The following is a 54,162-nucleotide window of genomic DNA, read 5'->3' on the forward strand; positions in this document are numbered from 1 at the left end:
CGACGGTATCCGTATTCCTAGTCGTATTCACAGTCCTACTCCTATCTTCAAAGATAAGCGATAGACCGTGTCCTGTCATTCAAGGGGCCAGCTCAGCCGAAGTTCTCATCTGTGCATTCCACTCATGACAGGGTGATCCTTGCGGTACCCACGATGACATCGGGCACCCAGGCTTCCGAGAGATTCAGCATCCGGTTGTCGCTGTAGGGATAGATCACCCGAATCAAGCCGTTGGTATTGACCTGAACCGTCAGATTGCTCTCCAGCCACGTTTTTCGTGCGGCTGTGGTGACCGTGCCCGGCGGGCCGATCAGCGAGCTTGCGAGGGAGTCGTGCACAGCGCCCTTCACGGCGGTTACCGTGGCCTGCGTGACAGGGCCGTTGAACGCCATCAGTGCGCGCGCGCCATCTTCGGCCGCGCGCGAGACTGCCTGTTGGGTGTAGAGCACGGAGCCGAAGGTGGCGATACCGTAAATGAAGGCGAGCAACAGCGAGAAGATCAAGGCGAATTCGATCGCCGCGACACCGCGTTGCCTTTGCCTTGATGGGGACCGATCCGAAGGGTTCATGAGGTTCCTACCATCTTTCCGTCGACAAGAAGCATGCTGGCGCGCCCCTGCAACTGAGCGGGAAGCAGGACGCCAAGCCCAGGCAGGGCGGGTGCCAGGGGATGGGCCGCGTAGTCGTAGTCGACGGTCACCACGATCTGGCAGCGCTGCGTCAACACCGAGCCGCACGTCAGCGTCGGTGTCGACTCGGCCGCGCAATCGATGCCGAGCCGACAGGTCTTCGCCACCACGGTGGTGTGGGCCAGCCACGACATGCGCTCCCTAGCGACGGCCTCGGCCGCGGTTTGCCGGCATGCCAGCTGCGTGCCGCAGTACCGAAGACTCGCGCGCGCACCTTCTTCGGCAGCGTGTTGCATGGCAAGCCGGATAGAGAACACGATGCCGTAGCTGATGATGGCGTAAAGGACGGCGAAGAAGATGGGGAACACGATGGCGTACTCCACCGCGTAGGCACCTCCTTGCAGCTGTCTGGTGCGGAGACGGCGGACGATGCGGTCCGGGCTCATGCTCTGTTCCACATCAACGGACTGCGCAAACTATTGGGAGCCCGAGTTCAGTCCCGAGCTCTTGACGGCTGCCCCAAACCGCTCTGGAATCGCATAGTCAAAGCTCTTGATATACCGCTGATAGCTCCGACCGGCCACGTCCCCTGGAATTGGTCGCGCCACCGGCGACGCCGCTGCGCCGCTGCTCTGGAGCGCCAGCAGGCCCCGTGTCGCATCGCCCACTTTCAGCGCAGGCTTCCATTCTTCCTCGGCCGGTTCCCGTGGCTCGGCCGATTCCACGGCGGCTGTTGGGGGCGCTGTCGGCACCTGCACCGCCGCCACGGGCGACGAGGGTGTCCATGCCACCGACTGCGCCTGTGCACCCAGGGCCGTCAGCGCGAGTGCCGCGGCACCGGAAAGATGGATCATCACGCGGGTGGCGCAGCCTGCTTGCAAGGTTGGCGGTGCGAAAGAGGTCATGGCTTGTCTCCAGCGGGCAGAAGGGTGGGCAGGGTGTTGGGGCTGTCTGTGGCCAAGGGGTCGGGCCGCACCATCACATGCACGCGCCGTGGCCACGCCGCCGTTTTCAGGGACAGCGCGGCGTCGGGTGCTGCAGCGGGCACAACGCCCACCGCCATGCGGCTCGCCGCATCGGCGATGACGCTGCGCGTGGCCGCCGGCATGTTGCTCGCGTTCATCAACGCCAGAGCCTGTTCCGTCTGGCCGCTGGCCTGCAGGTACAGCGCCACATTCACCTGGATGCGCTGGTTGTCCGGCTGCAGCTGCAGCGCCTGCATCAACGGAATGCGTGCCGCGGGCAGTTGGCCGGCGCGCATCTGCGCATAGCCCATGTCGCTCAGGAGCAGCGCGTCGATGGGGTTGCGGCGCTGGGCCTGTTCCAGCATGCGGATGGCCAGCGGAAAGTCGGACTGGCTGCCGGCGAGCAGGCCCAGCCCGTGGTAGCCCGCGCCTTCCAGCGGCGTGCCTATCAGCTTGTCGTACATCCTGCGGCTGGCCTCGGGCTGGTCGGTCTGCCGCAACGCGTCGGCGCGCAGCCGGTTCGACTCTGGCGATACACCCCAGCGCTGCTCCAGTGCGTCGATGTGGGCCAGCGATGCGAACCACAGCCCATCGCGTTGCATCTGGTCGACCAGGCGGATGTAGGTCGATGCGGTGTTGGCCATGGCCGCGCTCGACGTGGCCGACGACGCAGTCGCTTCCGCGGCGGCGCGCAGCTGCTGGGCTTCCGCCGCCTGGTAGAAGGGCTTGGGCTTGGTTGCGCTGCAGGCGCCAAGTGCCAACAGCACCGCGAGTGCCAGGCCTGACTGCAGCCTGCGCGACGCACGGGCACGGCCCCCAAGACATGTGATCGGGCTCATTTGGCGATGGCTCCCAGAGAACGGATCACGGCCAGGAAGCCGGGTCCTGCGGTGACGATGATGAGCGCGGGCAGCAGCGTGGTCACCATCACGCCGGTCATCTTGACGGTGATCCTGCCAATGCGGCCCTTGAGTTCGGAGCGCCGGCTTTCGCGCAGCCGTTCGCTGAACTGATGCAGCGGTTCCTGCACGGCGCCGCCGTGGCGGTCGACCTGCACCAGCAGGGCGACCAGGCCCGCGAGGTTCTCGTTGTCGTGCAAGGACGCCAGGCGCTGCAGCGAATGTTCGCGCGTGCGGCCCTGGCCGTACTGGCGGTTGGCAATCGCCAGCTCCTTGGCGAGGATGCGCAGCACGTGGCCGAAGTCGTCGGCCATGATCTGCAGGCTCTGGTCAAGGCTCAGGCCCACGCCCTGCAGCAGGCGCAGCAGGTCGACGAAAAGCGGCAGCTCGCCGGCGACCTGCTCGCGCCGACCCGCAGCGATGCGGCCCAACACCCACTTGGGCGCCATGAAGCCGACGATGCAGGCAAAGGCCATCACCAGGGCCGCGTTCAATTTGACGGTGCCGGTCTGAACGGCCACATAGCCCAGCGCGGGCAGTGCCAAAGCCAGAAAGCTGCGAATGACCAGAAAGCCCAGTTGCGCGCGCACCGACTCGAACCCGCACTGGTCGATGAGCCGCCGGTCTTCGTCGGCCACCAGCGCGCGGCCGATGCCGCTCTGCAGCCAATGCGCCGGCAGCTCCTGCATGGGCTGCGTTCCCATCAGCGGTGCATCGTCGGCGCTGGTGCGCAATGGCGCCTTGTTGGCGGGTTGCCAGCCTTCGCTTTTCTGCGCAGCCAGGCCGCGCTGGATGGCACGGCCGAGGGTCTGGCCGCTGCGGGCGCGTTGCACTTCACGCAGCACGAGCAGGCCTGCGGCAATCAGCAGGCCGAGCGCGAACAGCGAGAGACTCAGGACGGTGAGCTGGTCGGCGGTCATGCGAGCCTCGCCAGTCGGTACAGAAAGAACACGCCCAGCAACTGCAGGCCGGCTGCGCTGAAGATCAGCGTCTGGCCCGTGCTGTCGGTGAGCATGCGGTTGAAGTGGCCGGGGTTGAGCATCACGATGGCGCCGCCCACGACGATGGGCAGCAGGCCCAGAATCCACGCGGACAGCCGGGTTTCGGCCGACATGGCCACCAGTTCGGCCTCGGCCTGCTCCCGGTCGCGCATGAAGCCCGCAACGCGTTCGAGCAGCACGTCGGCGCGGCCGCCGTAGCGCACGCCCAGCCCCAGGATGGAGGCGAGCAGGTACATCTCTTCGATGTCCACGTTGCGCGCCATCTGATTGAGCGCCTGGTCCAGGTCGACGCCTGCCCGCACGAGGCTGCTGGCGCCTTCCATGTACTCACGCAGCGGTGACTTGGTGGTCGCAACCGACAACTGGAACGCTGCGTGCGTCGAGTTGCCGATGGTGATCAGACGGACCATCGAATCGATGAAGCCTGGCAGTTGGCGCACCAGCGTGCGCTTCATCTTTTGCGTGCGCATCCAGATCACCAGGGCACCCAGCAGCGCGAGCACGACAAAGGCCGTGCCCGCCGCCAGCCCACCGCCGAGCGCGAGCGCCAGTGCGCATAGCACCAGGTCGCCGACCACGGCCATGGCCAACACCGGTAAAGTGACCACGCCCTGCAGCTTTTGCGGCAGCTTGAGCTTGCCCACAAGGCCCTTGCGCGCGGCAGCGGCCGAAGCCTGCGCCGTCGTCGCGTTGGCCCAGGGGTCGCCACTCAAGGTGCCCATTGCGAGCAGTCCGCTTGCGGCGCGGCCACGCCCCGCATCGATTGTGGCGGCCTCGCCCGCCACGCGTTCCTTCATCTGCGCGTCGAGGTGGCGTACGGCCGCCATCCGCGACTGGCGTGCCACGGCCCATTGCCACAGCCACAGGCCGGCAGCGGCCAGCAGCAAGGCCAGCACGGTGACGACGACGAGCGCTCTAAGCACGTGCATCACCTCCCTCGCGCTGCAGCGTCTGTCGGAAGCGTGTGACCTTGGCCGAATGCGGCGCGATGCCCAGCGAGACCCAGCGGTCGCGTTCCTGGCCGTCAGGGCTGACCACCGGGTCGTAGCGGTAGAGCTCCTGCATGGCCACCACGTTGTCGTTGACGCCGGTGATCTCCGAGATCGACAGGATGCGTCGCTGGCCGCCGGAGAGGCGGCCGATCTGCACGATGAAGTCCACCGCGTTCGCGATCTGGCGCCGCAGGCTCGACTCGCTGCCCTGGTAGCCGGCAAAGCCCGCCAGCATCTCCAGGCGGTACAGGCATTCGCGTGGCGAGCTGGCGTGGATGGTGCCCATCGAGCCGTCGTGGCCGGTGTTCATCGCCTGCATCATCTCGATGACTTCGGCACCGCGCACTTCGCCCACGATGATCCGGTCGGGCCGCATGCGCAGGCTGTTGCGCAGCAGGTCGCGGATCGACACGATGCCCGCACCGTCGAAGCCGCCGGGCCGGCTTTCCAGGCGCACCACGTGCGCGTGGCCGAGCGACAGTTCGGCCGTGTCCTCGATGGTCACCACCCGTTCGGTCTCTGGAATGAAGGTGGCCAGCGCGTTCAGCAGCGAGGTCTTGCCCGAGCTGGTGCCGCCGCTCACGATGATGTTGCAGCGCGACTTGACGGCAATTTCCAGCAGCTGCGCCATCGTGGCGTCGAAGGTGCCCAGTTGCACCAGGTCGGCGGGCTTGAGCGGGTCCTTGCGGAACTTGCGGATCGACACCGACATGCCGTCGATCGCCAGCGGCTCGATGATGGCGTTGATGCGCCCGCCGTCGGGCAGCCGCGCATCCACCATCGGGTTCGATTCGTCGAGCCGGCGGCCCAGCGGTGCGAGGATGCGGCGCACGATGCGCAGCACATGCTCCTCGTCGTTGAAGCGCAGCGATTCGCGTTGCAGCACGCCGTGGCGCGACACGTAGATCTGCTTGTGGCCGTTGATGAGGATGTCCTCGACGTCCGGGTCGTTGAGCAGGTCTTCCAGCGGGCCGAAGCCGGCCAGCTCCTTGGTCAGGGCGTCGGCGATGAGCAGCATTTCGCGGTCGTTGACCGGCACGCGCTGCAGTCGCACGAAGCTGTCGAGTTCCAGCTCGACGAACTGCTGGATGGAGGCGCGCGACCAGCGCCCGAACTCCGCCCCCAGTTCCTCGATGCGGCTGAGCAGGTGTTCGTGCGTCCAGCTCTTGATGTCCTGGAACTGCTGCGAATTCCGAAAGGTGTCGTTGTCGTCTGCAAATGCGATATCGGAGGACATGCTCAGCCTTGTCTCGCGCCGGTCGCGCGTTTCCATTTGCCGGTCAGCCGCGCAATGCGCGCGCGCCAGGGCGATTCGGATGGGGCAGGCCAGTTGCTGCCGTCGGCGTAGTCGCGCAGCAGGCTCCTTGCCATGCCGAGCACCGCCTGCACATAGGGGTCGCTGCGTGAGGTGCTCGCCAGCATCTCGCCGCGGCTGGCGGCGGCGAGCAGCGGCGCACTGCGCATCGGCAGCACATGCGCAAGCGGCAGGCCCAGCCGGGTGGCGATGTCACTGGCCGGCAGCCCCACGTGCTTGTCCATCTTGTTGACCACCAGCGCCAGGCGAGCTGGGTCGACGCCGTGGCCCCGCAGGTCGCGCAGCAGGTTGGCGGTGGAGACGATGCCGCCGATGCTCAGGTCGCACACGACCCAGGTCTTGTCGGCTTCGAGCACGGTCTGCGCCACGAACTCGGTGAGCGAGAAGCCGCCCAGGTCGGCGATCTGGAAGTCGAAGAAGTCGGCGAGCCGCTTGACGAGCGCCATGGAGTCGGCATGCGAGATCTCGCGCACCTGCGCCAGGCTGGCTGGCAGCGGCAGCACCACCGCGCCGCTGTTGTGGTGTGCGAGCGCCGTCTGCACCAGGGTCTGGTCGAGGCGTCGCAGATTGCGCGCGCCATCGACGAAGTTGAAATCGCTGGCCGTGTCCAGGTACAGCAGGCCATCGCGCGCAGGCAGGCCCAGGTCGAGCAGCGCGATGCCGCGTGCAGGGGACACCGGCATGCCGGCCGCCGGTGTGGATGCTGCGGCCTCGGCGGGCTTGAGCATTTCCTGCAGCAGCACGGCCAGGTGCGTGGCCAGTGTGGTCACGCCCATGCCAGCCCGCGCACCCAGGAGTGCGATGGTGCGGCCGTGGCGCGTTGCCTGCTCCTGGGTACCGCGCTCCAGCATCGCCGCCAGGGTGGCGACAACGTCTTCCGGCGCCGCCGTGATGTCCACGAAATCGTTGACGCCCGCGCGCAGCGCCGTCAGCACGGCCGTGGGCTGCGACGCCGGGCCGGTGCCGAGAATCGGCAGCGCGGGCCAGTCCCGTTTGACCTGGCGATGCACTTCGGCCGCCGCCGCCGACTGGTCGCCGGAGAAGTCGAGAAAGAGCGCCTGCGGACCGATGGCTGCGATGCGTTCGTTGAGGACGTCGGCGTTGAGCATGCTCGGCACCACGGTGCCGCTGCGCTGCAGCGCACTCAGCAGCCACGTCACGTTGGACCCGCTGTTCGAAGCGAAGAGATAGGTGTCTGCGCCATAACCCAGGGCGCGGTTGCGCGGCATGTTCATGGCAGGAGGAGAAGCGGCAATGCCGGGCCCCCTATTTCGAGAAGCCGGGCAGCACGCTGCCGCCGCCGATGCCGCCCACCATCATCGTGCGCCACACCGGGCCGTCGCGCTGCTCGGCGGCGCCGGGCAACTGCGAAGCCACGTCCGTGCCGCGCGCCAGGGGCTTGACCAGGCGCGGCGTCACGACGATGACGAGTTCCTTCTCGTTCATCGTGTACGACTGCTGCTTGAAGAAGTTGCCGATGATGGGCAGGTCGCCCAGGAGCGGCACCTTGGCTGCATTGGACACCGTCGAGCGGCTGACGAGTCCGCCGATGACGAAGCTTTCACCGTCGCCGAGCTCCACGGTCGTGTCGGCGCGGCGCGTCGTGATGGCGGGCACAGCCAGGCCATCGACGTTGACCGCGTTGTTGTAGTCGAGGTCGCTCGCCTCAGGCGCGACCTTCAGCGCGATGCGGTCGTTCGAAAGCACCGTCGGGCTGACCGTCAGGCCGATGCCGAAGGGTTTGTATTGGACGGTGGTGCTACCCAGGCTTTGGGATACCGGCACGGGCAGCTCGCCGCCCGCGAGGAAGCTGGCGCTCTGGCCGGTCATGGCGACCAAGGTCGGTTCTGCGAGGACACGAGCCAAACCATTGCTCTCAAGAAGATTGAGTCCCGCGATCAGTCCTCGGCCCTTGTTGGCATTTCCAAACCCAAGCGTCAGCGCAAATGCATCGGCGATCGAACTCGCAGATGGCGTGCTGCTGCTGAAGCTGAAGTTGTGGCTGTTAGGGCCGTAGCCAGACAAATTAAAGCCGACTTCCTTGAGCACACTGCGGCTGAATTCGACGATCTTCACCTCCACCTGCACCGTGTGGCTGCGCACATGGACCATCGACCTGTCGATGACAGGCGCGTCCTTGGGCTGCGACGCCACGATGACGTCCGCCACCGTGCGCTGCGCGGCCACGCTGTCGAACGTGCCCTCCACGACGGCCGCGCGTCGCGCCACCTCGATCACATAGGTGGTCGCCGCGCTGCTGCCCTTTTCCCAGATCATCAGCGTGGTGCTGCCGGGGGCCTTCCCCGTCACGATCAGGCGCGCTGCGGCGGCAGATGCCTTGTCCTTGCGGGTCAGCGCGATGCTGGCGACCGCTTCGTCGGCGATCGCCAGGCGGTCCACGCCCTTGTCGATGATCAGTTCCCGCTGCGCGCCGGCATCGACCGCGAGCTTCTGGCTGGGACCGGCCGCGTTCACGGCAGCCAGCGGCAATGCGCAGACCGACGACAGGAGCGCCAGGCGCGACGCGCAGGCAAAGCGTTTGCCGCCGGCCGAAGCGGGCAGGACCAGGGACGTGGATGGCTGGTTCATCAGTAGCTCAGCGTTTCTCGTTTGTCGCCACGGATCACTTCCACTTCGTTGCCGCTGCGCGGCCTGGGCGTCGTGTTGGCTGAAGTGCGAACGGGGAGGGGGGTGCGGGCCGGGGCTGACACGTTGGTTGCGCGTGATCTGCGCTCACCCAGAGCCGCAAAGTCGGTCACTGCCAGACCCGCCTGGGCCTTGTCGATACCGCTGAGCACCGGCAGCGCTTGCCCCGCCTTGACCGGTCGCGCCGTGAGCGCGGCGGGCAATTCGGCAAAGAGAGAAGGGTCCGGTACCGAGGTGTCTGCCGGGTTGCGCAATGCCAGCACCAGGCGGCCGCTGTTTTCCACCAACGTGAGGCTGTTGACTTCCTCGATCGGCACCGCCAGGACCGCCGTTCGCGGCACGTCCGCGCGTTGCTGGGCATTGTTACTGGCGTCCTTGCTCGGCATGCCATCGACCGACGCGTTGCCGAACGCCAGCACCCGTTTGCGTGCCAGCAGCAGACGAACCTGGCTGTTGTCGATTTCCTTGTTGTCTGTCTTCAGCACGAAGAACACGTCGACGAAGTCGCCAGGGCGGATGCGGTTGCCCACACCCATGATTTCGTCGGCCTTGATCGCCACGGCGCGTTCGCCGTCCTGCACGCGCAGGGCCAGGCCCGAGACAAGCTGGGATTCAAGCACCGGGCTGTTGGCCGCCATGTCGAAGACCGGAATGCGCCCGGTGGCGGTGCCGATGTCGTGCAACGCATCCGGCGGGTTCACCGGAAGCTGTTCGATGCGCAGTGCGTCCGCGGGAATGGGCGTGCCGGCCGCGACGGGTTTTGCGATGAAGACCACGGGGAAGGTGGTCGTTGGAGTGGCCGGCGCAGCCGCTGCCGTGGGGGCTGGCGGCGCGACGGCGGGTTTTCTGCCCAGCATCCAGGCATAGACCCCGAGGAGGATGGCAAGCAGCACCAGGATGGCCGCAATGATTTTGCTCAAATTGACCATATATCTCTCTGTGCACTGAGGCTATTGGGTGTCGACCTTGTTACGAACCAGGGGTTTGCTTGAAAAGAAGAAGCCAGGCAATGGCTGACAAGGCTAAATAACCAGCGTACGGAATCTGCTTGGACTTGACGAACTTCGAAGGGTCGTTGATTGCCGGTCCGTGAACCAGTTTCATTAAAACGAAGGGCAGCGGCTGTCTTTTGGATACCAAAAAGAGCGCGGCATGCAATCCGGCCAATACACTGGCCATGAGCCAGATCCATGTAAAAGGCGTCAGGCCCACCCAAAGGGCAAGTACGCCTGCGAATTTGACATCTCCTGCACCCATGACCTTGAAGGCATAAAAGACAAGGAAGAAAAGAAATGCAGCCAGACTTGCAATGAGCGCATGGGTCCACAAGAGCTCAAACGGCTGTCGACCTGTCGACAGCGCGATTGATGCAAAGGCGAGTCCTGAGAGGACAAGCCAGTTGGGCACTCGGCGCGCTTTGAAATCGAAGTACACGGTGGCGCACAGCCAAATCAGCCAAACGCCGACCATGTCTCGCCCCGAAATTAGGTCGGGGCAACCAGTTTTTCGCTAATCGTTGTAAAGAGATCATTCAGGTTTGTACCGATGGTTCCGACAACGACCGCAATTGCGATCGAAATCAACCCGGCAATCAACCCATACTCAATAGCAGTAGCACCCTCTTCATCGCGAAGAAAATTGACAATGGCGTTTTTCATAATTGACCTCGTGACATGGAGTTGAGAATTACTTTTAATTGCCGTTTCTAATGCGGCGAAGTCATCGTATTCATCGTAATTTCTTGTATCAATACACTGAAAGTACACACAATTTAGCAAGGGTCATCTGGCGATTCGTTGTTCCGGTTTGCGCAAGAACGATGCCGAGCGTGCGTCGCCTTGTTCTGGCGCGATCTGATCGCCATGTCTTAAGACATGGCTTAAAAAAGTCTTTCAAATCAATGACTTGAAACATCCCGTAAGCAATGCCGCCGGATCAGCATCCGCGTGTTACGTGATTGTTACGGCTCTGTTTCAGAGTTGTGTCTCGTAACACTCGGCGACCATGGTGAAAACCCTGGGAACCGCAAATACTTCTAAATGTGTGAAAAAAGTCACGTTGTGTAACGTGACCGGACGCTGACCTCAGCTGGTCAGGTCTTCCTGAAAAATTTTCCAGTCACGGCCGACGCGCAGCCAGTACTGGCGGCGGCTTCGGCCGGTTTTCTCGCCCTCGCGAACTTCGCCGAAGGTCACGACCATGGTGTCGTCGTTGTCCTTCCAATTGAGGAAAGACACGTCCTTGAGCACGAGGGGGCGCACCGGCGCTGGCGGTACGTTGGTCGTGCCGGGCCGGGTGGACACAAGCGTCATGCCCCTGGGCAGCGCGGGCTGCACATCGGCGGCGTAGAACCGCTGCAACTGCGCCGGGTCGCTCGACGTGCGGGCTTCGCGCCAGGCGTTGAGCACGTCGCCAAAATTGCCGAGGTCGTTTTTCGCCTGCTGGGGCGTGATCCATTTCAGGCTGGAGGCGATGACCACCGGCGTGGTGCCGACCTCGACCCGGCGCAACAACTCGCGCAGGTCGGTGTTCGACATGACCACGCAGCCATCGGTCGCCTGCGGCGCGCGCGCGTACTGCTGCGCGGGCGTGCCGTGCAGCCAGATGCCGCTGCCTGTGCGGCCCTTGCGCACGTCGTAGGGGTTCGGGTAGTTGATGGGCAGGGCGCCCGCGCCATAGAAGTCGCGCAGCGACTTCGGGTCGAGGTTGCTGGTGACGTGGTACACGCCCAGCGGCGTACGGGCATCGCCCTCGGCCAGCTTGCCGATGCCGGCTCTGCCGACGGAGATGTAGTAGTCGGCGACCACCTGCATGCCTTTGTCGGCGGTGTTCTGCAGCAAGTAGAGCCGCGAGCGAGATGCGTCGACGGCCACCGCGTAGCGTGTGCGTGCCGACAGCGCAAGGAACTGCGACGGCACCGTGCCCGCAGGCGGTCGTTCGCGCAGCGACTGCAGGCGGCGCTGCGATTCTTCCTGCAGTTCGGCCAGTGCCGGCCCCGCGCCCATGCGGGTGGCCGACGCGCCGTTCGCCAGATTGCGCGCCGGCGCCACGCGCGCCGCGAGCAGGTCGGCGTACACGAGTTGCGCCAGCTGGAAGTTCGGGTAGTCCTTGACCAGCTTTTCGGCGCTCGCCAGCGCAGCGCTGCTCTTGCCGCGGCCGAAGAGTTCATACACGCCGATGAGCCGCGTCTCGGCCTTGTCGGCACTCTGGATCGGGCCGTGGGTGGCTGTGGCGGCCCGCCGCGCGGCTGCCTTGCGCGCAGATTCCCGGGGCTGTGCCGATGTCGGCGCCGAAGATGCCGAGGCGCTTGACGACGCAGACACCGCTGGCACCCCCAATGCGGCCGCCAGCACCGCGACGCTCAGCAGGCTGCGAGCCACGCGCCGGTTCACCTGGCGGTTCACCCGCCGACAGCTTCCTTGACGATCCGCCAGCGGCCCTGGTGGCGCGTGAGCTCGAGCGTCTTTCGGCTGTTGATGTTGAGGCTGTCGGCGCGGTAAGACTGGCGGAACTTGGCGATGGCGGTGTCGCCGTTGAAGGTGATCGCCAGGTTCGAGACCGCCACGCTGATGTTCGACTTGCCCACGATGCGCGCGCGGCGTTCTTCTTCCCAGGCCTTGCGGCTCTGTCCGCCAGCGGGCGTGAAGTCCGGGCCGTAGGCGGCCAGGTAGTCGTCCATTTCCTGCGCAGCCCAGGCGCCGGCCCAGGCGCGCACGGCAGATTCGACCTCGCCCGTGGGTGCGCCGGCCTTGTCCGCCACGGGGGCGGGTGCTGCGGCGGACGGCACCGGTGCTGGCGTCAGCGGCGCTGCCGCGGGCCGAGGCGCTGCAAGCGGTGCAGCAGCGACGGCGGCCGGTGCGGCTGCCTTCGCCGCCGGCGCAGCGGGCGTAACCGCAGGTGCAACAGGCGCAGGCGCAGGCGCGGGGGCGGCCGCCACCACCGTCCGATCCTTCGCCCCACGCGCCACGTTCGTCGCCGTGCCGGCAGTCGTCGGGCTGACCAGCGTGCGGATCACCGCCAGCTTGGGCGCCACGGCCGTGTTGCCCTGATCGAGTTGCAGCGCCTTGCTGTACGCCTGGCTGGCCAGGCGCGCGTAGACGTCGCCCAGGTTCTCGTGCGCGGTCGAATAGCTCGGGTTGGTGCGGATCGCGCTTTCGAGCGTGCTGCGGGCCTTGTCGTACTGGCCCTGGCTTGCGTAGATGACCGCCAGGTTGTTGTAGGGCTCGGGCAGCTCGGGCGCATCCTGCGTCAGGCGGGTGAAGGTAGCGATGGCGTCGGCGCTCTTGCCCGCATCGATCTGGGCCACGCCCTTCAAGAAGCGCATCTGCGGATCGCGTGGGTTGTTCGCCAGGAACTTGTCGGCGCGCACCAGGGCCTCGTCCAGCTTGCCGGCCTGCGTGAGGCGATCGACATCATCGTAGTCACTGGCTGTGGCCGGCGCCATGCAGGCGAGGGTCAGCGCCATGGCGCAGAGCGGCTTGACCAGGGGGGCGCGAAGAGAATTCATGGTGTTCGAACGCGGGGCGGAGGCGGCGTGGCAACGACGTTGGCAACAGGGGCGGACGGCCGACCCATGAAGCGACAAAGAGGACGCGAATTATCGCTGCCGTCGCGGCGCATCGGCCTGCGGCGCGGCCCATTGAGCCGCCGTTTTTTGGCAACAGTACTTTCGTATGAATGCTCGAAAGTCCAGGCGTTCCAAGGCCTCAGGGTGTGGATGCAATCGGCCGCGGTATCGCGCCCAGGTCGCGCCAGGCCTCGGGATGGCAGGTGAAAAGCAGCAGCTGGTGGCGCTGTGCGGCGTCGTAAAGCACGCGCTTCATCTCGCCCAGGCGCTGGGCGTCGCTGTGGACCAGCGCATCGTCGAGGATCAACAGCGTCGGTCGGCCGGCCTCCTTGAGCAGGTCGGCATAGGCGAGCCGGCTGATGAGTGCCATCTGCTCGCGCGCGCCGAAGCTGAGCATGTCGAAGGTCGCGCGACCGCCGCCCGTGCCACCCCCGCCGCCCGTGCCACCCCCGCCGCCCGTGGCGCCGGTGGCGTTGCCGCGGGTGAGCAGGGCCGGCGTCAGGTCGTCGCCCAGCGCGAGCGTCGCGCCGGGAAACAGCACCTGCAGGTAGTGGGCAATGTGTTTTTGCAGCGGTGCCTGCAGACGCTGCGTGGCCTCGCGGCGCTTGGCCTCGATGAGGTCGTGGATCCATGCCAATGCCTGCGCGCGCAACTGCAGCTCGTCATGTCGGCGCTGCGCTGCGTGGGCGCGTGCGGCCAGCTCGGCCCGTTCTTCCTCCAGGCCCTGTGCGCCCGTCGCTTCCAGCGTGCCGCGCAGATGGGTGATGCGTTGCCGACGGTCGGCGGCTGCGCGCTGGGCTTGCTCGGCACTGCGCGCCAGGCGCTGCACGTCCTGTGCGAGCAGGGCCGGATGGGCCTTGGCCACCTCGTGCTCCAGCGCGTTCACCTGTGCCTGCTGTGCAGCCTGCTCGGCGCGCGTGGCGGCCAGCCGGCTGCCGACGTCGGCGCGCATGGTGGCACGCGCGGGGTCATCGTGCAGGGCACGAAGCGCATCGCGCTCGCGCCGCTCGGCTTCGGCCTGGGCCTGCGCGGTGTGCACGGCGGCGGTGGCCTCGCTGGCTTGGTCGCTGAGTGCGTCGAGCGCGGCACGCGCCGACTGCTGCGCATGCCGGGCGTCCGCGACCGAGGCCACGTCCCCTTCCGGTGGCGCAGGCAGGCGCGCAAGCTGGGCGGCGGCTTCCCTGCCGCGCTGGTGTTGCGCTTCGAGGCTGGCCGTCAGGGCCTCCATGCCTTGCGGCGCAAAGACCTTCAGGGCGCGCTCGGCCTGCTTCTGGTCGGCCAGCGCTTGCGTGTGGCGTGCGAGCCGCGCCTCGGCCGCATCCGCGTCGGCTACACCGAGTCGCTGCAGCAAGGCCGCATGCTGCACGCGCAGTTCGGCCGCCTGCTGCGCCTGTGCGGCAAGGTCGCTGCCGCCGGGGCTGATGACGAGCCGGCCAACGCCGGGCACCTGCAGCTCGGTGGGCAACGCGATCAGGCGCTCGCCTTCGCCCTCCAGCGCTTCGTCGCCGAGCCGCAGTCCGGGCGCAGTCAGCGTGTAACGCACGCGGGTGGCGGCGGCTTCCTGGCGAATCTGCAGCTCGCGCAGCGCGAGTCGCTGTTCGCGCAGCTGGCGCACCGAAGCCTCGGCAATCTCGTTCTCGAGGCCGACGCTGCGCAGCGCCGCCAGCTGGGTGTGCTGCGCCTGTGCCTCTTCAACCGCGCGGGCCAACGCCGAAGCCTGCGCTTGCGCATCGCTGCAACGGCGCAGCAGGCCGGCGCGCAGGTCTTCCTGCTCCGCGCGCTCGACCGCCTGCAACGCCGCGCCATGGCGCTCGGCCGCGGCCGCCGCGTGGGCCGTGCGGTGCGCCAGTGCGGCCTGCAGCGCCGCCACCTTCTGGTCGGCCGCGGCCACGGCGGTTTCGCGGCGAGCCAGGGCCTGGTCATGCTGGTCGAAGCCGGCCCACTGCTGCTGCAGCAACTGCACGCGCTCGTCGTGCTGGCGCAGCGTCTCGCGCGCGGCAGCGAGCTTGGCGTCCAGGCCCTGCGCCACGGCCAGCGCCTGTTCGGCCGCGTGCAGCTGGCTGCGGAAAAGCTCCCACGGCCGGGTGCGCTGGTCGGCCGCATCTTCCTCGGTCAGTGCCGCGAGTTGGTCGACCTGGTGGCGGTAGGTCTCGATGCGTTCGTCGAGCATGCACAGCTCGGCGGCCAGGCGGTCGCGTTCGGCCACCGCTTCGCCGTAGGCACCGCGCGGCTTGCCGGGCTGGGTCAGCAACGCGTCGCGGTCGGCCTTGATGCGCGTGGCCACTTCGTCGCCCTGGCTGCTGGCGATGTCGCCGACCGACTGGCCGAGCGCCGTCTGCAGGTGCGGTGTGGCGTGCCCGACCGCAGCCTTGATGTCCTGTCCCGCACCCTGCTCGATCCACAGCAGGCCCGGGATGCCCCAGTGTTCCGCCTTGCTTGCGCCCCGGCTGGAGAACTCGTAGCCCAGGAGGCGCGCCAGGTGCTGTTCGGCGTCTTCGCCGTCGAGCTGGCGCGCGCCGATGGTCAGTTCGCAGCGCTTGCGTTGCAGAAAGGTCTTGCGCAGCCGGTGATGTTCGGCGCCGATGTCGAAGTCGATCTCCACCGTGGGCGACGCGACCGAATCGCCATAGGGCACCAGGTCGTCGACGCTCGAGGAGCGATGCCGCTCGAAGAAGGCCGCACGGATGGCGCGCACGACGGTGCTCTTGCCCGCCTCGTTCGGCCCGGTGAAGAGGTTGAGTCCCGGCTCCAGCTCGGCCAGCTCGAACGGCTTGCGAAACTGCCGGACCTGCTCGATGCGGATGCGTGTCAGCTTCATGCGGTGGCTCCCACCGACACAGGTGCCGCACCGGCCGCGCGCCGGTCGGCCAGCAGCGCGGCGAGCAGGGCGAGCGCCTGCGTGGCCAACTGCGGCTCGGGGCCGGCCTGGCGGTCGCGCAGCGTGGCGATCACGTCGCCGAGATAACCGTCGGCGTTCAGCGCCTGGATGTCGGCATCGGTCGGCAGCAGGCGCAACGCGCCGAAGTCGACGGCCAGGCTGCGCGCGCGTGCCTCGGCCTGGCTCGCTGCGGCCTGGATGCGCGCCAGGCTCTGCAGATCGGTCTGGCCGTCGAGCGCGATCTGCACCACGTCGGCTTCATCCAGCGTGGCCAGCCGGGCGATCAGCGCGTCGGCATCGCTGGCGACCGCCAGCGTGTGCACGGCCTGCGACCAGCGGTAGCGGCCGACCGCGAGCGACGTGACCTCGGGCAGCGCGCCCGGCCCGTCGATCTGCACGCGCAGCGCGAAGCCGGGGTCGTTGGCGCGAAAACGGTCGGTCTCCGGCGTGCCGCTGTACCAAGTGCGCGCGTCGATCTGCTTGCAGCCGTGCCAGTCGCCGAGCGCCAGGTAGTCGAGGCGCGCGCGTTCGGCACGCTCCGGCGCGATGGGGTTGGCCGAGTCGATGTCGGCAGCGAGGATGCCCTGGACGGCGCCATGGGCCATGCCGATGCGCAGCAGCCCGGCGGGCGTTTCTGCGCGGTCGAACCGTTCGGTGAGATCGTTGTAGGTGTGGCGCTGGGTGAGCGGGGCAGTCAGCACGGCAAAGCCCGCCGCCTCGAATTCGAGCGTCTGCGGTTGCAGCGACAGGTGCACGTGCGAGGGCACGGCGTTCAGGCGCTGTGCCCGCGTCCAGACGCTCTCCGCCAGCGCCGCGTCGTGGTTGCCGGGAATCAGGATCCACGGACCGGCAAAACCCGCCATGGCGTTGAACAGGCGCCGGATCGTCCGGTCGGCCACGGTCTGCGCATCGAACACATCACCTGCGACCAGCACGGCGTCCACGCGCTGCTCGGCCGCCAGCCGGGCGAGCGTGGAAACGGCGTCGATGCGGGCCTCGGCGATGGGCACGGCATCGTCCGGGGCGAACTGGCTGTACTGGCGACCGATCTGCCAGTCAGCGGTATGGAGAAACAGGGGCATCCGGCGATCGTAGCCGGCTGGCCGGGCGGCGGTTCAGGCCACTGGAAATGTCAACTCAGCGCATGCTCCTCCTGCGCGATCCACTGCTTGAGCGTGTCGACGTGCTCCGCCTCTTCGCGCACGAACTCTCGGGCGACTTCGCGGATCTCGGGGTCCTTGGTGGTCCCCGCGACTGCGTAGTAGAACTCGTAGCCCCGGCGTTCGCCCTGCAGCGCGGCCTTCAAGGCGCCCAGACGCGACAGCGCAGGGTCACCCGCCCACAGCGTGGTCTTCTCGGGCGTCGCGTTGTCCGGCCAGGCCGAGCCGGCAGGCAGCCGCACGGTGATGTCCTTGCGCGAGCATTTGGCCTTGGCTTCTTCCAGATGCAGGCGCGAGTAGCGGCCGAGATCGGCAAACAGCGCCGCCACGTCGGCGTTGCCGCAGTCAGCCATCGCCGCACTCAGGTGCTCGTAGTGCAGGGCCGCGTCTTCCTCGACCTGGACCGCATAGCCGAGGAAATCATCCAGCGTCTTGACCTGCACGCCGCCGCGGTAGACCGCTGCGGCGATCGACAGCGCCGGCCCCTTGACCGGCAGCGTGAGGTCGCCTTCGAAGGTCACGAAGATGTCTTCGTCGCGCACGAAGCATTGGCAGGCGAGCCGATGGCGCGGCGGCATGTCGTTGACCTCGGCGTCCATGATCTCGGCCTTGGTGATCTTGCCCATCTGCTTGAGCAGTTCCTTTTCCTTCTCGGTCAGCGCAATGCCGCAGCGCACGCTGTTGGCCAGATGCTCGACGTCGACCAGGCAGGAGCCGCACTCGCCGTCCTGGCAGTCGAAGGGGATCGGGATGTGGTGCGATTTTGCCAGCGCGAGCAGGTTGCCGCGATCGCCGGCGACGGCGTAGACGGTGATGTCGCGCGGCATCACCGGCGAAGAAAAAGTAACGTTGGCCATGGTCTGTGTTTCCTGTGGGGCGGGATGGGACGTAGGCCACAGTGCAAAGAGCATGCCGCGCCGCAAGCGCCGCCATTGGCCTGCAAAGCGGCTATTTCAGCGGCATTCGACGGGACGCGTTGTCGTCTTTGTCGACTCTGTCTCATGCAGACCATAGAGCGCCGCGAGTACCTCTGCCGTCAGCACCTGGGCCGGCGGTCCATCCGCCGTGATGCGTCCATGGTCGAGCAGCGCCACGCGGTCAGCGACGGCGCGCGCTTGGTCCGGGTGGTGCGTTGTGAACAGGACTGCATAGCCCTTGTCGGCCAGCGCGCGAAGTTGGTCCAGCAGCCGCAACTGGTGGCCGTAGTCCAGGTTGTTGGCCGGCTCGTCGAAGACGAGAACGGCAGCGTCCTGCACCAGCGCGCGCGCGATCAGAACGCGCTGGCGTTCGCCGCCGGAGAGCGCGGTGTAGGGCCGGTTGGCCAGCGCGCCGAGGTCGAGCTGCTGCAGCGCCACGTCGACGCGCGCGCGCTCCCGTGGTTGCGACCCTTGCAGAAACCGGCGATGCGGCAGCCCCCCCAAGGCCACGACGTCGCGCACGGCGTAGGGAAAAGGCGGCGTGTGCAGTTGCGGCACATAGGCGATGCGCCGCGCCACCTCGCGCCGAGGCCAGGCGGCCAGCGGTCGGCCATCCAGCAGCACGTCGCCGCGCTCGGCAACGAGCAGCCCGAGCAGCAGCCGCAGCAGCGTGCTCTTGCCGGCGCCGTTGGCACCCAGCAGCGCCAGCAGTTCGCCAGGATGCAGCGCCAGCGAGGTGCCGCTCAGCACCTCGGCGTGGCGCCGCCAGCCCTGGCGGCGGGTGAAGTGCAGCGCGCGGGCCTCCAGGATCGACGCGGGGCCCGTGCTCATGCGGCCCAGCCGCGCCGCACACGCGCCAGCACCAGCAGGAACAAGGGAATGCCCAGGAGCTGCGTGAGGATGCCGATCGGGATCTCGGCGGCGAAGGCGTTGCGCGCCAGCATGTCGGCGCCGACCAGGAAGGCCGCACCGAGGAAGGCCGAGGTCGGAAGCAGCAGGGCGTTGCGCGGGCCGGTCAGCAGGCGCGCCGCGTGCGGCACGATCAGCCCGACCCAACCGATCATGCCGGCCAGCGACACGGTCAACGCCGACAGCAGGGTGGCCAGTGCGATCACCCCGAGGCGCAGCGGGCCTACCGGCACCCCCAGCGTGCGCGCCTCGTCGTCGCCCATCGCCAGCGCGTCGAGCCAGGGTCCGAGCATGCACAGCGCGGCGACGGCCAGGCCCATCGGCAGCGCCAGCCAGGCCAGTTGCGCGGACCCCGCCTGGCCCAGGTTGCCCATCAGCCAGACAACGATGGCGGGCAGCTGGTTGTAGGGGTCGGCCAGCACTTTCACCAACGACAGCAGCGAGGTGAACAGTGCGCCGCTGACGATGCCGCCGAGCACCAGCATCACCAACGCGCCGCCGCCGAAGATCTGGGCGATCGCGACGCCCAGCGCCACCGCCAGCACGCCGCCGGCAAAGGCCAACGCCTGCACCGTGATCCATGGCAGGTCGAGCAGCATGGCGCCGGCGGCCCCGGCCGACGCCCCGGCCATCACGCCCAGCAGGTCGGGCGAGACCAACGGGTTGCGGAACACCGCCTGGAAGGCCGCGCCCGAACTGGCCAGCGCCGCGCCGGTGAGCAATGCGGCCAGCACGCGGGGCAGCCGGATCTCGACGAGCAGCCGCTGCAGCAACGCGACCTGCGCTGGGTCCAGCACCACGAGGCCGAGCAGGTGGGCCGGATAGGCGAGCACCTGCTGCAGCGTCAAGGGATAGCGGCCGAACGTCAGCGCCGCTGCGGCCATGGTCAGCGCCAACAGCGCGGCGGCTGCCGGCCACAGCAGGCCGGAGCGCAGCGCCGATGGCCATGCGCGGCGCAGCCATCGGCCTGCGTCGGCCCAGCCGGGCCACGGCTCGCCCGGCTCCATGGGATAGGGCACCCCTTCCTCATGCGTCCAGCCGGTGGTCATGGCGCACTGCCAGGCATGGCGTGGCCGACGCCGACATCGGGGTGCTTGTGTTGCGGCGTCCCGGCGGCCATCGCCGATGTGCCGTCCGGCACCGCCATCAGGGTCTGCACATCGGTGGGCGTGAGTTCGACGCCGTAGAACAGGCGGTAGAACGCCGGGACTTCCTGCGCGGCGTCGAAGGGCGCACGTCTTGGATAGAACGCCCCGGCCAGCCACTGGATGCCGAGTGCACGTGTCGCCGATGGCGGCCGGTCCAGCCAGTTGAAGGGCAGCCGCGGGACCCACAGCACCCGGTGCTCGCGTACGGCTCGCACACCGGCCCAGCGCGGGTCGGCGCCGACGTGTGCGGCAAAGCCGGGGTCCTGCGCGACGATCACCTGCGGGTCGTAGGCCAGCACCTGTTCCAGGTTGAGGCGCTCCATGCCGGCGATGCCGTTCTGCGGGCAGCGGTGCACGTTGATGCCGCCGGCCAGTGCGATCGCCTCGGCATGGAACGAGCTGTCGCACTCGGTGGCCAGCCCGTCGGGCTGCTCGGCGTAGTACACGCGCACCCGGTGCTCGGCCGGAACCTCGGCGACGGCTTGCTGGACCCGTGCGAGCGCCGCCTGGATGTAGCCACCCAGCTGCGCGGCGCGCGCTTCCTCGCCGATGGCGCGGCCGACCAGCGCATAGGCGCCCGGCCAGTCGGCCAGCGTGTCGAGCTTCACGAACAGCAGCGGGGCCCCTGTGCGCTCGGCCAGCGCGGCGGTCTCGCCGTGGTCGCTGAAGCGCGACTTCCAGCCGAGCACCAGATCCGGCTTGAGCGCCATCAGCGTTTCCGGGTTGACCAACTGGCCGTGACCGGAGACGCCCCCCAGCACCGGCAGCATCGTCAGCCCTGCCGGTCCATAGCGCGCGGCCTCCGCGGGTAGTGCGAAGTTCAGGCCGAGGTTGCGCTGCGGCGCGAGCGTCGACAGCAGCACCATGAAGGGCGGCGACGACCCGTAGATGCGCTGCACGCTGGCCGGCAGCGTCACGGTGCGGCCGGCCTGGTCGACCAGTTCGGCCGCACCGGCGCCGGCGGCGTCCAGCAGCAGGCACAGCGCCAGGGGCGCCGTGCGCGCGAGACGTGCGAGACGCCCGAGAAGGGCGAGAAGGGCGAGGTAGGGCCGGTGGTGCATGCGGCTCACCACAGCTTGTGCAGCTCGACCGACGCGAGCTGCCGCACGAAGCGCGGCCCGGTGAATTCGTCGTGCAGGCTGACGAGCGCGAAGGGGCCGGTGTCGCCAGCCAGTGGGGCCTGCGCGCAGTCGAAGGCCAAGTGTACACCGGTGCCGATCACGGTGTGGAAGAGTTCGGACCACGAGAACAAGGCGCGGTAGCCGTCCTGGCTCTCGGCGACGATGGCCACCCGCTTGAAGTCGGTGCGCTGGGCAAAGGCCGGCTGGCTCTGTTCGATGAGCCTGCGCAGCGCCACCGCGCGCATCGGCCTCGGTCCGCCATGCGCGCCATCGACGGTGCAGCGCACGACGAAGTTCGGTACGTCGATGGCGCCCAGGCGCTCCAACTGCCCGGCGTCGAGGCGGGCGGGCTGCCGCACCCATCCACCGATCGACACGCGCGGCGATGGCAGGCCCGGTGCAGGAGGCGATGCCTGCGCGATCGTGGACGTGGACATGAGTTGCATGACGAAGACCCTTTCAGGACGGTTGGCATGGCGCGCTGTCGTTGTGTTTTCAAGGACATAACGATCAGCGAAGGAAAAGCCGTATCGGCTTGGCTGCATGCTGTTCGGCAAGGGGCGTGCCATGCGCGGGGAGGGCCGTCGCAGTGCCGCGATTCCTCAGCGGGAAGCCGGCGTTCTCCAATGAAAGCCCCGACTTTCACCACGTCGAGTGCACTTCCTGGGAGTCTGTCGGCGCGTGTTCTCTCGTTGTATCGAACGCTACACAACGGACAAAGGATGTGAACTACAGGACACCGATCACGGCGCGTCCAGCACGGCCTTCAGGTTCAGTGTCATGTTCGTCCGGGTGGCGTCCGCGTAGGGGCAGATGCCTTGCGCCCGCTGCATTAGGCTGTCGGCGGTGGCCTGGTCGAGCGGGCCGGCCATGAAGGCCGTCAGGCTCAGGGCCATGCGGTAGGCGCCCTCGAAGTTCACGTACATCGACAGCACGGCTTCGATGTAGCAGCCGCGCAGCGGCAGCTTGTCGGCCCTGGCGATGTGGCGCACCGAATGTTCGAAGCAGGCGCCGAAGGCTGCGGCGAAGAGTTGCTCCGGGTTCGGCCCGCTGCCGTCGCCGCCCATCTCCTTGGGCACGGCGAGCTTGAGCTTCCAGGTGCCGTCCTCGGTCTGCACCTGGCCGTTGCGCCCGCCCTGCGTCAGCATCGTGGTTGTGTAGACGAGGTCCATGTCAGTGGCGCCCGGCCGCCCGAAGGCACTGACGCGCCCCCTCGGGGGGCAGCGATACGCGAAGCGATGAGCGTGGGGGCTTCATGTCAGTGGCGCCCGGCCGCCCGAAGGCACTGACGCGCCCCCTCGGGGGGGCAGCGATACGCGAAGCGATGAGCGTGGGGGCTTCATGTCTAGACGTTCTTTCCCTTGAGCAGCTTGGCCTGGTCGGACTTGCTGTAGTGGTCGAAGTGCCCCTGGGCGGCGGCCAGGCGGCGGTTGGACAGGCGGATGGCTTCGATCTTGCCGGCCGGGGCGATGCGCGAGACGGCCTTCTCGAGCGTCGTGCTGCCGCATTGCGGACAGACCGGCGTGCGCCCGCCGCGCACCAGGAATTCAAAGGCGTGGCCGCAGCCGGGGCAGTGGTAGTCGTAAAGAGGCACGGAGGCTCCTGTCATGGTTCTCGGCTTGGGTGCCAGGCGGCGTGCCCGCCGATCACATCGCACACGTCGGTGAACCCGAAGTCGGCGAACATCTGCGCCAGGTCCTGGCTGGCGTGGCCGTGGTAGCAGTAGATGAGGATCGGGCGGCGGCGGTCGGTGCGCAGCAGCAGCTCGTCCTGGTTGGCCGCCGTCAACAGCACGGCGCCCGGCCAGCCATCGCGGGCATGGCTGTCGGCATCGCGTGCGTCGAGCAGCAGCGCGTTCGGGCGCGGCCCTTGCCAGGCGCCGAGCTCGGACAGCGTGAGGCGGCGATACGTGCGTTGGCCCTTCATCGCGGTGTCTCCATCGAGAGGGCGAACTCGGCCATCAAGGCGATGACGGCCATGTCGCGTGCGGTGCGGCCGTCGGGTGCGCAGCGGTCCCCGTTGGCGCCATGGTCGAGCAGCAGCGCCAGCATCGCGTGGTGGCCGCAGGCGGCGGCCAGCATCGCGCAGGTGATGTCGTCGTCGTTGGCGTGATCGATCGGCAGCCCGGCGGCCAGCAGCCTGCGCCCGATCGCGACGCTGCCGTACAGGCTGGCGAACCACAGCGCATTGTTGCCCTGGTCGTTCAGTGCGTCGGCCGCTGCGCCGCAGGACAGCAGCGCATCGACGATGCCTTCCTCGCCCTGCGCCGCGGCCCGCATGATCGGCGTGTTGCCGCCGGCGTCGCGCGCGTGGATGCCGGCGAAGCCCTGCAGCCTCAGCCAGGCGGAGAGTCTCTTGGGTACCGGCGCGGCACGGCGGGCCGAACGGGCCGCAGCGCGATGCAGCAAGGCGTTCATGGCGGGATGGCGATGCGACACCGGGGGGCTCGTCACACGGGTCGGCCTTCGTTCGGGTTGCGCACGGGGCCCATCAGTTCGAGGCCTTCGGCATAGGTGATAGTGTCGAAAGTGATGTCGTACTTCAGCGCCGCATCGGCCACGGCGTCGAGCTTGCCCGCGGTGTCCTTTTTCTTGAGGTCGTTCTTCTCGAGGTACAGCAGGGTCAGCAACTCGTTGTAGACCGTCGACTCGTCGATCGGCAGCACGTAGAACATCGCGCCCTTGTAGGGCACCTGGTACTTCTTCGACAGGTCGATGTTGTTGCAGAAAAGGAAGTACTTGCCACCGGCGCTCAAGGTGTCACCCAGCACCTCGGCCACGTCCTTCAGGTGCTCGAAGCTCAGCAGATAGCCGGCGAAGAAGGGCAGGTGCTTGTCGCCCACGGTCGCCACGGCCATGACCTGGTCGCAGGTGAGCTCGGGTGGGCGCGCTTCGTCGGCCAGCTTGACGCCGAAGCGCAGCGCGAGCTCGCCGCGAAAGCCGACGCGGCCGAACTTGTTGGTGGGGGCCTTGAGCACCGGGTTGAGGAGGCGGCCCTCCTATTCGAGGCGGGCGAGCGCGGTGTCGTCGATCTCTTTGCGGGCGAGCGTGGCGGTCATGGTGGTTCCTGGTGGGTGATGAATCGAAATGGAGAAGGGCGGGTTCAGGTCGCCGTGTTGCGCATCCAGTCCGCCGTCTTGAAGAAGGCGGCCATCAGTTCCTGCTGCAGCGGTGGTGGCGCGCCGACCTCTTCGAGCGCGGCACTCATGCAGGCGAGCCAGGCGTTGCGCTCGGCCACGCCGATGGCGAAGCCGGCATGCCGCATCCGAAGACGGGGATGGCCGCGCTCGGCCGAGTACGCCTTGGGGCCACCCAGCCATTCGCACAGGTAAAGGACCAGCACGGCCTTGGTCGATGCCAGGTCGGGCTCATGCATGGCACGGATGCCGAGCGCGTCCGCGCGGGTATCCATCTGGCGATAGAAGGCGTCGACGAGACGGGTCACGCCGTCGCGGCCCCCAAGCATGTCGAAATGCGGCGGGCGCAGCAGCGGCAGCGCGTCGGTGGCGGCGAAGGTCATGCCTCTCGTTTCGCAATGAACGTACCAGCCCGCAACCGCCTGCGGCACGCTGCAAACGCGACACAAACCACCCCGTCGCACGGAGGCGACAGGCATTTTTGCGACGTGTCACGCCGCATTTGTCGGGAAGCCAACAAAGCCCGGACGGCGCTCCAGCGCGTGCAGGAAAGCAGGCTTTCCTCTGTGCAGACAAGGACTTGGTGCCTCGTTCGCCACACCTGCGCGGCATGGCATGGAAGCTGCAGAGAAGGGCTGCGCGGACACAAGTCCGGCCGATGCGTGACCCCACAGAAGAAGACCAACAGGCACGACAGGCTGACATGGGCGCGGCTACGCAACCCAAGTTTTTCAACCCTTCCTGAATGGAGTACTGCTATGGCCAAACTTCGGCAAATCGCCTTCTACGGCAAAGGCGGCATCGGCAAATCGACCACCTCGCAGAACACCCTGGCCGCGCTCAGCGACCTGGGCCAGAAGATCCTGATCGTCGGCTGCGACCCCAAGGCCGACTCGACCCGCCTCATCCTGCACGCGAAGGCACAGGACACCATCCTGTCGCTGGCCGCGGAAGCCGGTTCGGTGGAGGATCTGGAGCTCGAGGACGTGATGAAGATCGGCTACAAGGACATCCGCTGCGTCGAGTCCGGTGGCCCGGAGCCAGGAGTCGGTTGCGCCGGCCGCGGCGTGATCACCTCGATCAACTTCCTTGAAGAGAACGGTGCCTACGACGGTGTCGACTACGTTTCCTACGACGTGCTCGGCGACGTGGTGTGCGGCGGCTTCGCGATGCCCATTCGCGAGAACAAGGCGCAGGAGATCTACATCGTCATGTCTGGCGAAATGATGGCCATGTACGCGGCCAACAACATCTCCAAAGGCATCCTGAAGTACGCCAACTCGGGCGGCGTGCGTCTGGGTGGCCTGGTGTGCAACGAGCGCCAGACCGACAAGGAACTGGAACTCGCCGACGCCCTGGCCGGCATGTTGGGGACCAAGCTGATCCACTTCGTGCCGCGCGACAACATCGTGCAGCACGCCGAGCTGCGCCGCATGACCGTGATCGAGTACGCGCCGGATTCCAAGCAAGCCGCCGAGTACCGCACGCTGGCCAGCAAGATCCACAACAACGCTGGCAACGGCACGATCCCCACCCCGATCACCATGGATCAGCTTGAAGACATGCTGATGCAGTTCGGGATCATGGAAACGATCGACGAGTCGGAAGTCGGCAAGGCTGCTGCTGCGGCTGCCGCCCTGGCTGCTGCCTGAGAAGGCCCCCAGACCGGCCCGGTCCACCGCAGCAGCGGCGTGCCCGGGCCGGCGCCTGGACCCAAGAAACATTTATCCCTGGAGTCTCCCCATGACCGCCACCGTTGAAGAGCGCAAGGCCACGAACAAGGCCCTGATCGATGAAGTGCTGAAGGCCTATCCCGAAAAGATGGCCAAGCGGCGCGCCAAGCACCTGGGCACGTTCGAAGAAGGCAAGCCCGACTGCGGCGTGAAATCCAACATCAAGTCGCTGCCCGGCGTCATGACCATCCGCGGCTGTGCCTATGCCGGCTCCAAGGGCGTGGTCTGGGGCCCGATCAAGGACATGATCCACATCAGCCACGGGCCGGTCGGCTGCGGCCAGTATTCGTGGGCTGCGCGCCGTAACTACTACATCGGCACCACGGGCATCGACACCTTCGTGACGATGCAGTTCACGTCCGATTTCCAGGAGAAGGACATTGTCTTCGGCGGCGACAAGAAGCTGGACAAGATCATCGACGAGATCCAGGTGCTGTTCCCGCTCAACAAGGGCATCTCGATCCAGAGCGAATGCCCGATCGGTCTGATCGGCGACGACATCGAAGCCGTGTCGAAGAAGAAGGCCAAGGAATACGAAGGCCACACCATCGTGCCGGTGCGCTGCGAAGGCTTTCGCGGCGTCAGCCAGTCGCTGGGCCACCACCTGGCCAACGATGCGATCCGCGACTGGGTGTTCGACAAGGTCGACCCGAACAAGCGGCCCGACTTCGTCTCCACGCCCTACGACGTGGCCATCATCGGCGACTACAACATCGGCGGCGATGCCTGGTCAAGCCGCATCCTGCTCGAAGAGATCGGCCTGCGCGTGATCGCGCAGTGGTCGGGCGACGGCTCCATCGCCGAACTCGAGAACACGCCCAAGGCCAAGCTCAACGTGCTGCACTGCTATCGCTCGATGAACTACATCAGCCGGCACATGGAAGAGAAGTACGGCATTCCGTGGGTCGAGTACAACTTCTTCGGCCCGAGCATGATCGAGAAGAGCCTGCGCGAGATCGCCAGCCACTTCGACGACACCATCAAGGCCAACGCCGAGAAGGTCATCGCCAAGTACCGCCCGCTGATGGACGCCGTGCTGGCGCGCTTCAAGCCGCGCCTGCAGGGCAAGAAGGTGATGCTGTTCGTCGGCGGCCTGCGCCCGCGCCACGTGATCGGCGCCTATGAAGACCTGGGCATGGACGTGGTCGGCACCGGCTACGAGTTCGGCCACAACGACGACTACCAGCGCACCACCCACTACGTGAAGGACGGCACGCTGATCTACGACGACGTGACCGGCTACGAGTTCGAGAAGTTCGTCGAGCAGGTGCAGCCCGACCTGGTGGGCTCGGGCATCAAGGAAAAGTACGTGTTCCAGAAGATGGGCGTGCCCTTCCGCCAGATGCACAGCTGGGACTATTCGGGCCCGTACCACGGCTACGACGGCTTCGCGATCTTCGCGCGGGACATGGACATGGCCATCAGTTCACCGATCTGGAGCCTGACCACCGCCCCGTGGAAGAAGGCCGCCTGAGCCCCGCGCATTCCCCCTCACCCTGACCCTCTCCTGCCTGCGGGAGAGGGGAATCCATATCTTCAGGAGCCCCCCATGCCTCAATCAGCCGACAAGATCCTCGACCACGAACTGCTGTTCCGTGAACCCGAGTACCAGGAAATCTTCCGATCGAAGAAAGAAGAGTTCGAGTTCAACCATCCGGACGAGACGATCAAGCAGATCGTCGAATGGACCAAGACCGAGGACTACAAGCAGAAGAACTTCGCGCGCGACGCGCTCACGGTCAATCCGGCCAAGGCCTGCCAGCCGCTGGGCGCCGTGTATGTCGCCAACGGCTTCGCCAAGACCTTGAGCTTCGTGCACGGCTCGCAGGGCTGCGTGGCGTACTACCGCTCGCATTTCTCGCGCCACTTCAAGGAGCCCACGTCCTGCGTGTCCTCGTCCATGACGGAAGACGCCGCCGTCTTCGGTGGGCTGAACAACATGGTGGACGGCCTGGCCAACGCCTACAGCCTGTACAAGCCCGACATGATCGCGGTCTCCACCACCTGCATGGCCGAAGTGATTGGCGACGACCTGAACGCCTTCATCAAGACGTCCAAGGAGAAAGGCAGCGTTCCCGAAGAGTTCGACGTGCCGTTCGCCCACACGCCGGCCTTCGTCGGCAGCCACATCACCGGCTACGACAACGCCTTGCTGGGTGTGCTGCGCCACTTCTGGGACGGCAAGGCGCAGACCACCGAGCCCCTGGTGCGCGTGCCTGACGAGAGCATCAACTTCATCGGTGGCTTCGACGGCTTCGTCGTCGGCAACATGAAGGAAATCCGCCGGATCTTCGATCTGTTCGGCGTCAAGGTGAACGTGCTCTGCGACCCCTCTGAAAACTGGAACACGCCGACCGACGGCACCTTCCGCATGTATGCGGGCGGCACCACGAAGGAAGAGGTCGTGGCCGGCCTGCACGCCAAGGCCACCATCGTGTTCCAGGAGTACTGCTGCGAGAAGACGAGCAAGTTCATCGCCGACCATGGCCAGGAGGTCGTGGTGCTGAACGCCCCGATCGGCGTGGCCGGCACCGACGAGTTCCTGATGGCGATCTCGCGCCTCACCGGCAAGCCGATTCCGGAACAGCTCGAACGCGAGCGCGGCCAGCTGGTCGACGCCATGGCCGACAGCCAGGCCCATCTGCACGGCAAGCGCTTCGCGCTGTACGGCGACCCGGACCAGATGCTGGGGACCACGCAGTTCCTGCTGGAACTCGGTGCCGAACCTGCGCACGTGCTGGCCACCAACGGCGCCGAGCCCTGGGCGAAGAAGGTTCAGGCGATGTTCGATGGCTCGCCCTACGGCGCTGGCTGCAAGGTCTACCCGAAGCGCGACCTGTGGCACCTGCGTTCGCTGTTGTTCACCGAGCCGGTCGACTTCCTGATCGGGAATACCTACGGCAAGTACCTGGAACGCGACACCAAGACCCCGCTGGTGCGCATGACCTTCCCGATCTTCGACCGCCACCACTACCACCGCTACCCCACCTGGGGCTATGAGGGCGGCCTGCGCACGCTGGTGATGCTGCTGGACGAATTCTTCGAAGCGCTCGATGCCAACACCATCGTCCCCGGCAAGACGGACTACAGCTACGACATCATCCGGTGAGTTGGCCCACCCCCGATGCCGGCTCACTTCGTGTAGCCGGCTTCCCCCTCAAGGGGGCACCCGCAGCGGCCCGGCAAAGCCGGTTCCGCACGGGTTCACGAACGGGCTTCGCTTGCGCTTGCCAGGGGTTGGGGTGAGGGTAGTGCGGCGCAGGAGAGGCTATGCGGTGCCACGATACAAGGAGTGATGCGATGTCAGAACCCGTTTTGATCAAGACCACGCAGGACGGCCGCAAGGTCGAGGTGATCGATGGCTGGGTGTGCCTGGCCGGCGCGCGCGAGGCCGACAGCCTGATCCCGATGGACGAGCACCCCAACCGGCAGGCGATCGCCAGGGCGGTGCCGGGCGCCACCCACGTGGCCGGGCGCATTCCGCTGCGGCACGACGAGGCGGCGATCGCGCAAGGCGCGCTCAGCGCTGCGCAACGCATCTTCGATGCCAGCCCGGCTGGTATCACGCAACGCATACGCCACGCGACCTGGGCCAAGGCCCATGCCGAAGGCGTCGAATAGAAGAAAAGGTCTGGGCGCCATGATCCACGTGGTGGAACTTCCGCAGCAGGGCGATCCGCGCGCCTGGTTCGCCTACGACGACGATGATTTCGCCCGCAAGGTGGCGGCGACCGATGCGCTGCAGGCGTGGGAGATCCACGACGCGCTGACGGCGCGCGACCTGCTCGAGTCGGCGTGCGACGGGCCGGAAGGAGCGTTCGCGAACGCCGGCCCCGGGGCCCCGGTCGACGTCGCCACGCGCGAACGATTTCCCGCGATCTGTGCCCTGGGCGATGCCCATGGCTGGGACACGCCGCTCTACCGGGCCGACCACCTGCTGGGTCGCGGCGTGCTGCGGGCCGAGCCGGTCGCCGAGCGCGATGCGTTGAGCGCGGCGCTGGCCGCACGCGGCGGCTTGAGCTGCGTCTACTGGAACGACCGCGATGCGATCGGTGCCTTCGAGGGCGCCGACCCGCGTCTGGCGGGCAAGGAGCGCTGGTGGGCGCGTCGGGCGCTGTACGAGCAGCTGGTCGAGCTCGAGGTGCTGGCGGACGACAACTAGCCCGTGTCATGAAGCTGCGCATCGACCGCACCCATGCCCAGGCACTGGCCAGCGAGTTCCCTGAGCTCTCGGGCCTGGTCGACCAGTTGCGCTTCGGCGCCCATGCCGAAGTCGGCCTGCGCCAGCTGGCCTCCGGTGCGCTGGACCGGCTGGGCCAGCTCTGGGACGAGGGCGGCGCGGCACAGCAGCGGCAGGCGGCCCAGCTGCGTTCGTTGCGTGCGGTGCTCGACGACCCGGCGGCCGAACGCTTAAAGGCCGACGATCTGGAGCACGTGTTGCCGGCCTTCGTGCGCTACATCGCGGCCCATGCGCGGCGTGGCTGGCTTTTTTCCGCCGCCACCGACGGCCGCCCGCTGGCCTGGTGTCCCACGCGCATCGACTACACGCCCGCGTCCAACGACGAGACGGGCAGGGTCTTCGTCGAGATGAAGGCCAACGCCAAGGCAGGCGTCGTCACGCAGACGATGCGGCTGCTCGGCGCCGACATCGAAGGCCGCACCATCGCCGAAATGCTGCTGGCACGCGGTCTGGTGCGAGAGACGGCGGCGCTGATGGACGGCTACGAGGCGACGGCCGAGCGCTATTTCGACTGGCGCAGCCAGACCGGCGCGCAGTTCGAAGGCCGCGGCACCGCCTACCACGCGGAGGACCCGAGCGCCGCGCACCGCGACACCGACTGGTCGCGCAAGGACATCGTGATCCTCTCGGCGCAAGGCGGCGCGGCCCGACTGGTCAACGACGAGGGCGTGCTGCAGCAGCGCAACCCGACGCTGGAAGTGCCCGGCGAGATCCTGGCCAGCTACCTGTCGAAAGCCGCGAAGAGCAACCGCTACGATGCCGAGGCCGAGGTGCAGGCCGTGCACGAAGCGCTGCAGGGCGAGCGGCCGGCGCTGTTCCGGCAACTGCCGGTGCATCCGCTGATCTTCATGTTCCATCTGGAGCTGCACCACCACGTCTGGGTGCATGCGGACGACCTGCACCCCTATGTGTACCGGCCGGACCTCAAGCACAAGCTCGTGCTGCCGCCGGAGCAGACCGACCTGATCGACATCCTGACGGCCGAGATGGACCTGCTGATGGACGACATCGTCGCGGGCAAGGCCGGCGGCACCACCGTGCTGTGCGCTGGGCCGCCGGGCGTGGGCAAGACACTGACGGCCGAGGTCTATGCCGAGATCATCCGCCGTCCGCTGTACCGCGTTCACTCGGGTCAGCTGGGTTTGAATGTCACCGCCATGGAACATGCATTGAAGGACGTGCTGCTGCGCGCGCAGCGATGGGGTGCTGTGATGCTCATCGACGAGGCCGACGTCTACATCAAGCGCCGCGACGACGACCTGACGATGAACGCCGTGGTCGGGGTGTTCCTGCGCGTGCTCGAGTACTTCAACGGTCTGCTGTTCCTCACCACCAACCGCATCGACGACATCGATGAAGCCATCATTTCGCGCTGCATTGCGCTCATCCGTTACCACCCGCCCGACGCAGCAGCACGCCGGCGCATCTGGGAGGTGATGGGCGAGCAGTTCGCGCTGCGCCTGGACGACGCGATGCTCGACATGCTGGCGGCCCTGTTCCCCGCCGCGAGCGGGCGCGACATCAAGGGCCTGGCCAAGCTGGTCGCCAAATACTGTCACCACAAGCAGACGCGGCCCACGCACGAGGTGTTCCTGCGCTGCGCCATGTTCCGCGGGCTCGATGCGGTTGCAACAGCCTGAACGCGGGAGAACATCGATGCTGGCCCGGATGCAATGCGACATGTTGCGCAACAGCGCGCTGGCGCTTCGTGAGATCCTGGCAGACCTGCAGGACGCGTCGGAATTGTTCGCCAGCCGCAACACGCTGATCCGGGTCGAAGCCCATCTGCTGCTGATGGCGCAGACATTGGCCCACCTGGCCCCGGCCCTCCACGAACGGCTGCTGCTGGCGGATTGGCGCGGCTGGCAGTCGCTGCAGGAGATGCTTGAGAACGACATTCAACCCAGGCACGATGCGGTCTGGTACGCGCTGCGCGCCCTGGTGCCGACCACGCTGGAGATGATCGATGTGTTGCGCCGGCGCGAGCCCATCTGGTTCGAGTTGGGATATTGATGGACAAGCCGACGGCGCAGCACCTCATTCGGCTGGCGTTGGGCGCGGCGCAGAGCCGCGCGGCCGGGCTGGATGCGGCGGACCAGGCGCTGATGGTGAGCGCCGTTCAGATGGACGTGATCGAGCGGTTGACACCGGTGCAGCGCGGCCGGGTGCTGGAGCGCGCGCTGATGGCGCCTTATCCCCGGGGTTTCTTCCTGGCGCTGCGTGCGTGTGGTGGGCTCAGGCGCCTGTTGCCCGAAGTCGACGCGCTGTTCGGCGTGCCGCTGATCGGGGAGGGGCCGGAGCCGATCGACATTGGCGAGCATCAACTGGGCGCGCTGGACCAGGCCGCTCGCCGCGCGGCACCGCTGGCGGTGCGCTGGGCCGCATTGCTGCAGAAAATCGGGATGGGCCGGACGCCGCCCTTGTTCTGGCCGAGCCATGTGGGCCACGAGGCGCGGGGCCTGGCGTTGCTGGCGCCGTTGAGCGCGCGCATCGCGCTGGCGCCGACATCGCTCGACCTGGCCGCGCTGGCGATCGCCGAGGCCGAGCGCGTGCACCGGGCCAGCAAGCTGCGGGCCGGCCCGATCGCGGCATTGCTCGCGCGCACTGAGGCGGAAACCCGGCCCGATCGGTTTGCGCAGTTGCTGGAGGTCTGCATCTGCGACCACGCCGCGCACCCGGGTCACGGCGAGGCCGACTACACCAAGGCGCCACGCATGCGGCAGGCCCTGGCGGCCTACCTGGCGGTGGCGCCGCAGGGGAGGGACGCAGAGGCGCTGCTGCAGGCGCGTGCCCAAGCGATCGACGTTGCACTGCGCGCCGGCACGACCGAGGATTGATGCGGCCCCTGCGGACCGACGCCGTGTCGCAAGACCTTTGTCGCGATTGCTTCAAACCTGCCACAGCCGACCTTCCGCGGCGCGCAAATCCACTCCAAACGACAGTTCGCGGTGGTCTTTTGGCGGTTTTGGCGCTGGCACCAAAACTGCAATGAGGAACGCACCACGTTGCTAGGAGTGCGCGATGTCAGTCTCTCTCAAGGCCAAGATCGCCGAAGTGTTCGAAGAGCCCGGTTGCGACAAGAACCAGGGCAAGAGCGAGAAGGAGCGCAAGAAGGGCTGCACCAAGCAGCTCTCGCCCGGCGCCGCCGCCGGCGGGTGCGCCTTCGACGGTGCCAAGATTGCGCTGCAGCCGATCGTTGACGTCGCGCACCTCGTGCACGGCCCGATCGCCTGCGAGGGCAACTCGTGGGACAACCGGCATTCGGCGTCGTCGGGTTCGCAGATCTACCGCACGGGCTTCACCACCGACATCACCGAACTCGACGTGATCTACGGCGGCGAGAAGCGCCTCTTCAAGAGCGTGCGCGAAATCATCGAGAAGTACGACCCGCCGGCTGTCTTCGTCTACCAGACCTGCGTCACGGCGCTGATCGGCGATGACATCGAGGCGGTGTGCCAGCGCGCTTCCGAGAAGTTCGGAAAACCAGTCATTCCGGTCAACTCGCCGGGCTTCGCAGGCCCCAAGAACCTGGGCAACAAGCTGGGGGCGGAGTCGGTGCTCGATTACGTGATCGGCACACGGGAGCCCGAGTACACGACGCCCTGCGACATCAACATCATCGGCGAGTACAACCTGTCGGGCGAGCTCTGGCAGGTCAAGCCGCTGCTCGATGCGCTGGGCATCCGCATCCTCTCGTGCATATCGGGCGACGGCCGCTACAACGAGATCGCCAGCGCGCACCGCGCCAAAGTCAACATGATGGTCTGCTCCAAGTCGATGATCAACATCGCGACGAAGATGCAGCAGCGCTACGGCATCCCGTACTTCGAAGGGTCGTTCTACGGCATCGGCGACATGAGCGACACGCTGCGGCAGATGGCGACATTGCTGGTGCAGCAGGGCGCGCCGGTGGACCTGCTCGAACGCACCGAGCGGCTGATCGAGGTGGAGGAGGCGCGCGCCTGGAAGCGCATCGCCGAGTACAAGAAGCGCCTCACCGGCAAGCGCGTGTTGCTGATCACGGGTGGCGTGAAGTCGTGGTCGGTGGTCGCGGCGCTGCAGGAGGCCGGGCTGGAGATCGTCGGCACCAGCATCAAGAAGAGCACGAAGGAAGACAAGGAAAAGATCAAGGAGATCATGGGCGACGATGCGCACATGATCGACGACATGACGCCGCGCGAGATGTACGCGATGCTGCGCGACGCCAAGGCCGACATCATGCTGTCGGGTGGCCGCTCGCAGTTCGTGGCGCTCAAGGCGCGCATGCCCTGGCTGGACATCAACCAGGAGCGCCACCATCCGTACGGCGGCTACGAAGGCATGGTCGAGCTGGTGCACGAGATCGACCGCGCCCTCTTCAACCCGGTGTGGCAGCAGGTGCGCATCGCCGCACCGTGGGAACTTGCTGACGACGCCGTCGCGGCCTGAGGAAGCACCCGTCATGGCACACGTCGTCGAATCCAGGAAGGCCTGCACGGTCAATCCGCTGAAGATGAGCCAGCCGCTGGGCGCGACCTTCGCGTTCATGGGCCTGGACGCCTGCATGCCGGTGATGCACGGCTCGCAGGGCTGCACGTCCTTCGCGCTGGTGCTGCTGGTGCGGCACTTCAAGGAGGCGATCCCGCTGCAGACCACCGCCATGAACGAGGTGACGACCATCATGGGCGGCTACGAGAACATCGAGGCCGCGCTCCTCAACATCCGCAAGCGCGCAGCGCCGAAGGTCATCGCGATCTGCTCGACCGGCCTGACCGAGACCAAGGGCGATGACGTCGAGGGCTACCTCGTGACGGCTCGCCAACGCAAGCCCGAACTGGCCGACACCGAGATCGTCTACGTCTCGACGCCCGACTATGTCGGCGCCTTCGAGGACGGCTACAAGCATGCGGTCACGGGCATTGTTCGGGCACTGGTCAAGCCGTTGCCCGTCGATGCTAAGCAGGTGACGCTGCTGCCGGGTAGCCACCTGTCGCCCGGCGACATCGACGAGCTGCGGGAAATCATCGAAGCTTTCGGCCTGACACCCGTCGTGCTGCCCGACATCTCGGGCTCGCTCGACGGCCACATCGCGCCCGACTGGCGTGGCACCACGCTCGGCGGCACGACGCTCGAAGAGATCCGCGCAGCGGGCGCATCGGCCTTCACGCTCGGCGTGGGCGAACAGACGCGCGAAGCCGCCGAGGCGCTCAAGACGATCGCCGACACGCCCTTCGAAGTGTTCGAGCGGCTGACTGGGCTGGAGGTCAACGATCGCCTGCTGCAGCGGCTCTCGAAGATCGCCGGTTGCGCAGTGCCAGCCAAATACCGTCGCCAGCGCAGCCAGTTGCTCGACGCGATGCTCGACGGGCACTTCTACACCGGCGGCATCAAGGTGGCGATCGGTGCCGAGCCCGACCTGCTGCTGGCGGTCGGCGGCTTCCTGCACGAGATGGGCGCCGAGCTGCGCTGTTGTGTCAGCACCACCAAGTCGGCCGCGCACGCGCTGCTGCCGGCCGAGCAGGTGCTGCTGGGCGACCTCGAGGACCTGGAGCAGGGTGCGGCCGACTGCGACCTGCTCATCACCCATTCGCACGGCCGGCAGGCTGCCGAGCGGCTCGACAAGCCCCTGCTGCGCATGGGCTTCCCGGTGTTCGACCGCATTGGCAATGCACACCGCCGCTACGTCGGCTACCGCGGCACGATGAACCTGATCTTCGAGGTGTCGAACCTGATGATGGAGCGCATCGCGCACCACCATCCCGGCGACTGGCCTTTGACGCCGGAGGCCCGGCGGGCGGCCATGCCCGTGCGCATGGCGAATGCCGACACGCAGATCGAATCGCGCACGGCGGCTGCCAGTGCCTGAGCCCGCATCACCGGAGAAAACCCATGAAAATTGCCTTCGCCACCCAGGACAAGGAGCGCGTGGACGCGCACTTCGGCTGGGCCAAAGCCATCGTCGTCTACGAGGTGACGCCGGACGCGCACCACTTCGTGGAGAGCTTCGAGTTCGGCGGCAAGCTCGAGGAAGACGGCGACGAGGACAAGCTCGCGCCCAAGCTCGAGGCCATCAAGGACTGCGCCATCCTGTACGTGGCCGCCATCGGTGGCTCGGGCGCCGCGCGCGTGGTCGCCATGAAGATCCACCCGATCAAGGTGCCGCAACCGGAGTCGATCGCCGAGATTCTCGACAAGCTGCAGGCGGTGCTCAAGGGCACGCCGCCGCCCTGGCTGCGCAAGGCCCTGGCCAAGGACGCCAAGGACGGCGCGCGTGCATTCGATTTTGAAGATGAAGAGGTTCCCCATGGCTGAAGACGCCACCATCGAGCTCGCCGAAGGCGAGGAGCAACACCTGGCCAACCCGTTCGTTCAGCAGCTCGTCAAGCAGCTGCGCGCGCAGGACACGCACGGCGCCTGGGAGGGCAAGAGCGATCTGCAATTGCTCAAGCCCTACGTGTACACCGCAGAGGAACGCCGGGCCATCCCGATCATCGGCGACCCCGACCCGGAGATCCTGTGGCGCCTGGAGATCTTCTACAGCGCGGTCGCCGTGGCCGTCGAGCGCGAGACCGGGCAGATGGTCTCGCCGATGATGAAGATGAGCCACGAGGGCTTCGGTCGCCTGGTGTTGATCGCCGGACGGCTGGTGGTCGTCAACAAGCAGTTGCGTGATGTGCATCGTTTCGGCTTCGGCTCGCTGGCCAAGCTGGCCGACGCGGGAACCAAGTTCTTCGACGAGGCCGTCGCGATGATTCGCGAGTACCCGGCCGTTGCCCAATACGGAGCGTGACGTGGAAACGCCCGAAGAACTCAAGCTGCGTTTGCGCAAGCTCAACGCCCAGGCCACGCAGGCCAAGATGGACCTGCACGACCTGTCCGAAGAGTTGCCCACCGATTGGGAAAAGATCCTGGCGGTGGCCCAGCGTTGCCACGATGCGCACGCCGCCTTGATGGAAGCCCGCAAACTGCAGGCCGCGACAACGGCCCACTGACGAGGAGCCCACGATGAGCAACTTCACCGTCACGATGCCCAGCGGCAAGACCTGGACGCCGACCTTCGTCGCTGCGCTGGACGAGGAGAAATGCATCGGGTGCGGCCGTTGCTTCAAGGTCTGCCCGCGCGGCGTGCTCGAACTCGTGGGGCTCGACGAGGATGGCGTGCACATCCCTCTCGCCGGGGACGACGACGAGGACGAGGAGTACGAGAAGAAGGTCATGACCATCGTCCACCAGGAGCTGTGCATCGGCTGCACCGCGTGCGCGAAGATCTGCCCGAAGAAGTGCTACACGCACGCCGCCGCATCGGTCTGAGGCCGAAGCCCATGGACATGCAGGCGCGGCGCGAACTGGTCCGGCGGCTCGAATCACGGCGCGACGAGGTCGACGACCTCATGGCGCTGCTGCGCGAGCATGCCGACCCGCACGCCGGATCGGCGCGGGATCTGGAGGCGGTGGCCTATGCGATCGCGTTGGCGTCCCTGGGCGACAACCATCTCTGGCAGGACATGCAGCTGCCTTCGCGCGGCGAGCTTTCAGCGTTGATCTCACGCTGGTTCCCCCGACTCGCGCAGCGCAACACGAACGACATGAAGTGGAAGAAGTTCCTCTACAAGCAGCTGTGCGAACGCGAGCAGATCCACGTGTGCAAGTCGCCGAGTTGCGGGGTCTGCACCGACTACGCGATGTGCTTCGGGCCCGAGGAGCGCAGTGCGGGTTAGCAGCGCCGGGCACGCGCTTTGCAAAGTCAAGTGATTCGTTATGTAGCCGCCTACATAGCCGACAAACACGACGACGGAGCCGACAGTGCCGACATTCTCGAATCGCCGCGTATCGACGTTCTCTTCGCGGGCTCGCTGGGTCCCTTGCGACCGTGCCTGCTACCAGACGCTGAGCTGGCCGCTTGGCGATGGCAACGGTGCGCCGCACGATGCGCGCCTTCCCGCGTCCTGCCTGCCGCAACTGCCGCAGCCCCCGCACCGGCTGCTCGCGCTGTGCGACAAGGAGGGGTTGCGAAGGCTCGTCGACTGCCACATGCAACGGCTGCGCCGAACGGCATTGTTCGTGCGCGCCGGCCGCTGTTTCGACTGCGTCGCCCAGCGCGTGGCGGACTTCGTCGTGGAGGCCTGCGGGGGGCCGCTGTACTACAGCACGCGCCATGCGCGGCTGCAGGCCGGTGCAGGCCTGCCGCTGCTGCTCGACGAGGAGGGACGAGAACTGTGGCTGGTGCAGCTGTGGCACGCCTTCGACGATGCGGAGTTCCCGCTCGCGCTGCGCGCCGACTACTGGCGCTGGGCCGAACCGCTGTCGGTGCATCTGCTCTCGCCGCAGGCCCGCCGGGGCGATCTGACGCGCTATGACTACGACACCGTGCGCAGCTGGTTTCCGGCCCGCGGGGCCATGCACCGACCATGATGGAGCCACACATGACGACGTCCTCCATGCGCTACGGCGTCTTCCTCAACGTCGAGAACCCAGACGCAAATGCGGCCGAGGCGTTGCAGCAGATGCTGCGTACGGCCACCGCCGCCGAAGCATCCGGTTTCGACGAACTCTGGCTTGCCGAGCATCACCACAGCGCATTCGCCATCGGCAGCGCGCCGATGGTCCTGCTGTCGCACCTGGCCGCCCGCACGTCGCGCGTGCGGCTGGGCACTGGTGCGTCGTTGCTCGCGTTGAACGACCCGATCCGCGTGGCCGAAGATGTCGCGACGCTCGATGTGCTCAGCGGCGGACGCATCGAGTTCGGCGTGGCGCGTGGGGGGCCTTTTCCGCTGCAGTACCGGCATGCCGGTGTGCCGTCGGCCGAGGTCGCGCGCGACCGCATGCACGAGGCGCTCTTGCTGATTCGTCGGCTGTGGCGCGAAGAGCGCGTGCATTTCGACGGCCGCTTCTACCGCTGCGCCGACCTGACGATTGCGCCCTGGCCCCTGCAGCGCCCGGTGCCGGTGTGGCTCGCCAGCCTGAGTGACGATTCCCGCCGGCTCGCGGCTGCCGAGGGCCACGGCTTGATGGCCACGCCATCCTCCGACGTGGGCGCGGTCGCCGCGGTGGTCCAGGGCGAACGCGTTCGGCGGGCCGATTTTCCGTTTGCCATTGCACGCTTCTTCCATTGCGAGCCGGACCATGCGCAGGCCGTGGCACGCGGGCTGGCTGCGGTGCGCGAGTACCCGCAGCGCATGGGCGTGCGCTTCGGCAAAGGCGGCATGCCGCCGATGTTCGAGCCCGATGCCAGCGACGCCGTCATCCTGGCGAATGCCGTGATCGGTGATCCGGCGCACTGCGCGCAGCGGGTAGAAGGCCTGCGCCGCGCGCTGGGCCCGCATCGGCTGCTGCTCAAGCCGGCATTGCACGACGAGGAGCGGGTGCGCGAAGGCTTGGCGCTCTTCATGCGGCGTGTGGTGCCAGTCCTTGGTGAGGCCACCTGAGGGGCGTTGTGAACGGGCCTGCATATTGCAATCCAGGGCTTATTCGCGCGTTGTGTAGCGCGTGACGTAAGGAATGTCGCAATGATGTCGGGAACCCTACACAGCATCGACGCTTCGCCGTTGCTTCTGTCGCTGCAGGTGGCTGCCGTGGCCACGGTGCTGGCACTGCTCATGGGCGTCGCCCTGGGCTGGCTCTTCGCGCGGCGACCCTTTCCCGGCAGCGGCGTGATCGAGGCCGCCTGCATGCTGCCGCTCGTGCTGCCGCCGACGGTGATCGGCTACGGCATCCTGGTGCTCGCTGGGCGTCGCAGCCCGGTCGGCGGTTGGCTGCGCGAGCACTTCGACTACACCCTGATCTTCAATTGGCATGGTGCCGTGGTTGCGTCCGCCGTGGTCGCGCTGCCGCTCGTGCTGAAGTCGGCCAGCACAGCCTTCGCCCAGGTGGACCGCGCGCTGGAGGCCGCCGCGCGCACGCTGCGCCAGTCGCCATGGAGCGTGTTCGTGCGCATCACGCTGCCACTGGCGTGGCCCGGCATCCTGGCCGGCACGCTGCTCGCCTTTGCGCGCGCGATGGGCGAATTCGGCGCTTCGCTGATGGTGGCCGGGTCGATCCCGCATCAGACGCAGACCCTGTCGATGGCGATCTACGACGCCGTGCAGGCCGGGCAAGACCAGACCGCCTTTTTGCTCGCGCTCGTCACCTCGGTCCTGTCGATCGCTGTGCTGCTTGCGTCCAACCGCTTTCTGTCCCTTCGCCTTCGTTGATGTCCAAGGAGTCTTTCGTGATCCGTTCCCTTCGCGTCCTTTGCCTTACCGCGTTCATCGCGGCCCTGTCCTTCGCGGCGACCGCACAGCAGCTCACGGTGTCGGCGGCGGCGAGCCTGACCAACGCCTTCAACGACCTGGCGCCGAAGTTCGAGGCGATGAAGCCGGGGGTGAAGCTGCGCTTCAACTACGCCGCGTCGGGCGTGCTGCTGCAGCAGGTGCAGCAGGGCGCGCCGGTGGACGTATTCGCGAGCGCCGACCAGGCCACCGTGGCACGTGGCATCGAGCAGAAGGTGTTCGATGCCGACACCCGGCGCGACTTCGCGCGTAACACCGTCGTGCTGATCGCCCCGGCGGAGGGCGCCTCGTTCGTGACCTCGCTCCAGGCGCTCGAAGCGCCGTCCGTCAAACGCATCGCCATCGGCAAGACGGCAACGGTGCCGGTGGGCCGCTACACCCAGGAGGTGCTCGAGGCGGCAGGGCTCTGGTCGGTGCTGGCGCCGAAATTCGTCCAGGCGGACACGGTGCGACAGGTGCTCGACTATGTGTCGCGTGGCGAGGCGGACGCCGGCTTCGTCTATCGCACCGACGCAGCGATCGCGGGCGACAAGGTTCGTATCGTGCTCACGGCGCAGGGGCATACGCCGGTGACCTACCCGATCGTGGTGGTGAGCGACAGCCGGCAGAAGGCGCTGGCGCGTGACTTCATCGCCTTTCTCGCCACGCCGCCAGCCGTCGAGGTGCTGGCCCGCTACGGCTTCGGTGCACCGTGATCGACGTCGACCTCCAGGCCTGCGTGAGCGACGGATCGCGCCGCTTCGACCTCGCAGTGCGCTTCGCCAGCGACGCACCCGTGGTGGCGCTGTACGGCCCCTCGGGCGCCGGCAAGTCGCTGACGCTGCAGGCGATGGCCGGCCTGCAGCGTCCGACCGGCGGACATGTGCGCATCGGCGGACGCACGCTGTTCGACGCCAAGCGCGGTGTCGACGTGCCGGTGGCCGAACGGCGTGTGGGCTACCTCTTCCAGCACTACGCCCTGTTTCCGCATCTGAGCGTGCGCGACAACGTCGCCTTCGGCCTGACGCACTGGTGGCATCGCCGACCCTCACCCGCTCAGGCGGAGCGCATTGATGCCCTGATCGACAGCTTCGGACTGGCGAGCTTCGCGGCCAGCCGACCGGCCTCGCTGTCCGGCGGACAGCAGCAGCGTGTGGCTCTGGCGCGCGCGCTGGCGTGCGCGCCCTCGGTGCTGCTGCTCGATGAGCCCTTCGCGGCGCTCAACCCCATGCTGCGGCAGACGCTGCGCAGCGAACTCGCGCAGGTCTGCGCACAGTGGCACACGCCGGTCGTGATGATCACGCACGACGTCGACGATGTGCTGGCACTGGCCGACGTCGTCTTCGTCATTGAACAGGGGCAGGCCGTGCGCGAGGTCGACGTGCGTCGTGGCGATGGCCGCGAGCTCACGCAGCGCGCACTCGTCCACGGCTGGGTCGCTCCGGCGGTGACGGCGGCGGAGCGCTCGGTGCGGCGCTGGCTCGGAGCGCCCGCGCGTGGCTGACGCAACGCTCCTGTCGGGCGACCTCAAGCTCGCCGGCCGGCTCGATGCGCGCTTCTTCGCGCTGCTCGAAGCGATCGACGGCACCGGCTCGATCAACCGCGCCGCCCGCACGGCTGGCTACAGCTACAAGGGCGCCTGGATGCTGCTGGAAACCGCGGCCAACCTCGCCAGCGAGCCCCTTCTCGAAAGCGCCACGGGCGGCAAGGGCGGGGGCGGTACGCGGCTCACGGCCGCTGCGCACGACCTGCTCGCCGGCTGGCGCACTTTGCAAAGTCGACACCGGGCCTTCCTGCATGAACAGGAGGCCTGGCTCATCCAACAGCCGGCGCTCGCCGGCCTTCTTCGGAGAATTTCCATGAAAACCACTGCACGCAACCAGTTCGCCGGCACAGTCTCGGCCGTCGACGCAGGGCCGGTCACCACCCAGGTCACGGTCACCCTCGCTGCCGGCCAGGAGATCGTCGCCACCATGACCTCGGCCGCGGCACAACGGCTGAACCTGGCGGCGGGCAAGGAGGCGATCGCCCTGATCAAGTCATCGGCCGTGGTGCTCGTCGTCGACTTCGCCGGCTACGCACTGTCGGCGCGCAACCAGTTCGCCGGCACGATCTCGCGGGTGGAACGCGGCGCCGTGTCGTCGCTGGTGGTGTTGACGCTGCCCGGCGGTGCGCATGTCACGGCCAGCGTCACCAACGATGCGGTGGAGGCACTCGGCCTCGGGGTCGGGCAGGCCGCGACGGCGGTCTTCAAGGCTTATTCGGTGATGCTCGCCGTGGCGACCTGAGACGCGGCCTGCGGCGCGCGCAGGCGGCTCACCGGCACGCCGTTCTCGAGATGGCTGGTGAAGATCTCGGCGACGTCGGTGGGTGCGACGCCGCTGTAGAGAATGCCTTGCGGGTACACCAGCACGTTGGCGCCGTCGCTGCACGGTCCGAGGCAGCCTGAATAGGTGATGCCCACCTGGTCGTAGGCCTGTCGCTTCTGCAGCTCGGCCCAGAAGGCCTGCAGCACCTCGGCGGAACCCTTCGCGGTGCAGGAGCCGCGCGGATGCTGCGGCGGGCGGTTCTGGGTGCAGACGAAGACGCGTTGGGACGGGTGGGCCATGGGGTTTCCTTTTTTGACGATGGGGCTATGCGAGCGTGAAGGGCAGGGGTGTCAGGCCGCCATGCGGACGATCCAGGCCTGGAGGTCGCGCACGTGCGCGCTCTCCTCGCTGGCGAATTCGCGCGCCATGCGTCCCACTTCGGGGTCATTGCTGCGGCGTGCGATGTCGGCATAGAAGTCGTAGCCAGCCGTCTCGCTGGACAGTGCGAGCTCGAGCGCCGCGATGACGTCGATCAGGCCATCCACGCCTTGCCAGCTCGCGGCCTCGGGGCTGACGCCTTCCGGCCATTGGAATTCGCCGGGCGCGAGCACCGGCAGCTCCCGAAAGCCACCGCGATTCATGGCTTCTTTCAGGTGGCGACGCGAATAGAGCGCCATGCGGTCGAACAGCGCCTGCACCTCGCGGTTGCCGGCGGCACCCATGACCTGCGCGAGGTCTTCGTATTGCCGCGCCGCATCGCGTTCCAGCTGGATCGCATGCACGAGAAAGAGGTGGATGTCGTCGATCATGTCTAGCCGAACTTGAACAGGATGCCGTGGCCGCCGCGTGGGTATTCCCATTCGATGTTGCCGTGGTCGCTGCACAGGATGCGGCAGCTGCCGCACTCCAGGCAGCCGTCGGTGATCAGCGTGACGCTGCCATTGCCCTCGGTCTTGTAGCAGGCGGCCGGGCAGACGAAGGTGCAGCTCTGCACCGCGCAGTCGTTGGTGCAGACCTCCGCATCCTTGATGCGGATGTGCGGCCGGCCGGTGTCGACGCGGTAGCGGTTCTGGAACAGCTTGTCCTCGACATTGACGGTGATCGGATTCATCGGAAAGCCCTCCAGAGTTTGTAGGCATCGCCCACCAGGCCGCCGAGCTTGCGGCTCTTGCGAAAGCTCGAGAAGATCTCGCGCTCCTTGCTCTTCTTGTCCACGCCGTCCACGGTGATCATGGTGCGTGCGGCCTGCGCGAGCAGGTCCGGGTAGCTGGTGAAGAACTGCGGATTCTTGTGCAGCACCGCGGGCATGTCGCGGTACTTGTGCAGGTCCTTCATCACGAAGCTGTCGTCCAGCGCGTCCTTGTAGGCCTTGAGGGTGCCGGCGCGGTAACCGCGGCCCGCGGCGCGCGCCTCGATCACCGTTTCGGCCGCGAGCCGGCCGCTGGTCATCGCCAGGTTCGAGCCCTCGCGGTGCACCGCGTTCACGAACCCACCGGAGTCGCCGACGATCATCCAGCCATTGCCGTACACCTGCGGCACGGCGTGGAAGCCGCCCTCGGGGATCAGGTGCGCGCAGTACTCCTTCATCTCGCCGCCCTCGATCAGCGGGGCGATCGCGGGATGGCGCTTCATCTGCTCGAGCAGCACGTAGGGGCTGGTCTTGTTCGGGTTCTTCGCGAAGTCGCCGAGCATGCAGCCCACGCCGATGGTGAGCGACTCCTTGTTGGTGTAGAGGAAGCCGGTGCCCATCATGCCGTCGGTGATGCGCCCGACCATCTCGATCACGACGCCCGATTCCTCACCGACGTTGAAGCGCTGGCGGATCGTCTCTTCCGGCATGAAAAGGATTTCCTTGACCGCCAGTGCCACGTTGCCGGCCTTGATCTCGCCGTGGAAGCCGGCCTTGCGCGCCAGCGTGGAATTCACCCCGTCGGCCAGCACCACCACGTCGGCATACACGTCGCCATGCTCGCGGTCGCACTGCACGCCCACCACCTGGTCGCCGTCCATGATCAGCTGGTTGACGGTGGTCTCGCAGATCAGCAATGCGCCGGCCTCGCGCACCTTGGCGCTGAACCACTTGTCGAACTGCGCGCGGATGATGGTGTAGCGGTTGTAGGGCGGCTTGTTGTAGTCCTCGCTGCGAATGTGGGTGCCGACGAAGGAGGTCTCGTCCAACACCCACATGCGTTGCTCGATGACGTGGCGCTCCAGCGGCGCGTCGTCGCGGAAGTCGGGAATGATCTGCTCCAGCGCGTTGGCGTAGAGGATCGCGCCCTGCACGTTCTTGCTGCCCGGGTATTCGCCGCGCTCGATCTGCAGCACCTTGAGGCCGGCCTTGGCCAGGGTGTAGGCGCAGGCATTCCCTGAAGGGCCTGCACCGACCACGATGGCGTCGAACTGGGATGGCTTTCTCATGACGTCTCCTTCAGGCGACCAGGCGCCTGCGTTGCGACAGATGCGCGGCAAAGGCCTGCGTGAGCGCCGGCAGCACCTGCAGGGCGTTGCCGACGATGCCGTAGTGCGCGAAGTCGAAGATGGGGGCATTGGCGTCGGTGTTGATCGCGACGATCACGTCCGACGCTTCCATGCCCACGCGGTGCTGGATCGCGCCGGAGATGCCGGCGGCAATGTAGAGCTTGGGCCGCACCGTCTTGCCGGTCTGGCCGACCTGGCGCTCGGCCTCGACCCAGCCGGCCTGCACGCAAGGCCGCGTGGCGCCGACCTCGCCGCCGAGCACGCGCGCGAGTTCGAACACCAGCTTGAAGTTCTCCGGGCTTTTGAGGCCCTTGCCGCCGCTGACGATCACGTCGGCGTAGGGCAGGTTGATCTTGCTGCTGTGGGCATCGGCGATGAAGTCCAGCAGCTTGGTCACGATCTGCGTCTCGACCAGGCCCAGCGTGTCCTGCACGACCGTGCCGGTGCGGGTGGCGTCGGGCTGCGGCATGGCCATCACACGCGGCCGCACGGTGGCCATCTGCGGCCGGTAGGCCAGCGTCATGATCGTGCACAGCAGCGAGCCGCCGAAGGTCGGACGGGTCGCCGCCAGTGCCCGCGAGGCCGAGTCGATGTTGAGTTCGGTGCAGTCGGCCGTGAGGCCCGTCAGCAGCGTGGTCGCCACCGAGCCCGCCAGGTCGCGCCCCATCGAAGTCGCGCCCAGCAGCAGGATCTCCGGCTTGTAGGTGTTCACCAGGTCGGTCAGACCCTTGGTGAAAGGCTCGTTGCGGTAGCCCTTGAGCACCGGGTCGTGCACCACATAGGCTGTGTCGGCGCCGTAGGTGAAGGCTTCGGCGGCGAAGGACTCCAGCGGCTCGTCCTGTCCGCCGAGCACCACCACGCCGACCGGGCTGCCGAGCTTGTCGGCCAGCTTGCGCGCCTCGCCCAGCAGCTCCCACGACACGCTGTGCACATGGCCGCGCTCGTGCTCGATGAAGACCCAGACGCCCTTGTAGGCCTTGAGTTCCTCGGACAGTTCGACATTGCGGCGGCCGGCCGGCCGCTTGGCCGCGGGTTGGGGTGCTTCGCTCATGACATCTCCTTCATCAGCAGGTCGGATTCGAGCGTCGAATGGCGCGTGAAGATCTTCTGCAACAGGTTGAGCGACACGTCGCGCAGGTTGGAGACCTCGAGGTCGAGCATCTCTGCCTTCTCGCTGCGCGGCGTTGGGCCGAAGACCTTGCTCACCACCGTCGGCGAGCCCTTCAGGCCGATCTTGGAGACGTCCTCGATGCCGGCTTCTTCCTTGTTCCACCTGCGCACCGGCCAGGCCGCCGCGTGGATCATCGCGGGCAGGCCAGCGAAGCGAAGCTCGTTGGTGTTCTCCAGCATCGTGATGAGGCAGGGCAGGGCGGTACGCAGCACCTGCACGCCGCCCTCGGCGCGGCGCTCGACGGTGATGGTGCGCCCGACCAGGTCGGTCTCGACGATGCGCGAGACGTAGGTCAGCAGTTGCAGCCCCATGCGCTTGGCGATGCCGGGGCCGACCTGCGCCGTGTCGCCGTCGATGGTCTGCTTGCCGGTGAAGACGATGTCGACGGCCTGCTCGGTCGCGATCTGCCGGATGCCGGCGGCCAGCGCATAAGAGGTGGCGAGCGTGTCGGCGCCAGCGAAGGCGCGGTCGGTGACCAGCACCGCGTCGTCCGCGCCGTAGCTGATGCACTTGCGCAGCGCCTCCTCGGCCTGTGGTGGGCCCATGCACAGCATCGTGACCTTGCCGCCGAACTTGTCCTTCAGTCGCAGGGCCTCTTCAAGCGAGAAGAGGTCGTAGGGGTTCACGATGGCCGGCACGCCCTGGCGCATGATGGTGTTGGTCACCGGATGGACGCGGATCTGCGCCGAGTCCGGGACCTGCTTGATGCAGACGACGATGTGCATGGAATGGCTCCTTCAGGCGGCCAGGCGTCGTGGCATCGACGTCTTCAGGCTGTCGAGCGACACGTGCTGGCGGCCGTCGGTGTCCTGGAACACCTTGAACACCTTCTCCTGCGCTGGCGTCGATGTCACGAAGTCGCCATAGGCCTTCTGCAGCAGCCCGCGGTAGGCCGTGAACATCTGCAGCTCGTCGGCCTGCGCCAGCGCCGTGTCCTGGCGGATGTACTGGAAGAAGCGCTTGAGGATGTGCAGCCGGCTGACGTTGACCACGCCTTGGTCGAACGGCACGCCGAAGAACTGCAGGAAGTCTTCGGCCGACGAGAGCGCCTTGAGCTGTTGAAGGAAGTCTTCCATCGGGGCTTACTCCTGGAGTGAGGGTTGCAGAAGGGAATCGAAGCCGGGGTCGGCACAGCGGTCCGCGCAGTCGCTGCAGGGCATTTCGGCCGCCGGCCGCGCCTGCAGCGTCTCGAGTTGCGCGACGCGTTCCAGCAGGCAGGCGATGGCCTTGCCGACCGGGTCCGGGATCAGGTGGTGGTCGAGGTCGAAGCCGTGGGTGCTGCGGCGCTGCGGCACCACCACGCGGCCCGGAATGCCGACCACGGTCGCCCCGGCAGGCACGGCCTCGATCACGACCGAATTGGCCGCGATTCGGGCGCGCTCGCCCACGGTGATCGGGCCGAGGATCTTGGCGCCGGCACCGACCACCACGCCATCGCCGAGCGTGGGATGGCGCTTGCCGGCCGACCAGCTGGTGCCGCCGAGCGTGACGCCGTGGTAGAGCGTGACGTCCTCGCCGATCTCCGCGGTCTCGCCGATCACGACCCCCGTGCCATGGTCGATGAAGAAGCGTGCGCCGATGCTGGCGCCGGGATGGATGTCGATCTGCGTGAGCCAGCGCGCGAAGAAGGACATCGCCCGGGGCGCGTAGCGCCAGCCGCGCCGCCACAACACGTGTGCCACGCGATGCAGCGCGATCGCCTGCACACCCGGATAGATGGTCCACACCTCGAGGCGGTTGCGTGCCGCCGGGTCGCGCTCCAGCACGCAGCGCACGTCGCCACGCAGCAAGGCCCACCACGATGGTTGTCGCGCCGCCGCGGGGACGGACGCGCTGCCGAGTGCTCTTGATTGCGGTGTCATGTCCCGCCTCATGCCGCGATCGGGCGGACTTGAGCGCCGCCGGTGCCATGCGCATCGAGGAGGAACCGGTACAGGTCCTCGGACGTCGGCGCTTGCTTGACGCGCATCGCGTGCTCGCGGATCTGCGCCAGCAGCCAGCTGGTGACGCCATCGTCTTGCAGCGTCACGCCCAGCGCGCCGTAGGCCTGCCGTACGGCCTGCGAGCCCGAGTGCTTGCCGAGCACGGTGCGCCGCTGGCGGCCCAGTTCCGCGGGGTCGAAGCTCTCGTAGGTCGACGCGTTCTTCAGCAGCCCATCGATGTGGATGCCTGACTCGTGCGTGAACACGGCTTCCCCGACGATGCTCTTGTTGACGGCCACGGCCCGGCCCGACGCGCGTTCGACCAGCTGCGAGATGGCGACCAGCGTCTGCGTGTCGACGCCGCAATCGGCCTGATGCAGGTGGCGCAGGCCCATGACCACTTCTTCGAGCGCGGCGTTGCCTGCGCGCTCGCCCAGGCCGTTGACGGTGGTGTTGGCATGGGTCGCACCGCCGCGCAGCGCGGCCAGCGTGTTCGCGGTCGCCAGCCCGAGGTCGTTGTGGGCATGGATCTCGATTTCCATGTCCACCGCATCACGCAACCGTGCAATGGCTTCGTAGGTGGTGAAAGGGTCGAGCACGCCCAGGGTGTCGGCAAAGCGGAAGCGCCGTGCGCCGCAGTCCTCGGCGCGCTGTGCGACCTCGGCCAGGAAGGCAGCGTCGGCGCGTGATGCGTCTTCGGCGCCCAGTGAGATCTTTCGACCCGTGGCGACCGCGGCCTCGATCACCCGCGTGACCTGCGCCATCACCCATTCACGCGATTGCCGCAGCTTGTGCTTCAGATGAATGTCCGAGACGGGAATCGACAGGTGGACGATGTCGGCGTTGCAGCGAAGGGCACTGGCCAGGTCCGCGTCGGTGAGACGGCCCCAGACCATCAGCTGGGCATCCGTGTGCAGGGCGGCGATGGCATTGATGCAGTCGATCTCCTGCTCGCCCATTGCGGGAATGCCGATCTCCATCTCGCGCACGCCGGCTGCTGCAAGCGCGCTGGCGATGGCGCATTTCTCTGTCACCGTGAACGCCACGCCGGCCGTCTGTTCGCCGTCGCGCAGGGTGGTGTCGTTGATGATGAGACTGGGTGACATGGGGTGTCCTTTTGCATTCGATATCGCAAAGGTCATGCCATGGCTTTGGGGGCGCTGCGAGGTCTCTTTTGTCGCGTATCGGGGGACTGCTTGGGCGTGCCGGGCGTGCTGCTGTCGAGAATGTTTTGTTTCGAACAGACGCGCTCAGTGTTCGCGTGCGTGGTTGCGCGTGTGGCGCGGTAGCTCGATGGTGAGATCGCCATCGCGCAGCTTCACGCAGCAGGCCAGCCGCGATTGCGCGTCCAGCCCCCAGGCGTTGTCGAGCTGGTCGCTCTCCTCGTCATCGGGTGGCGCGAGCGATGCGCCGCCCGTGCGTACGTGCACATGGCAGGTCGCGCAGGCGGCGACCATCTCGCAGGCATGTTCGATCGCGAGGCCCGCGGCGAGCATGCTCTCGCACAGCGATGCGCCGCGCCGCGCGTCGATGTCATGGCCCTCGGGGCAGAGGTCGGGGTGCGGCAGGATGTGGATGCGGGGCATGGCGGTTGTGCGCTTTCAGGCCAAACTGTCGAGTGCGCGACCGGCCAGCGCACGATGGATCGATGCATTCATCCGCCGCGCTGCAAAGTCTTCCGTTGCAGCGGCGAGGGCCTTGGCCGCAGGCTGCAGCGTGTCGAGCGTCGCTTCGGTCTCGAGCGCATCGGCCAGGAGGAACATCGCGTGCCGCACCGTCGCGAGCTCCGCAGGCGACAGCAGCGCTGCGTCCTCGGCGAGCGCGGACTCGGTGGCATCGAGCAGGCGCCGCGCATCGACCTGGGCTTCGCGCAGCGTGCGCAGCCGCATGTCGGCCTGCGAAGCGCCGATGGCGTCCTGCAGCATCGCGGTGATCTGCGTGTCCTCCAGGCCATACGACGGCTTGACCTCGACATGCGCCTCGATGCCGCTGCCCTGCTCGCGCGCGGTGACCGACAGCAGCCCATCGGCGTCGATCTGGAAGCTGACGCGGATGCGTGCGGCGCCGGCCACGGCCGGCGGGATGCCGCGCAGCTCGAAGCGCGCCAGCGAGCGGCAATCGGCCACTGCTTCGCGCTCGCCCTGCAGCACATGCAGCGACATGGCAGTCTGCCCGTCCTTGAAGGTGGTGAATTCCTGCGCGCGCGCAGTCGGCAACGTGGCATTGCGCGGGATGATCTTCTCGACCAGGCCGCCCATGGTCTCGATGCCCAGCGACAGCGGGCACACGTCGAGCAGCAGCCAGCCGTCGCCGTTCCCGTTGCCGGCCAGCACGTCGGCCTGCATCGCCGCGCCGAGCGCGACCACCTGGTCGGGGTCGAGGTCGGTCAGCGGTTCGGCGCCGAAGAAGTCGCGCACCGCGTCGCGGGCGATCGGCATGCGGGTCGAGCCGCCGACCAGCACCGCGCCGTCGATCTCGGCCGGCGCGATGCGGGCGTCGCGCAACGCACGTCGGGTGGCCTGCAGCGTGCGGGCGATCAACGGTGCACCCAGCAGCGCGAACTGCTCGCGCGTGAGCGTGGCGTCGAGCGTCAGCCCTTCGTCCAGCGGCAGGCGCAGGCCGGCGGCCTCGGCGTTCGACAGACCTTCCTTGGCATGGCGCGCGGCCGAGAGCAGACGCCGCTGCGCGGCCGGGTGCAGTCCGGCGACGCCGTCGATGCCGTGGAATGCACAGAACCATTCGGCGATGGCCCGGTCGAAATCATCTCCGCCGAGCGCCGAGTCGCCGCCGGTGGCGAGCACTTCGAACACGCCCTGGGTCAGCCGCAGGATCGAAATGTCGAAGGTGCCGCCGCCCAGGTCGTAGATGGCGAAGGTGCCTTCGGCCGCCCTGTCCAGGCCGTAGGCGATGGCCGCGGCCGTCGGTTCGTTCAGCAGGCGCAGCACCGTCAGGCCCGCCAGCCGCGCTGCGTCCTTGGTGGCCTGGCGCTGCGCGTCGTCGAAGTACGCCGGCACCGTGATCACCACGCCCGACAACGGCCCGCCGAGCGAAGCCTCGGCACGGTCGCGCAGCACGGCGAGGATGTCGGCCGACACCTGCACCGGCGACCGAACGCCCGAGATGGTCTCGATCCCGACCATGCCGGGCGCATCGACGAAGCGGTAGGGCAGGCCGGCCGCATCGCCCAGGTCGGCGAGCCCGCGGCCCATGAAGCGCTTGACCGACACGATGGTGTTGCACGGGTCGTCCGATTGCCGCGCCTGCGCTTCATGGCCCACAACCACCGCGCTGTCGGCGGCATAGCGCACGACAGAAGGCAGCAGCAGTGCGCCCTGCGCATCCGGCAGCACGCGCGCGACCGCGCTCTGAACGGTGGCGACGAGCGAATTCGTGGTGCCCAGGTCGATGCCCGCGGCCAGCCGATGCTGGTGCGGTGCGGCGCTCTGGCCCGGTTCGGCGATCTGGAGCAGGGCCATATCAAGCTCCCCCCCGATTCTTGCTCACTGCGTGTAGCCAGCTTCCCCCTCCAGGGGGCGCACCCAACGGCCCGGCAAAGCCGGTTCCGCGGGTGCCCACGAACGTGCTTCGCTTGGCTCGCAGGTTGCAGCGGCGTGCGCAAGTCATACAGCGAAACTTTCGCCGCAGCCGCAGTTGGCACGCGCGTTCGGGTTGCTGAACTTGAAGCCTTCGTTGAGGCCTTCGCGCACGAAGTCGAGCTCGGTGCCGTCGAGCATGCCGAGGCTGCGGCGGTCGACGATCACGGTGACGCCGTGGGTTTCGAAGCATTCGTCGTCGGCATTGGCTGCATCGACGAACTCCAGCGCATAGGCAAAGCCCGAGCAACCGCTGGTTTTCACGGCCAGGCGCAGGCCGAGCCCGCTGCCGCGCTTGGCCAGAGATTTCTCGACGTGCCGCGCGGCGGCCGGGGTGAGGGAAACACTCATGATTGGCTCCTAGGCGCGATCTCCGCGCTTCAAACGATCTGTTCCAGAGATGCCGCGAAACCGGCTTGGCCGGGCCGCTGGCATGGCCCCCTCGAAGGGGTTGGCGAAGCGACACGGCGTGCGCGAAGACTGGGGGTGGGCATGTCAGACCGAAAAGGAACTGCCGCAACCGCAGGTCGTCTGCGCGTTCGGGTTGTGGATCACGAAGCGCGAGCCCTCGAGGCCTTCCTCGTAGTCGACCCGCGCGCCCAGCAGGTACTGCTGGCTCATCGCATCGACCACCAGCGCCACGCCTTCGGTGACGATGCGGGTGTCGTCCTCGGCCATTTGGTCGTCGAAGGCGAAGCCATAGGAAAAGCCCGAGCAGCCGCCGCCGGTGACGTAGAGCCGCAGCTTGAGTTCAGGGTTGCCTTCTTCCTCGATCAGCGCGGCGACCTTGGCGGCGGCCTGCGGTGTGAATTCGAGCATGGCGGGCATCAGGCCGGCGACGTCGGTGCCGGAAGGGGTCACGGTGGTTTCCATGGAAGCCTCTTGGGTGTGTGGATGGGTACGGTGTGGTGCCGCGTCAGTGCTGCGGACCGGAGTCGCAGACCGGTTGTTCGGTGACGCTCGAAGCGCCCGCGCCCTGGATCGCATGCCGCGCACGGAAGTCCGCGACGGCCGCCTTGATGGCGTCCTCGGCCAGGATCGAGCAGTGGATCTTCACCGGCGGGAGCGCCAGTTCTTCGGCGATCTGCGCGTTCTTGATGGCGAGCGCCTCGTCGAGCGTGCGACCGCGCACCCACTCGGTGACCAGCGAACTCGACGCGATGGCCGAGCCGCAGCCGTAGGTCTTGAACTTCGCGTCCTCGATCACGCCCTGCGCGTTGACGCGGATCTGCAGCCGCATCACGTCGCCGCAGGCGGGCGCCCCGACCATGCCGGTGCCGACGTTCTCGTCGCCGGCGTCGAAGGCGCCGACGTTGCGCGGGTTGTCGTAATGGTCGATGACTTTTTCGCTATAGGCCATGGGTCTACTCCAAAGTGCGTGGGGGTGATGAGGTTCGTGAACACCGCGGGGGAGTCAATGCTCCGACCACTGGATCGCGTTCAGGTCGACGCCGGCCTGCACCAAGTCCCACAGCGGGCTCATGGCGCGCAGGCGGGCCACCACCTCGGTGACCTGCGCGATCGTGAAGTCGACCTCAGCTTCGGTCGTGAAGCGGCCGAGCGAGAAGCGCACCGAGCTGTGGGCGAGCTCGTCGCTGCGGCCCATGGCGCGCAGCACGTAGCTCGGCTCCAGGCTGGCCGACGTACAGGCCGAGCCGGACGACACCGCGACCCCGCGGATGCCCATCAGCAGCGATTCGCCCTCCACGTAGTTGAAGCTCACGTTCAGGTACTGCGGCGCGCGCTGTTCCATGTCGCCGTTGAGCACCACCGCTTCCAGGGTCGACAGCCCGGCCCAGAGCCGGTCGCGCAGCGTGCGGATGCGCGCGTTGTCGGCGGCCATGTTCTCGCGTGCCAGCCAGAAGGCGCTGCCCATGCCGACGATCTGGTGTGTGGCGAGCGTGCCCGAGCGCATGCCGCGCTCGTGGCCGCCGCCGTGCATCTGCGCGTCGATGCGCACGCGCGGACGGCGTCGCACGTAGAGCGCGCCGATGCCCTTGGGGCCGTAGATCTTGTGGGCCGACAGCGACATCAGGTCCACCGGCAACTGCGCCAGGTCGATGGCCACCTTGCCGGCAGCCTGCGCCGCATCGACATGGAACACCACGCCCTTCGCGCGGCACAGCGCGCCGAGCGCGGCGATGTCCTGCACCACGCCAGTCTCGTTGTTGACGAACATCACCGACGCCAGCACGGTGTCGGGCCGC

The 54,162-nt window shown here is 67.3% G+C and carries 63 protein-coding genes (1 of these 63 only partly in view); 21 read left to right on the top strand and 42 right to left on the bottom strand.

All coding sequences use genetic code 11. The features are described from left to right. Positions 1-122 precede the first annotated feature (122 nt). The 27 genes from J2W36_RS24725 to J2W36_RS24855 form a co-directional block, all read right to left on the bottom strand. On the bottom strand, positions 123-569 hold the full coding sequence (locus tag J2W36_RS24725) for a TadE/TadG family type IV pilus assembly protein (RefSeq protein WP_307692442.1): 447 nt from the start codon (positions 567-569) through the stop codon (positions 123-125). Then, the gene (locus J2W36_RS24730) at positions 566-1,075 is read right to left on the bottom strand and encodes a TadE/TadG family type IV pilus assembly protein (RefSeq protein ID WP_307692443.1); all 510 of its coding nucleotides are present in this window, start codon (positions 1,073-1,075) and stop codon (positions 566-568) included. Before J2W36_RS24730 ends, J2W36_RS24725 begins: the two co-directional genes overlap by 4 nt. Before the next feature lie 30 nt (positions 1,076-1,105). Then, positions 1,106-1,534 (bottom strand): DUF3613 domain-containing protein, encoded by a 429-nt coding sequence (locus J2W36_RS24735; protein ID WP_307692444.1) that lies wholly within the window; start codon positions 1,532-1,534, stop codon positions 1,106-1,108. Further along, entirely contained in the window at positions 1,531-2,433 is a 903-nt protein-coding gene (locus J2W36_RS24740; RefSeq protein ID WP_307692445.1) for a tetratricopeptide repeat protein, read from the bottom strand. The genes J2W36_RS24735 and J2W36_RS24740 overlap by 4 nt, the downstream gene beginning before the upstream one ends. Then, positions 2,430-3,413 (bottom strand): type II secretion system F family protein, encoded by a 984-nt coding sequence (locus J2W36_RS24745; protein WP_307692446.1) that lies wholly within the window; start codon positions 3,411-3,413, stop codon positions 2,430-2,432. The genes J2W36_RS24740 and J2W36_RS24745 overlap by 4 nt, the downstream gene beginning before the upstream one ends. After that, on the bottom strand, positions 3,410-4,417 hold the full coding sequence (locus J2W36_RS24750; RefSeq protein WP_307692447.1) for a type II secretion system F family protein: 1,008 nt from the start codon (positions 4,415-4,417) through the stop codon (positions 3,410-3,412). The genes J2W36_RS24745 and J2W36_RS24750 overlap by 4 nt, the downstream gene beginning before the upstream one ends. After that, positions 4,410-5,723 (bottom strand): TadA family conjugal transfer-associated ATPase, encoded by a 1,314-nt coding sequence (locus J2W36_RS24755; protein ID WP_307692448.1) that lies wholly within the window; start codon positions 5,721-5,723, stop codon positions 4,410-4,412. Before J2W36_RS24755 ends, J2W36_RS24750 begins: the two co-directional genes overlap by 8 nt. Positions 5,724-5,725: 2 nt before the next feature. Continuing rightward, positions 5,726-7,036, bottom strand: coding sequence for a CpaE/TadZ family protein (locus J2W36_RS24760; protein WP_307692449.1), 1,311 nt, complete (start codon positions 7,034-7,036; stop codon positions 5,726-5,728). Between the two features lie 31 nt (positions 7,037-7,067). Next, positions 7,068-8,390 carry a type II and III secretion system protein family protein gene (locus J2W36_RS24765; RefSeq protein WP_307692450.1) on the bottom strand — a complete coding sequence of 441 codons (1,323 nt, stop codon included), beginning with the start codon at positions 8,388-8,390 and terminating at the stop codon, positions 7,068-7,070. After that, entirely contained in the window at positions 8,390-9,376 is a 987-nt protein-coding gene (gene cpaB, locus J2W36_RS24770; RefSeq protein ID WP_307692451.1) for a Flp pilus assembly protein CpaB, read from the bottom strand. Before cpaB ends, J2W36_RS24765 begins: the two co-directional genes overlap by 1 nt. Before the next feature lie 40 nt (positions 9,377-9,416). Continuing rightward, complete coding sequence (locus tag J2W36_RS24775) at positions 9,417-9,917, bottom strand: A24 family peptidase (protein WP_307692452.1); 501 nt, start codon at positions 9,915-9,917, stop codon at positions 9,417-9,419. 14 nt (positions 9,918-9,931) lie between these two features. Next, on the bottom strand, positions 9,932-10,105 hold the full coding sequence (locus J2W36_RS24780; RefSeq protein WP_307692453.1) for a Flp family type IVb pilin: 174 nt from the start codon (positions 10,103-10,105) through the stop codon (positions 9,932-9,934). 426 nt (positions 10,106-10,531) lie between these two features. Beyond that, positions 10,532-11,851, bottom strand: a complete 1,320-nt coding sequence (locus J2W36_RS24785; RefSeq protein ID WP_307692454.1) for a L,D-transpeptidase family protein — start codon at positions 11,849-11,851, stop codon at positions 10,532-10,534. Continuing rightward, on the bottom strand, positions 11,848-12,954 hold the full coding sequence (locus J2W36_RS24790) for a YybH family protein (RefSeq protein ID WP_307692455.1): 1,107 nt from the start codon (positions 12,952-12,954) through the stop codon (positions 11,848-11,850). Before J2W36_RS24790 ends, J2W36_RS24785 begins: the two co-directional genes overlap by 4 nt. Positions 12,955-13,153: 199 nt before the next feature. Next, positions 13,154-15,832 carry an AAA family ATPase gene (locus J2W36_RS24795; protein WP_307692456.1) on the bottom strand — a complete coding sequence of 893 codons (2,679 nt, stop codon included), beginning with the start codon at positions 15,830-15,832 and terminating at the stop codon, positions 13,154-13,156. Then, positions 15,829-16,974, bottom strand: a complete 1,146-nt coding sequence (locus tag J2W36_RS24800; RefSeq protein WP_307692457.1) for a metallophosphoesterase family protein — start codon at positions 16,972-16,974, stop codon at positions 15,829-15,831. The genes J2W36_RS24795 and J2W36_RS24800 overlap by 4 nt, the downstream gene beginning before the upstream one ends. Positions 16,975-17,024: 50 nt before the next feature. Then, positions 17,025-17,909, bottom strand: a complete 885-nt coding sequence (locus J2W36_RS24805; protein ID WP_307692458.1) for a 2Fe-2S iron-sulfur cluster-binding protein — start codon at positions 17,907-17,909, stop codon at positions 17,025-17,027. Positions 17,910-18,005: 96 nt separating this feature from the next. Further along, the gene (locus tag J2W36_RS24810) at positions 18,006-18,800 is read right to left on the bottom strand and encodes an ABC transporter ATP-binding protein (protein ID WP_307692459.1); all 795 of its coding nucleotides are present in this window, start codon (positions 18,798-18,800) and stop codon (positions 18,006-18,008) included. After that, complete coding sequence (locus J2W36_RS24815; protein ID WP_307692460.1) at positions 18,797-19,927, bottom strand: FecCD family ABC transporter permease; 1,131 nt, start codon at positions 19,925-19,927, stop codon at positions 18,797-18,799. The genes J2W36_RS24810 and J2W36_RS24815 overlap by 4 nt, the downstream gene beginning before the upstream one ends. Continuing rightward, on the bottom strand, positions 19,924-21,087 hold the full coding sequence (locus J2W36_RS24820) for an ABC transporter substrate-binding protein (protein WP_307692527.1): 1,164 nt from the start codon (positions 21,085-21,087) through the stop codon (positions 19,924-19,926). Before J2W36_RS24820 ends, J2W36_RS24815 begins: the two co-directional genes overlap by 4 nt. A gap of 5 nt (positions 21,088-21,092) precedes the next feature. Continuing rightward, positions 21,093-21,593, bottom strand: coding sequence for a hypothetical protein (locus J2W36_RS24825; protein WP_307692461.1), 501 nt, complete (start codon positions 21,591-21,593; stop codon positions 21,093-21,095). A gap of 297 nt (positions 21,594-21,890) precedes the next feature. Next, the gene (locus tag J2W36_RS24830) at positions 21,891-22,319 is read right to left on the bottom strand and encodes an Ohr family peroxiredoxin (RefSeq protein ID WP_307692462.1); all 429 of its coding nucleotides are present in this window, start codon (positions 22,317-22,319) and stop codon (positions 21,891-21,893) included. A gap of 173 nt (positions 22,320-22,492) precedes the next feature. After that, a complete protein-coding gene (locus J2W36_RS24835; RefSeq protein WP_307692463.1) occupies positions 22,493-22,741 on the bottom strand; it encodes an FmdB family zinc ribbon protein in 249 nt (82 codons plus the stop codon). 11 nt (positions 22,742-22,752) lie between these two features. Further along, positions 22,753-23,073 carry a thiosulfate sulfurtransferase GlpE gene (locus J2W36_RS24840; RefSeq protein WP_307692464.1) on the bottom strand — a complete coding sequence of 107 codons (321 nt, stop codon included), beginning with the start codon at positions 23,071-23,073 and terminating at the stop codon, positions 22,753-22,755. Next, on the bottom strand, positions 23,070-23,564 hold the full coding sequence (locus J2W36_RS24845; RefSeq protein ID WP_307692465.1) for an ankyrin repeat domain-containing protein: 495 nt from the start codon (positions 23,562-23,564) through the stop codon (positions 23,070-23,072). Before J2W36_RS24845 ends, J2W36_RS24840 begins: the two co-directional genes overlap by 4 nt. A 32-nt stretch (positions 23,565-23,596) precedes the next feature. Next, complete coding sequence (locus J2W36_RS24850) at positions 23,597-24,124, bottom strand: hypothetical protein (protein WP_307692466.1); 528 nt, start codon at positions 24,122-24,124, stop codon at positions 23,597-23,599. A gap of 125 nt (positions 24,125-24,249) precedes the next feature. Next, complete coding sequence (locus J2W36_RS24855) at positions 24,250-24,666, bottom strand: group II truncated hemoglobin (protein WP_307692467.1); 417 nt, start codon at positions 24,664-24,666, stop codon at positions 24,250-24,252. Between the two features lie 375 nt (positions 24,667-25,041). Here J2W36_RS24855 and nifH point away from each other — a divergent pair, with 375 nt between their 5' ends. From nifH to J2W36_RS24960, 21 genes are all read left to right on the top strand, one after another. Further along, the gene (nifH, locus tag J2W36_RS24860; RefSeq protein ID WP_307692468.1) at positions 25,042-25,935 is read left to right on the top strand and encodes a nitrogenase iron protein; all 894 of its coding nucleotides are present in this window, start codon (positions 25,042-25,044) and stop codon (positions 25,933-25,935) included. Positions 25,936-26,026: 91 nt separating this feature from the next. Further along, a complete protein-coding gene (nifD, locus tag J2W36_RS24865) occupies positions 26,027-27,490 on the top strand; it encodes a nitrogenase molybdenum-iron protein alpha chain (RefSeq protein WP_307692469.1) in 1,464 nt (487 codons plus the stop codon). Positions 27,491-27,565: 75 nt separating this feature from the next. Next, entirely contained in the window at positions 27,566-29,125 is a 1,560-nt protein-coding gene (nifK, locus tag J2W36_RS24870; protein ID WP_307692470.1) for a nitrogenase molybdenum-iron protein subunit beta, read from the top strand. Between the two features lie 191 nt (positions 29,126-29,316). Beyond that, positions 29,317-29,637 (top strand): hypothetical protein, encoded by a 321-nt coding sequence (locus J2W36_RS24875; protein ID WP_307692471.1) that lies wholly within the window; start codon positions 29,317-29,319, stop codon positions 29,635-29,637. A 19-nt stretch (positions 29,638-29,656) separates the two neighbouring features. Further along, complete coding sequence (locus J2W36_RS24880; RefSeq protein ID WP_370869385.1) at positions 29,657-30,178, top strand: hypothetical protein; 522 nt, start codon at positions 29,657-29,659, stop codon at positions 30,176-30,178. Positions 30,179-30,186: 8 nt separating this feature from the next. Then, entirely contained in the window at positions 30,187-31,896 is a 1,710-nt protein-coding gene (locus tag J2W36_RS24885; RefSeq protein ID WP_307692473.1) for an AAA family ATPase, read from the top strand. Between the two features lie 40 nt (positions 31,897-31,936). Beyond that, positions 31,937-32,269, top strand: coding sequence for a hypothetical protein (locus tag J2W36_RS24890; protein WP_307692474.1), 333 nt, complete (start codon positions 31,937-31,939; stop codon positions 32,267-32,269). Continuing rightward, positions 32,269-33,093 (top strand): hypothetical protein, encoded by an 825-nt coding sequence (locus J2W36_RS24895; RefSeq protein WP_307692475.1) that lies wholly within the window; start codon positions 32,269-32,271, stop codon positions 33,091-33,093. The genes J2W36_RS24890 and J2W36_RS24895 overlap by 1 nt, the downstream gene beginning before the upstream one ends. Positions 33,094-33,277: 184 nt before the next feature. Next, positions 33,278-34,684, top strand: coding sequence for a nitrogenase iron-molybdenum cofactor biosynthesis protein NifE (gene nifE / locus J2W36_RS24900; RefSeq protein ID WP_307692476.1), 1,407 nt, complete (start codon positions 33,278-33,280; stop codon positions 34,682-34,684). A 13-nt stretch (positions 34,685-34,697) separates the two neighbouring features. After that, positions 34,698-36,101: a nitrogenase iron-molybdenum cofactor biosynthesis protein NifN gene (gene nifN / locus J2W36_RS24905; protein WP_307692477.1), complete on the top strand. Its 1,404-nt coding sequence runs from the start codon at positions 34,698-34,700 to the stop codon at positions 36,099-36,101. Between the two features lie 23 nt (positions 36,102-36,124). Next, positions 36,125-36,547, top strand: coding sequence for a nitrogen fixation protein NifX (gene nifX / locus J2W36_RS24910; protein ID WP_307692478.1), 423 nt, complete (start codon positions 36,125-36,127; stop codon positions 36,545-36,547). Further along, positions 36,540-37,025: a NifX-associated nitrogen fixation protein gene (locus J2W36_RS24915; RefSeq protein WP_307692479.1), complete on the top strand. Its 486-nt coding sequence runs from the start codon at positions 36,540-36,542 to the stop codon at positions 37,023-37,025. The genes nifX and J2W36_RS24915 overlap by 8 nt, the downstream gene beginning before the upstream one ends. A 1-nt stretch (position 37,026) precedes the next feature. Continuing rightward, entirely contained in the window at positions 37,027-37,227 is a 201-nt protein-coding gene (locus J2W36_RS24920) for a CCE_0567 family metalloprotein (protein ID WP_307692480.1), read from the top strand. A 13-nt stretch (positions 37,228-37,240) separates the two neighbouring features. Beyond that, entirely contained in the window at positions 37,241-37,546 is a 306-nt protein-coding gene (gene fdxB / locus J2W36_RS24925) for a ferredoxin III, nif-specific (protein ID WP_307692481.1), read from the top strand. 11 nt (positions 37,547-37,557) lie between these two features. Continuing rightward, entirely contained in the window at positions 37,558-37,953 is a 396-nt protein-coding gene (locus J2W36_RS24930; protein ID WP_307692482.1) for a nitrogen fixation protein NifQ, read from the top strand. A gap of 85 nt (positions 37,954-38,038) precedes the next feature. Continuing rightward, entirely contained in the window at positions 38,039-38,647 is a 609-nt protein-coding gene (locus tag J2W36_RS24935; protein ID WP_307692483.1) for a globin family protein, read from the top strand. A gap of 11 nt (positions 38,648-38,658) precedes the next feature. Beyond that, on the top strand, positions 38,659-39,660 hold the full coding sequence (locus tag J2W36_RS24940; RefSeq protein ID WP_307692484.1) for an LLM class flavin-dependent oxidoreductase: 1,002 nt from the start codon (positions 38,659-38,661) through the stop codon (positions 39,658-39,660). Between the two features lie 84 nt (positions 39,661-39,744). Continuing rightward, positions 39,745-40,425, top strand: a complete 681-nt coding sequence (gene modB, locus J2W36_RS24945; RefSeq protein WP_307692528.1) for a molybdate ABC transporter permease subunit — start codon at positions 39,745-39,747, stop codon at positions 40,423-40,425. Beyond that, on the top strand, positions 40,425-41,198 hold the full coding sequence (modA, locus tag J2W36_RS24950; RefSeq protein ID WP_370869383.1) for a molybdate ABC transporter substrate-binding protein: 774 nt from the start codon (positions 40,425-40,427) through the stop codon (positions 41,196-41,198). Before modB ends, modA begins: the two co-directional genes overlap by 1 nt. Next, positions 41,195-41,986 carry a sulfate/molybdate ABC transporter ATP-binding protein gene (locus J2W36_RS24955; RefSeq protein WP_307692485.1) on the top strand — a complete coding sequence of 264 codons (792 nt, stop codon included), beginning with the start codon at positions 41,195-41,197 and terminating at the stop codon, positions 41,984-41,986. The genes modA and J2W36_RS24955 overlap by 4 nt, the downstream gene beginning before the upstream one ends. Next, complete coding sequence (locus J2W36_RS24960) at positions 41,979-42,770, top strand: TOBE domain-containing protein (protein ID WP_307692486.1); 792 nt, start codon at positions 41,979-41,981, stop codon at positions 42,768-42,770. The genes J2W36_RS24955 and J2W36_RS24960 overlap by 8 nt, the downstream gene beginning before the upstream one ends. On the opposite strand, the gene J2W36_RS24965 is transcribed toward J2W36_RS24960, so the two are convergent. The 15 genes from J2W36_RS24965 to J2W36_RS25035 form a co-directional block, all read right to left on the bottom strand. Continuing rightward, positions 42,740-43,090, bottom strand: coding sequence for a (2Fe-2S) ferredoxin domain-containing protein (locus J2W36_RS24965; RefSeq protein ID WP_307692487.1), 351 nt, complete (start codon positions 43,088-43,090; stop codon positions 42,740-42,742). The genes J2W36_RS24960 and J2W36_RS24965 overlap by 31 nt on opposite strands. Before the next feature lie 51 nt (positions 43,091-43,141). Further along, complete coding sequence (locus tag J2W36_RS24970) at positions 43,142-43,600, bottom strand: ferritin-like domain-containing protein (protein ID WP_307692488.1); 459 nt, start codon at positions 43,598-43,600, stop codon at positions 43,142-43,144. A gap of 2 nt (positions 43,601-43,602) precedes the next feature. Then, complete coding sequence (locus tag J2W36_RS24975) at positions 43,603-43,902, bottom strand: ferredoxin family protein (RefSeq protein ID WP_307692489.1); 300 nt, start codon at positions 43,900-43,902, stop codon at positions 43,603-43,605. Beyond that, positions 43,899-45,209 (bottom strand): FAD-dependent monooxygenase, encoded by a 1,311-nt coding sequence (locus J2W36_RS24980; RefSeq protein WP_307692490.1) that lies wholly within the window; start codon positions 45,207-45,209, stop codon positions 43,899-43,901. Before J2W36_RS24980 ends, J2W36_RS24975 begins: the two co-directional genes overlap by 4 nt. Positions 45,210-45,219: 10 nt before the next feature. After that, on the bottom strand, positions 45,220-46,320 hold the full coding sequence (locus tag J2W36_RS24985) for an electron transfer flavoprotein subunit alpha/FixB family protein (RefSeq protein WP_307692491.1): 1,101 nt from the start codon (positions 46,318-46,320) through the stop codon (positions 45,220-45,222). After that, positions 46,317-47,165 (bottom strand): electron transfer flavoprotein subunit beta/FixA family protein, encoded by an 849-nt coding sequence (locus tag J2W36_RS24990; RefSeq protein WP_307692492.1) that lies wholly within the window; start codon positions 47,163-47,165, stop codon positions 46,317-46,319. Before J2W36_RS24990 ends, J2W36_RS24985 begins: the two co-directional genes overlap by 4 nt. A 12-nt stretch (positions 47,166-47,177) precedes the next feature. Continuing rightward, positions 47,178-47,516, bottom strand: a complete 339-nt coding sequence (gene nifW, locus J2W36_RS24995) for a nitrogenase stabilizing/protective protein NifW (RefSeq protein ID WP_307692493.1) — start codon at positions 47,514-47,516, stop codon at positions 47,178-47,180. 6 nt (positions 47,517-47,522) lie between these two features. After that, positions 47,523-48,302, bottom strand: a complete 780-nt coding sequence (cysE, locus tag J2W36_RS25000; protein WP_307692494.1) for a serine O-acetyltransferase — start codon at positions 48,300-48,302, stop codon at positions 47,523-47,525. Between the two features lie 8 nt (positions 48,303-48,310). Then, the gene (gene nifV / locus J2W36_RS25005; RefSeq protein ID WP_307692495.1) at positions 48,311-49,468 is read right to left on the bottom strand and encodes a homocitrate synthase; all 1,158 of its coding nucleotides are present in this window, start codon (positions 49,466-49,468) and stop codon (positions 48,311-48,313) included. A 144-nt stretch (positions 49,469-49,612) separates the two neighbouring features. Then, positions 49,613-49,948 (bottom strand): 2Fe-2S iron-sulfur cluster-binding protein, encoded by a 336-nt coding sequence (locus tag J2W36_RS25010; protein ID WP_307692496.1) that lies wholly within the window; start codon positions 49,946-49,948, stop codon positions 49,613-49,615. A gap of 15 nt (positions 49,949-49,963) precedes the next feature. Next, positions 49,964-51,838: a Fe-S protein assembly chaperone HscA gene (gene hscA / locus J2W36_RS25015; protein WP_307692497.1), complete on the bottom strand. Its 1,875-nt coding sequence runs from the start codon at positions 51,836-51,838 to the stop codon at positions 49,964-49,966. 144 nt (positions 51,839-51,982) lie between these two features. After that, on the bottom strand, positions 51,983-52,306 hold the full coding sequence (gene iscA / locus J2W36_RS25020) for an iron-sulfur cluster assembly protein IscA (RefSeq protein ID WP_307692498.1): 324 nt from the start codon (positions 52,304-52,306) through the stop codon (positions 51,983-51,985). Between the two features lie 144 nt (positions 52,307-52,450). Further along, positions 52,451-52,828: an iron-sulfur cluster insertion protein ErpA gene (erpA, locus tag J2W36_RS25025; RefSeq protein WP_307692499.1), complete on the bottom strand. Its 378-nt coding sequence runs from the start codon at positions 52,826-52,828 to the stop codon at positions 52,451-52,453. Between the two features lie 43 nt (positions 52,829-52,871). Continuing rightward, positions 52,872-53,315, bottom strand: a complete 444-nt coding sequence (iscU, locus tag J2W36_RS25030; protein ID WP_307692500.1) for a Fe-S cluster assembly scaffold IscU — start codon at positions 53,313-53,315, stop codon at positions 52,872-52,874. 54 nt (positions 53,316-53,369) lie between these two features. Then, on the bottom strand, positions 53,370-54,162 hold the 3' portion of the coding sequence (locus J2W36_RS25035) for an IscS subfamily cysteine desulfurase (protein ID WP_307692501.1). It continues 461 nt past the right edge of the window; 793 of the gene's 1,254 nt are visible here — the last part of the coding sequence; the start codon falls outside the window, past its right edge; its stop codon occupies positions 53,370-53,372.

The sequence above is a fragment of the Variovorax ginsengisoli genome, from assembly GCF_030811835.1.
In the GTDB taxonomy this organism is placed as follows: Bacteria; Pseudomonadota; Gammaproteobacteria; order Burkholderiales; family Burkholderiaceae_C; genus Variovorax; species Variovorax ginsengisoli_C.

Excerpts from the sequence above, each read along its gene's own strand:
- J2W36_RS24725 (WP_307692442.1), bottom strand. The coding sequence starts at position 569 with ATGAACCCTTCGGATCGGTCCCCATCAAGGCAAAGGCAACGCGGTGTC.
- J2W36_RS24730 (WP_307692443.1), bottom strand. The coding sequence starts at position 1,075 with ATGAGCCCGGACCGCATCGTCCGCCGTCTCCGCACCAGACAGCTGCAA.
- J2W36_RS24735 (WP_307692444.1), bottom strand. The coding sequence starts at position 1,534 with ATGACCTCTTTCGCACCGCCAACCTTGCAAGCAGGCTGCGCCACCCGC.
- J2W36_RS24740 (WP_307692445.1), bottom strand. The coding sequence starts at position 2,433 with ATGAGCCCGATCACATGTCTTGGGGGCCGTGCCCGTGCGTCGCGCAGG.
- J2W36_RS24745 (WP_307692446.1), bottom strand. The coding sequence starts at position 3,413 with ATGACCGCCGACCAGCTCACCGTCCTGAGTCTCTCGCTGTTCGCGCTC.
- J2W36_RS24755 (WP_307692448.1), bottom strand. The coding sequence starts at position 5,723 with ATGTCCTCCGATATCGCATTTGCAGACGACAACGACACCTTTCGGAAT.
- J2W36_RS24760 (WP_307692449.1), bottom strand. The coding sequence starts at position 7,036 with ATGAACATGCCGCGCAACCGCGCCCTGGGTTATGGCGCAGACACCTAT.
- J2W36_RS24765 (WP_307692450.1), bottom strand. The coding sequence starts at position 8,390 with ATGAACCAGCCATCCACGTCCCTGGTCCTGCCCGCTTCGGCCGGCGGC.
- cpaB (WP_307692451.1), bottom strand. The coding sequence starts at position 9,376 with ATGGTCAATTTGAGCAAAATCATTGCGGCCATCCTGGTGCTGCTTGCC.
- J2W36_RS24775 (WP_307692452.1), bottom strand. The coding sequence starts at position 9,917 with ATGGTCGGCGTTTGGCTGATTTGGCTGTGCGCCACCGTGTACTTCGAT.
- J2W36_RS24780 (WP_307692453.1), bottom strand. The coding sequence starts at position 10,105 with ATGAAAAACGCCATTGTCAATTTTCTTCGCGATGAAGAGGGTGCTACT.
- J2W36_RS24790 (WP_307692455.1), bottom strand. The coding sequence starts at position 12,954 with ATGAATTCTCTTCGCGCCCCCCTGGTCAAGCCGCTCTGCGCCATGGCG.
- J2W36_RS24795 (WP_307692456.1), bottom strand. The coding sequence starts at position 15,832 with ATGAAGCTGACACGCATCCGCATCGAGCAGGTCCGGCAGTTTCGCAAG.
- J2W36_RS24800 (WP_307692457.1), bottom strand. The coding sequence starts at position 16,974 with ATGCCCCTGTTTCTCCATACCGCTGACTGGCAGATCGGTCGCCAGTAC.
- J2W36_RS24805 (WP_307692458.1), bottom strand. The coding sequence starts at position 17,909 with ATGGCCAACGTTACTTTTTCTTCGCCGGTGATGCCGCGCGACATCACC.
- J2W36_RS24810 (WP_307692459.1), bottom strand. The coding sequence starts at position 18,800 with ATGAGCACGGGCCCCGCGTCGATCCTGGAGGCCCGCGCGCTGCACTTC.
- J2W36_RS24815 (WP_307692460.1), bottom strand. The coding sequence starts at position 19,927 with ATGACCACCGGCTGGACGCATGAGGAAGGGGTGCCCTATCCCATGGAG.
- J2W36_RS24820 (WP_307692527.1), bottom strand. The coding sequence starts at position 21,087 with ATGCACCACCGGCCCTACCTCGCCCTTCTCGCCCTTCTCGGGCGTCTC.
- J2W36_RS24825 (WP_307692461.1), bottom strand. The coding sequence starts at position 21,593 with ATGCAACTCATGTCCACGTCCACGATCGCGCAGGCATCGCCTCCTGCA.
- J2W36_RS24830 (WP_307692462.1), bottom strand. The coding sequence starts at position 22,319 with ATGGACCTCGTCTACACAACCACGATGCTGACGCAGGGCGGGCGCAAC.
- J2W36_RS24840 (WP_307692464.1), bottom strand. The coding sequence starts at position 23,073 with ATGAAGGGCCAACGCACGTATCGCCGCCTCACGCTGTCCGAGCTCGGC.
- J2W36_RS24845 (WP_307692465.1), bottom strand. The coding sequence starts at position 23,564 with ATGAACGCCTTGCTGCATCGCGCTGCGGCCCGTTCGGCCCGCCGTGCC.
- J2W36_RS24855 (WP_307692467.1), bottom strand. The coding sequence starts at position 24,666 with ATGACCTTCGCCGCCACCGACGCGCTGCCGCTGCTGCGCCCGCCGCAT.
- nifH (WP_307692468.1), top strand. The coding sequence starts at position 25,042 with ATGGCCAAACTTCGGCAAATCGCCTTCTACGGCAAAGGCGGCATCGGC.
- nifD (WP_307692469.1), top strand. The coding sequence starts at position 26,027 with ATGACCGCCACCGTTGAAGAGCGCAAGGCCACGAACAAGGCCCTGATC.
- nifK (WP_307692470.1), top strand. The coding sequence starts at position 27,566 with ATGCCTCAATCAGCCGACAAGATCCTCGACCACGAACTGCTGTTCCGT.
- J2W36_RS24875 (WP_307692471.1), top strand. The coding sequence starts at position 29,317 with ATGTCAGAACCCGTTTTGATCAAGACCACGCAGGACGGCCGCAAGGTC.
- J2W36_RS24880 (WP_370869385.1), top strand. The coding sequence starts at position 29,657 with ATGATCCACGTGGTGGAACTTCCGCAGCAGGGCGATCCGCGCGCCTGG.
- J2W36_RS24885 (WP_307692473.1), top strand. The coding sequence starts at position 30,187 with ATGAAGCTGCGCATCGACCGCACCCATGCCCAGGCACTGGCCAGCGAG.
- J2W36_RS24890 (WP_307692474.1), top strand. The coding sequence starts at position 31,937 with ATGTTGCGCAACAGCGCGCTGGCGCTTCGTGAGATCCTGGCAGACCTG.
- J2W36_RS24895 (WP_307692475.1), top strand. The coding sequence starts at position 32,269 with ATGGACAAGCCGACGGCGCAGCACCTCATTCGGCTGGCGTTGGGCGCG.
- nifE (WP_307692476.1), top strand. The coding sequence starts at position 33,278 with ATGTCAGTCTCTCTCAAGGCCAAGATCGCCGAAGTGTTCGAAGAGCCC.
- nifN (WP_307692477.1), top strand. The coding sequence starts at position 34,698 with ATGGCACACGTCGTCGAATCCAGGAAGGCCTGCACGGTCAATCCGCTG.
- nifX (WP_307692478.1), top strand. The coding sequence starts at position 36,125 with ATGAAAATTGCCTTCGCCACCCAGGACAAGGAGCGCGTGGACGCGCAC.
- J2W36_RS24915 (WP_307692479.1), top strand. The coding sequence starts at position 36,540 with ATGGCTGAAGACGCCACCATCGAGCTCGCCGAAGGCGAGGAGCAACAC.
- fdxB (WP_307692481.1), top strand. The coding sequence starts at position 37,241 with ATGAGCAACTTCACCGTCACGATGCCCAGCGGCAAGACCTGGACGCCG.
- J2W36_RS24930 (WP_307692482.1), top strand. The coding sequence starts at position 37,558 with ATGGACATGCAGGCGCGGCGCGAACTGGTCCGGCGGCTCGAATCACGG.
- J2W36_RS24940 (WP_307692484.1), top strand. The coding sequence starts at position 38,659 with ATGACGACGTCCTCCATGCGCTACGGCGTCTTCCTCAACGTCGAGAAC.
- modB (WP_307692528.1), top strand. The coding sequence starts at position 39,745 with ATGTCGGGAACCCTACACAGCATCGACGCTTCGCCGTTGCTTCTGTCG.
- modA (WP_370869383.1), top strand. The coding sequence starts at position 40,425 with ATGTCCAAGGAGTCTTTCGTGATCCGTTCCCTTCGCGTCCTTTGCCTT.
- J2W36_RS24965 (WP_307692487.1), bottom strand. The coding sequence starts at position 43,090 with ATGGCCCACCCGTCCCAACGCGTCTTCGTCTGCACCCAGAACCGCCCG.
- J2W36_RS24970 (WP_307692488.1), bottom strand. The coding sequence starts at position 43,600 with ATGATCGACGACATCCACCTCTTTCTCGTGCATGCGATCCAGCTGGAA.
- J2W36_RS24975 (WP_307692489.1), bottom strand. The coding sequence starts at position 43,902 with ATGAATCCGATCACCGTCAATGTCGAGGACAAGCTGTTCCAGAACCGC.
- J2W36_RS24980 (WP_307692490.1), bottom strand. The coding sequence starts at position 45,209 with ATGAGAAAGCCATCCCAGTTCGACGCCATCGTGGTCGGTGCAGGCCCT.
- J2W36_RS24985 (WP_307692491.1), bottom strand. The coding sequence starts at position 46,320 with ATGAGCGAAGCACCCCAACCCGCGGCCAAGCGGCCGGCCGGCCGCCGC.
- J2W36_RS24990 (WP_307692492.1), bottom strand. The coding sequence starts at position 47,165 with ATGCACATCGTCGTCTGCATCAAGCAGGTCCCGGACTCGGCGCAGATC.
- nifW (WP_307692493.1), bottom strand. The coding sequence starts at position 47,516 with ATGGAAGACTTCCTTCAACAGCTCAAGGCGCTCTCGTCGGCCGAAGAC.
- cysE (WP_307692494.1), bottom strand. The coding sequence starts at position 48,302 with ATGACACCGCAATCAAGAGCACTCGGCAGCGCGTCCGTCCCCGCGGCG.
- nifV (WP_307692495.1), bottom strand. The coding sequence starts at position 49,468 with ATGTCACCCAGTCTCATCATCAACGACACCACCCTGCGCGACGGCGAA.
- J2W36_RS25010 (WP_307692496.1), bottom strand. The coding sequence starts at position 49,948 with ATGCCCCGCATCCACATCCTGCCGCACCCCGACCTCTGCCCCGAGGGC.
- hscA (WP_307692497.1), bottom strand. The coding sequence starts at position 51,838 with ATGGCCCTGCTCCAGATCGCCGAACCGGGCCAGAGCGCCGCACCGCAC.
- iscA (WP_307692498.1), bottom strand. The coding sequence starts at position 52,306 with ATGAGTGTTTCCCTCACCCCGGCCGCCGCGCGGCACGTCGAGAAATCT.
- erpA (WP_307692499.1), bottom strand. The coding sequence starts at position 52,828 with ATGGAAACCACCGTGACCCCTTCCGGCACCGACGTCGCCGGCCTGATG.
- iscU (WP_307692500.1), bottom strand. The coding sequence starts at position 53,315 with ATGGCCTATAGCGAAAAAGTCATCGACCATTACGACAACCCGCGCAAC.